General features: G+C 39.6%; 32 protein-coding genes. 15 read left to right on the top strand and 17 right to left on the bottom strand.

Annotated features, from left to right (window positions below; all coding sequences use genetic code 11):
• Window positions 1-524: 524 nt before the first annotated feature.
• The gene (locus MXE38_RS06055) at window positions 525-1,421 is read left to right on the top strand and encodes a MurR/RpiR family transcriptional regulator (protein WP_246913193.1); all 897 of its coding nucleotides are present in this window, start codon (window positions 525-527) and stop codon (window positions 1,419-1,421) included.
• Between the two features lie 648 nt (window positions 1,422-2,069).
• Window positions 2,070-4,061 carry a hypothetical protein gene (locus MXE38_RS06050; RefSeq protein WP_246913191.1) on the top strand — a complete coding sequence of 664 codons (1,992 nt, stop codon included), beginning with the start codon at window positions 2,070-2,072 and terminating at the stop codon, window positions 4,059-4,061.
• A gap of 77 nt (window positions 4,062-4,138) precedes the next feature.
• Here the strand turns inward: MXE38_RS06050 and MXE38_RS06045 are convergent, their stop codons facing one another.
• The gene (locus MXE38_RS06045) at window positions 4,139-5,209 is read right to left on the bottom strand and encodes an aldose epimerase family protein (protein ID WP_246913188.1); all 1,071 of its coding nucleotides are present in this window, start codon (window positions 5,207-5,209) and stop codon (window positions 4,139-4,141) included.
• A gap of 832 nt (window positions 5,210-6,041) precedes the next feature.
• Here MXE38_RS06045 and MXE38_RS06040 point away from each other — a divergent pair.
• Both MXE38_RS06040 and MXE38_RS06035 read left to right on the top strand, forming a co-directional pair.
• Window positions 6,042-8,405 (top strand): DEAD/DEAH box helicase, encoded by a 2,364-nt coding sequence (locus tag MXE38_RS06040; RefSeq protein ID WP_281503156.1) that lies wholly within the window; start codon window positions 6,042-6,044, stop codon window positions 8,403-8,405.
• Window positions 8,406-8,859: 454 nt separating this feature from the next.
• Window positions 8,860-9,639, top strand: a complete 780-nt coding sequence (locus tag MXE38_RS06035; protein WP_246913186.1) for a DUF4253 domain-containing protein — start codon at window positions 8,860-8,862, stop codon at window positions 9,637-9,639.
• A gap of 117 nt (window positions 9,640-9,756) precedes the next feature.
• Here the strand turns inward: MXE38_RS06035 and MXE38_RS06030 are convergent, their stop codons facing one another.
• Entirely contained in the window at window positions 9,757-10,929 is a 1,173-nt protein-coding gene (locus MXE38_RS06030; protein WP_246913183.1) for an MFS transporter, read from the bottom strand.
• 780 nt (window positions 10,930-11,709) lie between these two features.
• Between MXE38_RS06030 and MXE38_RS06025 the strand changes: the two genes are divergently transcribed.
• Complete coding sequence (locus tag MXE38_RS06025; protein WP_246913182.1) at window positions 11,710-12,594, top strand: aldo/keto reductase; 885 nt, start codon at window positions 11,710-11,712, stop codon at window positions 12,592-12,594.
• A gap of 49 nt (window positions 12,595-12,643) precedes the next feature.
• On the opposite strand, the gene MXE38_RS06020 is transcribed toward MXE38_RS06025, so the two are convergent.
• Window positions 12,644-14,230: a methyltransferase domain-containing protein gene (locus MXE38_RS06020; protein ID WP_246913181.1), complete on the bottom strand. Its 1,587-nt coding sequence runs from the start codon at window positions 14,228-14,230 to the stop codon at window positions 12,644-12,646.
• A 713-nt stretch (window positions 14,231-14,943) separates the two neighbouring features.
• Here MXE38_RS06020 and MXE38_RS06015 point away from each other — a divergent pair.
• Window positions 14,944-16,935 (top strand): DUF4277 domain-containing protein, encoded by a 1,992-nt coding sequence (locus MXE38_RS06015; protein WP_246913180.1) that lies wholly within the window; start codon window positions 14,944-14,946, stop codon window positions 16,933-16,935.
• A 194-nt stretch (window positions 16,936-17,129) separates the two neighbouring features.
• Window positions 17,130-17,855 carry a GntR family transcriptional regulator gene (locus MXE38_RS06010; RefSeq protein ID WP_348647361.1) on the top strand — a complete coding sequence of 242 codons (726 nt, stop codon included), beginning with the start codon at window positions 17,130-17,132 and terminating at the stop codon, window positions 17,853-17,855.
• 158 nt (window positions 17,856-18,013) lie between these two features.
• On the opposite strand, the gene yfbR is transcribed toward MXE38_RS06010, so the two are convergent.
• The 3 genes from yfbR to MXE38_RS05995 all read right to left on the bottom strand — a co-directional run bounded on the left by yfbR (window position 18,014) and on the right by MXE38_RS05995 (window position 21,590).
• Window positions 18,014-18,676, bottom strand: a complete 663-nt coding sequence (gene yfbR, locus MXE38_RS06005) for a 5'-deoxynucleotidase (RefSeq protein ID WP_246913177.1) — start codon at window positions 18,674-18,676, stop codon at window positions 18,014-18,016.
• Window positions 18,677-19,520: 844 nt separating this feature from the next.
• The gene (gene pheA, locus MXE38_RS06000; protein WP_246913175.1) at window positions 19,521-20,702 is read right to left on the bottom strand and encodes a prephenate dehydratase; all 1,182 of its coding nucleotides are present in this window, start codon (window positions 20,700-20,702) and stop codon (window positions 19,521-19,523) included.
• Window positions 20,703-20,846: 144 nt separating this feature from the next.
• Window positions 20,847-21,590: a Bax inhibitor-1/YccA family protein gene (locus MXE38_RS05995; protein WP_246913173.1), complete on the bottom strand. Its 744-nt coding sequence runs from the start codon at window positions 21,588-21,590 to the stop codon at window positions 20,847-20,849.
• A 525-nt stretch (window positions 21,591-22,115) separates the two neighbouring features.
• Between MXE38_RS05995 and MXE38_RS05990 the strand changes: the two genes are divergently transcribed.
• From MXE38_RS05990 to ung, 3 genes are all read left to right on the top strand, one after another.
• Window positions 22,116-23,072: a sugar kinase gene (locus MXE38_RS05990; RefSeq protein ID WP_246913171.1), complete on the top strand. Its 957-nt coding sequence runs from the start codon at window positions 22,116-22,118 to the stop codon at window positions 23,070-23,072.
• Window positions 23,073-23,279: 207 nt separating this feature from the next.
• Window positions 23,280-24,254, top strand: a complete 975-nt coding sequence (eda, locus tag MXE38_RS05985; protein ID WP_246913169.1) for a bifunctional 4-hydroxy-2-oxoglutarate aldolase/2-dehydro-3-deoxy-phosphogluconate aldolase — start codon at window positions 23,280-23,282, stop codon at window positions 24,252-24,254.
• Between the two features lie 855 nt (window positions 24,255-25,109).
• Window positions 25,110-25,805 (top strand): uracil-DNA glycosylase, encoded by a 696-nt coding sequence (ung, locus tag MXE38_RS05980; protein WP_246913167.1) that lies wholly within the window; start codon window positions 25,110-25,112, stop codon window positions 25,803-25,805.
• 162 nt (window positions 25,806-25,967) lie between these two features.
• On the opposite strand, the gene MXE38_RS05975 is transcribed toward ung, so the two are convergent.
• The 5 genes from MXE38_RS05975 to MXE38_RS05955 all read right to left on the bottom strand — a co-directional run bounded on the left by MXE38_RS05975 (window position 25,968) and on the right by MXE38_RS05955 (window position 32,187).
• On the bottom strand, window positions 25,968-27,122 hold the full coding sequence (locus MXE38_RS05975) for a hypothetical protein (RefSeq protein ID WP_246913166.1): 1,155 nt from the start codon (window positions 27,120-27,122) through the stop codon (window positions 25,968-25,970).
• A gap of 33 nt (window positions 27,123-27,155) precedes the next feature.
• Window positions 27,156-27,893: a pseudaminic acid cytidylyltransferase gene (pseF, locus tag MXE38_RS05970; RefSeq protein WP_246913162.1), complete on the bottom strand. Its 738-nt coding sequence runs from the start codon at window positions 27,891-27,893 to the stop codon at window positions 27,156-27,158.
• 70 nt (window positions 27,894-27,963) lie between these two features.
• A complete protein-coding gene (gene pseC / locus MXE38_RS05965) occupies window positions 27,964-29,124 on the bottom strand; it encodes a UDP-4-amino-4,6-dideoxy-N-acetyl-beta-L-altrosamine transaminase (RefSeq protein ID WP_246913160.1) in 1,161 nt (386 codons plus the stop codon).
• 186 nt (window positions 29,125-29,310) lie between these two features.
• Window positions 29,311-30,339: a UDP-N-acetylglucosamine 4,6-dehydratase (inverting) gene (gene pseB / locus MXE38_RS05960; RefSeq protein ID WP_246913158.1), complete on the bottom strand. Its 1,029-nt coding sequence runs from the start codon at window positions 30,337-30,339 to the stop codon at window positions 29,311-29,313.
• Window positions 30,340-30,630: 291 nt separating this feature from the next.
• On the bottom strand, window positions 30,631-32,187 hold the full coding sequence (locus MXE38_RS05955) for a sigma-54 dependent transcriptional regulator (protein WP_246913156.1): 1,557 nt from the start codon (window positions 32,185-32,187) through the stop codon (window positions 30,631-30,633).
• 1,057 nt (window positions 32,188-33,244) lie between these two features.
• On the opposite strand from MXE38_RS05955, the gene MXE38_RS05950 reads away from it, so the two are divergent.
• The 5 genes from MXE38_RS05950 to fliS all read left to right on the top strand — a co-directional run bounded on the left by MXE38_RS05950 (window position 33,245) and on the right by fliS (window position 40,135).
• Entirely contained in the window at window positions 33,245-34,327 is a 1,083-nt protein-coding gene (locus MXE38_RS05950; RefSeq protein WP_246913154.1) for a glucosaminidase domain-containing protein, read from the top strand.
• A 66-nt stretch (window positions 34,328-34,393) separates the two neighbouring features.
• The gene (flgK, locus tag MXE38_RS05945; protein WP_246913152.1) at window positions 34,394-36,493 is read left to right on the top strand and encodes a flagellar hook-associated protein FlgK; all 2,100 of its coding nucleotides are present in this window, start codon (window positions 34,394-34,396) and stop codon (window positions 36,491-36,493) included.
• Window positions 36,494-36,506: 13 nt separating this feature from the next.
• Entirely contained in the window at window positions 36,507-37,787 is a 1,281-nt protein-coding gene (gene flgL / locus MXE38_RS05940; protein WP_246913150.1) for a flagellar hook-associated protein FlgL, read from the top strand.
• Between the two features lie 883 nt (window positions 37,788-38,670).
• On the top strand, window positions 38,671-39,315 hold the full coding sequence (locus MXE38_RS05935; protein ID WP_246913147.1) for a flagellar protein FlaG: 645 nt from the start codon (window positions 38,671-38,673) through the stop codon (window positions 39,313-39,315).
• Window positions 39,316-39,658: 343 nt separating this feature from the next.
• Window positions 39,659-40,135 carry a flagellar export chaperone FliS gene (gene fliS / locus MXE38_RS05930; protein WP_246913145.1) on the top strand — a complete coding sequence of 159 codons (477 nt, stop codon included), beginning with the start codon at window positions 39,659-39,661 and terminating at the stop codon, window positions 40,133-40,135.
• A 124-nt stretch (window positions 40,136-40,259) separates the two neighbouring features.
• Here the strand turns inward: fliS and pykF are convergent, their stop codons facing one another.
• From pykF to asd, 6 genes are all read right to left on the bottom strand, one after another.
• A complete protein-coding gene (gene pykF / locus MXE38_RS05925) occupies window positions 40,260-41,678 on the bottom strand; it encodes a pyruvate kinase PykF (RefSeq protein ID WP_246913143.1) in 1,419 nt (472 codons plus the stop codon).
• A 681-nt stretch (window positions 41,679-42,359) separates the two neighbouring features.
• The gene (gene frdD / locus MXE38_RS05920) at window positions 42,360-42,737 is read right to left on the bottom strand and encodes a fumarate reductase subunit FrdD (protein WP_246913141.1); all 378 of its coding nucleotides are present in this window, start codon (window positions 42,735-42,737) and stop codon (window positions 42,360-42,362) included.
• A gap of 14 nt (window positions 42,738-42,751) precedes the next feature.
• Entirely contained in the window at window positions 42,752-43,204 is a 453-nt protein-coding gene (locus tag MXE38_RS05915; RefSeq protein WP_246913139.1) for a fumarate reductase subunit C, read from the bottom strand.
• Between the two features lie 4 nt (window positions 43,205-43,208).
• Window positions 43,209-43,958 carry a succinate dehydrogenase/fumarate reductase iron-sulfur subunit gene (locus MXE38_RS05910; RefSeq protein WP_246913137.1) on the bottom strand — a complete coding sequence of 250 codons (750 nt, stop codon included), beginning with the start codon at window positions 43,956-43,958 and terminating at the stop codon, window positions 43,209-43,211.
• Complete coding sequence (gene frdA, locus MXE38_RS05905) at window positions 43,958-45,766, bottom strand: fumarate reductase (quinol) flavoprotein subunit (protein ID WP_246913134.1); 1,809 nt, start codon at window positions 45,764-45,766, stop codon at window positions 43,958-43,960. The genes MXE38_RS05910 and frdA overlap by 1 nt, the downstream gene beginning before the upstream one ends.
• Window positions 45,767-46,462: 696 nt before the next feature.
• On the bottom strand, window positions 46,463-47,338 hold the full coding sequence (gene asd, locus MXE38_RS05900; RefSeq protein ID WP_246913130.1) for an archaetidylserine decarboxylase: 876 nt from the start codon (window positions 47,336-47,338) through the stop codon (window positions 46,463-46,465).
• Window positions 47,339-48,006 lie beyond the last annotated feature (668 nt).

Here is a 48,006-nt window from a genome sequence, read left to right as displayed (position 1 = left end):
TTGGAAAAGTACTTAAGCAATAAATTGGATTTAGAGAATTTATTCAAAAAAATAGAACTAAATTTCAAATTATGCCCTCTAATAGAGTAGGATATATAAAAGTAAAGGTCAGGCCTATATCTACTATGTAGTGCACTAAAAACAAACTACTCGTCATAATCTTAGTAAGAGCCGCTCCTGACATATTGCTGAAAGTAGGTGTGTGATCCTAAGTTAGAAGGTGTTAACTAAATCTTAGGTTGGTATGAGCAGACAATAGTACTGCCTTAATGTATTAACACCATTGAAACACTTATTAACAAGTTGAGAATACTTGTTGTATTAGTTTTGTTAGTTTTGTTAGCCCTTCAATTTAAGGACTAGAGCATAGAAAACAGTTTTGGTATGGGTCTTATTTAAACAAGCATAAGACCAATTAAGACAAGTTTAATTTTTAATAATGACAGTTTTGCGCTTATCTAAGATAAGTGTTTTCGTGTTTTCTTTGCTCTGTGATGACAAGGGATGATTTTAAGGATTTAACTATGGGTAAGTTAAATATCCCTAACAATGTTAGTGGAAAAATATTAAGCACACTTAGAGCAATTGAAAGTGATCTGCCTACAGCATTAAAGCGTCTCACCCATTATATTATTTCAAGTCCAGATGAAGTGATTGTTAAAAACGTCACTGATATTGCTAATGCCGCTGGAGTTGGTGAAGCTACTGTAATTCGTTTAGCCAAAACTTTGAAGTTTCCTGGCTTTAAAGAGTTTCAAATTGAATTAGTTAAAGAAACTGCAGGTAAGTCTCAACAATTAGAAGAGCAAATCTTAGACTCTAATATTGCAGATGGTGATACACATGATGTAATTGCCAAGAAGCTAAAAATTGCTATTTTGCACTCACTAAATGAGAATATCCATAATTTAGATGAGCGTGTTCTTTATCCTGTAGCTGATGCTATTTATAAGGCTCGCAAAGTATTTATTATTGGTGTGGGTAACTCATCTTTAAGTGCTTTATTCTTAAAAAATAAGTTGTGTCGTATTGGTATTGAGGCTTTTTCTGAGCCTATGAGCCACTTTATGTACACCTCTTTAGCTATGTTAGGCCCTAGCGATGTAGTAATTGCACTCTCTCAAAAGGGTGGCAGTTATGAGACTTTAAAAGCTTTTTCTATTGGTAAAGAGACAGGCGCTTTAGCTGTTGCTATTACTAATAATCCTGTGGGCAAACTTACTGAGCTTGCCGATTACGTAATTTTTAATGGCAATGAAGAGGGGGCACTCCAAGGTGATAGTGCTGCTACTTTAACAGCCCAAATTCATATTTGTGAGCTTTTGTATACTTTAGTTGTGTCCTTCAACCGTACCAAGGCAACTAAGACCAAGCAGCTTACCCTACAAGCTTTAAGTAAAGATTTTGAAATCTTCCACTAAAAATCTAGTCTTTCTTACTTAACCAATAATATAAGAGAGACTTCTTATATTATTGGTTGGCTTTGCTCTCCTTACCTAAATATTGCCTTTTCACAGCCTGGCTCAGCTCAGCTCTGCACAAGCCCGTCCACCCTTCACTATGCTGTGCTGCCCAGCCTGTCGCTGTTCAGTCAAGCCTGCGCTGTACTGTTCTTGCCTGTTTATTCCTGCCTTGTACTTCATGCTCCATTGAGCCATTAAGACTGTCTTTATTAGCAAAGCCCATGAGCTCTTATTCACGCATGCATGAATACCTTAATAAACGAAGATAGCGCCTGTTTGGTGCAAAGTAGCTATCTTTCTAGCTGGCTTGGCTGTGGTTGTAACTGCGTTTGAGGTGGAGCTAAGAGATTTAATGCTATTTTGATGAAAAATTAACTATTTTAAATCAGCGTAAGATTCATAATCGAGTAAGATATACAAAGGCATTACTTGTAGATTAGAAAGTTTTTTCTAGCCGAGAGCTCTATGGCTATGTATGTGGTTTTTACTAACTTTGTTATAAAGCGCAAAGCACTTTTGTTAAGCTTGGTAAATATGCTTGTTTTACTAAGGGGATTTTTGTGTCTTGGTAAAACCATTAAGAGTTTAGGTTGTTTGTGCCTAATAATGTTAGGTGGTGCTAAAAGTTATGCTTTAGGTCTGGGAATTGATGTCTGGGAGGCAGGGCGTTTAGATTATGCTTATGGCGGAGCAGAGGTGGCAGCCTTTGTTAACACTAAAGACCAGATCCAGCTACAAATAGTTTTATGCTCTAAAGATCAGCCTTATGCTTTTCGTATGAGTGTGTTATTGCCTCATAAGCATGAGGCCTCAGGTATTATTCCTGTTAGACTTAATGTCGATGGTCAGGTTACTAATGTTTATGCTGAGATTTCAGGCAACTCGTTAGAGTTTCAGGTAGGAACAGCCTTTTTAATTACTTTGCCTGATAGTCCTAACTTTGAAATGGAATTTTCCAAAGAGGATGCTTCTTATTTAAAAATACCATCAGTTTTGTCTTTTTCCATGAGCAATTCTGATATGGTGTTATCTGAGGTGGCTAAGTCTTGTGTGATTTTGCATGAGCAGCAAAACTTCAAAAGCAATGAGCAATTATTATCAGGCATTCTCTGGCCTCGTCAGGGGTTCAATAGCTTATCAAAAGAAAGTGTAGGTGCAGGCGCTAGCGCTGCTGGCGCAGGAGCGGGCGTTAGTTCGGGAGCTAGCGCTGCGGGCGCTGGGGCTGGCGCTATTGAGGGAGAGGCTAAATATCGCAATATTGAGAGCTTGTGTTTGCGTTCTAATGAGGATGGTAAGCCTTATAAAAAGGTGGTCACTGGTCTAGTTAGTTCCATTCATGACCAAGATAGCATGCCTTATTTTTATCCAAGTAAAGAGTGCAAAGCTGCTTTAGATGATATTTATGAAGCTCAAGGCAAATTGTCCTTATCGTTTTTGCCAGAGTTATTTAAAGATCCTACTGGTAATTACCAGCGCTATATGATGCTATGGAACAATGTGCTAAGTGATACTGCTCGTATGGACTTTAAGTATGTAGATAGTCCACTTAGCGATTTTGATTATTATCTGACGCTATTTTCCTTGTTTAGCGATAGCAAGATCTCTCAATATCCTCAAAGTTATTACGATATCCTTAAGCTTAAAGAAGATCCTTCGACTTTCTTATATACCATGGATAATCGTTATGAACTTGAGACAGTTAAATATGCCTCGGTTTTAGCACGGCGCTTAACAGGATTTTTATCGCCCCGTCAAAATGCCTCTGAGGCCATTAGTGCTTGGCATCAGTTTTACCAAGAGTTAAGTTTAGTTCTGCCTCCTATTAGCAAAGCTCAAGCTATCCGTCCAGTGCTCTATCGTCAAATGCTCATGAGAATTTGGCGTTTAGCAGGCTTCCCAGAGCCCCTTCACTTACGTCCTAAATATGCCTTTGTCCAAGGAACCAATGGTAAACCTACCACTAGTGAGCCTTTAGAGGCACGCTGTTCTATTTTTGAGGGTTCTAATGGAGATCAATTCTTTTTTGCTAGCAATGACTGTGTAAAAAGCATAGCCACTGATTTACGTAATTTAGGATTAATTAATAATGACTATTATCAAGTTTTAGACTGTTGGGATGCTTTTGCCAAGGCTTGGACTAAATCAAACTTCTATCATACTGATGGACAAGATGCAGTAGGAGAGCATTTGCGCTCAAGTTTAGCTTTAACTTTATTGTCTTTATATAAGAATTATGGCTTTGGTGATTACTTCTTATTAAACAAATGTATTTCTTCTCGTGATAGTGATATTTGCGCTTATGAGGCCAATAACTATTATGAAAGCTATTCGAGTGATTTAAGAAAGACAATAGCGGCAATTGCACAAGTTTCTAGTAAAGATGCTCGAGAGCTCAAAAAGCTAAATGATTTGTGGGCTAAGTATTACGATAGTCTCAAGCTTTATACTAAAAATCTTGCTACCAAAAATCGTATTCCTTTATGGAAAAGTGAGTTTGTCTTAGGCGTAGCCATAACTTGCCAGTCAGAGGCGATCTTAAACTCAAGATATAGTAGAGATGGCATTCAGTCCACATTAAGTGAAGATGCAGAGTTTTAATATAAAATGAAAAGGGCAACTCCTAAGATCCTAAGAGTTGCCCTTTTCGTGAGCTGTAAATTACCAGCTTTAATGCATTAAACAGCAGTGAACTTATAAGTAATGAAGCGCTTTAAAGGCTTTTGAGGGGTTACGATTGGGTTGTACTGAGCAAATTGAGTTAAGTGAGGAGCATCAGGGAAGAACTCAGGCTCAATAGCAAAGCCGTCATGAATGCCATAAACTTGGCCATCATCACGAGCAATGGCTACATCAGGAGTGCCTTGGTTAATGGCATTGCCTGAGTAGAATTGGAAAGCTGGATAGTCGGTAAAGACCTCCATCTTAACTTGTTTGCCCTCAACAACTTCACCTAACATGGTGACACAAGGGATCTTATCATTGCCAAAATCATTGATAATAAAGGCATGATCATAGCCGCCAGTGTATTTCATGTTTTCATCGTCAGCAAAGTCAGCTACGCTATTGGCAAGCTTCTTTTCACTAGTAAAGTTAAAGTTATCAACCTTATCAGTACGCTTAGTAACGTCGTAAACTTCGCCTGTTGGAATAGAGCGAGAGTCAATAACTAAAATTTGCTTAGAGTTAAACTTAGCAATATGGCCTAAAACTTTAGAGTGGTGGCCATTGAGGTTGAAGTATGAGTGATTGGTAATGCATGCTGGGCACTCTTGATCACAGGTAGCATAGTAATCAATATTTAAAGCGCCATCATCTTCAAGCTTATAGGTTACAGTTAAATCAAAATTACCTGGGAATCCTTCATCGCCATCTGGAGAGTGGTGCTTTAATACTAAGGAATTAGAGCTTGACTCAACAACCTCAAAACGGCACTTATCAAATCCTACATCACCGCCATGTAATACTACATCTTTGCCACCGCCTACTACGTAGGTCTTATTGTTGGCCTCAAAAGTGCCCTTATCAATACGGTTAGCATAACGGCCAATGGTAGCACCCATATAGCAATACTGCTTGTGATAATCAGTAGGCTCTTTTGGAGCTACGATAACTTCACGAAGTTTGCCTTCACCTACAGGAACTAAGATGGAGTGAATAGTTGCGCCCCAGTCCATAACTACTACTTGCATGCCCTGAGCATTAGTTAGGGTAAAAAGCTTTGGATTTTGTGGAAAAATATCGCTCATAGTCAACCTTTCTCAATAAAAAACTAACAACTCTAAATACTGTATAAAAAAAATTTCCAACATAAAAGAGACCTTAACTAAGAGCGTTCTCCCTTATGTAGATTACGTACTTGTCTCTTAACATTATAAGCGTAGAGCGCTTAGTAGAACTGTTTTGTTTGAAAAATACATGATTGGATAGTTATTAATTGAGCTCTCATGGCTTAAATATCGAATCTAATTAATTTTTGTTTTTGTATTAATCTATTTAGCCTGTATAATAGGCACGCGTTAAATTTTCACAGCTCGACTGCCTTTAAGAGCAAATGCTTTTTTCACAAGTAAAAGCCGTTTTTATCTTAAAAAAGATTAACCCTGTCTTGTTGTTTAAAACAAAATGCAATGGTTTGCATTGTCTAGATAGTGGTACTTTGGTGTGATTTGCTACCACTAATAGTAGCTAATTTTAGGGTAGTGCATATTCGGGCTATATTAATTGCGCATTTAGGATGTCTAAAAAAGTATTAAACATGCCCTACTAAAAATGTTGGTTGTTAATGATATTTGTGTCTGTGTCTATTGTAGGTTTTAACATAGAGCTAGCTCCTTGTACGTATAAGACACATGTTAGGGGATGTATGGGTAGGTAAGTTTATAGGTGAAACGCACCTAAATTTGCTCACAAAAATAATTACAAAGCTCAGAAAAAAGTGGGCTTACGGGCTCGTTAATTTGGTAATGAGGCACTGTAGGGGCATTTTATGAGCATTGGTCACGCTTGAGGCTTAAAAGCACGGGGCTTTTAGTTACAGAGCTATCAAGCTTATTAGTCTATTTTTACGGTTGAAAAATAATGTCTGAATTGAATCAAGAGCAAGATTTGTTGGCTAATGATGCCAAGCAAGTACAGGCCAATAATTGCTATGCTGCCTCAGTTGCTCAAAGTACAGGTGCCCAAGAAAGCCTCTTATTACAAGGTGATGATGACGAGTCTTTAGATCAAGATTTCCCATGTGAGCAAGCTAATAATGAAAGCTCCCCATGGAACTTAAATCAAGAAGCTAGCGCTGATTCCAATGATAGTGCTGAGAGCGACAGCGAGTCTGAGTGTGACAGCGAGTCTGAGTGCGAGTGTCAGAGCGAAGGCTCATGTGAGAGCGAGAGCGAGAGCGAGGGTGAGTGTGAGTCCGAGCTTTTAGTGGATGGCGATGACTTAGATGAGGAGCCTTTAGTTACCTTTGATAGCTTAGGCTTAAGTGATGCTGTATTAAAGGCCATTAAGCATGAGGGCTTTGAGCAGCCAACTCCTATTCAGTTGCGCTCTATTCCTACCTTCTTAGAAGGCCATGACATGATTGGTCAGGCTCAAACTGGAACTGGTAAGACTGCTGCCTTTGCTTTGCCTATCTTATCTAAACTACCAAAGCGCCAAAAGAATATTTTTGCTTTAGTGTTAGAGCCTACTCGTGAGCTTGCTATTCAAGTTGCAGAGTCATTCTCTCGTTTTGCTAAGTACATTGATAACTTTAGAGTAGCTCCTATTTATGGTGGTGCTTCTTATGAGAGCCAAATTCGTAGCTTACGTCATGGCGCTCAAGTTGTTGTTGCTACCCCTGGCCGTTTAATTGATTTAATTGAAAAAGGCCGTTTAGATTTTTCTGAGGTAGAGCATATTGTTATTGATGAGGCCGACGAAATGTTGCGTATGGGCTTTATTGATGATGTAGATTGGATCTTAGATCAAGTTCCATCTGGCCATCAGACTGCCTTATTCTCCGCTACTATGCCTCCTGTCATTAAGCGTATTGCCAAGGCTCACTTAGTAAATCCACAAGAGGTACGTATTGAGTCTCACACTACTACTGCTACCACAGTGCGCCAACGTTATTGGGTAGTATCTGGTGTGCATAAGATTGATGCTATGACTCGTATGCTTGAGGTAGAGTCTTATGAGGCCGTATTAGTGTTTGTGCGCACTAAGACCGATGCCGAAGACGTTGCTAACAAGTTAGCTGGTCGTGGTTTAGCCTGTGCTGCCTTACATGGTGATATTCCACAGCGTCAGCGTGAGAAAATTATTGAGCGCTTAAAGAATGGCTCCTTAGATATTATTATCGCAACTGACGTAGCTGCCCGTGGTTTAGACGTAGATCGTATTACTCACGTATTCAATTACGATATTCCATATGATGCTGAGTCTTACGTACACCGTATTGGTCGTACTGGCCGTGCTGGTCGCACTGGTGAGGCTATTTTATTTGTCTCCCCTCGTGAGCGCCGTGCTTTACGCCAAATTGAGCGTGTTACCCGTCAGCGTATTGAACCAATGCGCATGCCAACCGTAGCTGATGTTAATAAGCGCCGTTTAGAAAACTTCCGTAATCAAATTATGGAAACCATTGAAGCTGGTGGCTTAGATGACTATTTAGAGGTTATCTCAGATATTCTTTCTGACGATACTATTGAAGTTGAAGTATTAGCTGCTGCTTTAGCTAAGATGGCTCAAAAAGATGGTTCCTTACTGTTAGATGAGTCTGAGCCAGAGCCAAAAATGCGTACTTTTGACGACAAGGAGCGTTCCGAGCGTCGTCATGGCGGCCCATCTGCCGAGGCTGTGCCTTTAAGAGATTTCCCTGATATCTCTATGATTCGCTATCGCTTAGCCGTAGGCCGTCGTGACAGTGTAAAGCCTGGTCAGATTGTAGGCGCTATTGCTAATGAGGCTAATTTAGACAGCAAGTATATTGGTGAAATTTCTATTTATGATAGTTTCTCTACTGTGGACTTACCTGATGGTATGCCAGGTGAAACTATGGAAATTTTAGCCCGTGCTCGTGTCTGTGGCCGTTCTTTAGATTTACGTGTTTATACTCAAGACCCACCATCACGGCGTGAGCGTTCTGATAGATTTGACCGCTCTGATAAGGGTGAGCGCTCCTCATTCCGCTCTGAGCGTGGTGAGCGTGGCGAGCGTGGTGGCAATCGTGCCGAGCGCCGTCGTGAGCGTTTTTCACATCGTGAAGATTATAGCTTTGCTGATGAGGGCGAGTATCGCCATGAAAAGGGTGATATTAATGGTAATAGCGTTAATTACCGTGGCTCCTCTCGTGAGCGCTTTAATTCACGTCCAAGCTTTGATTCCCGCTCTCCTAAGCGCCGTGGTGCTTCATCCTCACGCCCACGTCCACGTTTAGGCAGCTCCCGTAGAGGCTTTTAAGCTATTTTAGCGATTGCGCCAGTATGCCATAAGACTTAGGTCAACTAAGTTTTAGCAGAGCCTAGACCTAGCTGGTCTTAAGAGTGGCAGGATAAGAAGCCACCACACTGCAGTGCTTTGGGGGCATAGCTGTGCTGTCAGTTCCCAGATGCGCAGAAGGCACAGCGCAATAGTGCAGTGGCACAGTGCAGTGGCGCAGCGCAGTGGCGCTGTGCTGGGACTGGCGGCAATTGAAGAAAAAATAGAGCTCTATCTAAGTGTGCTTAGATAGGGCTTTTTCTTTGGTAAAAATTTAATGCGAGATTGTTCGCAAAAAATAGGCAAAAGTATTGATTGTGATGCCATTTGTAGTCAATCTACTACTTTAGCCACATCTTTTTTATGCTCAAATTTAATATGATTAAATAGTGTAATTTTTTATTTTAGAGCCCAGTCTTAGATGAGGAGGGAAAACATGTCAGAACCAACCACAGCTATAGTAAGCTCAGTAGTAAACTTTCTGAATTGCCCATGTACCTATTTTGCTCCTATGATTGATGATCAGCCTTTAGTAGAGGCTTATCAAAAAGCATGGCAAGAGAGCAAGGATCTGGGTGGTTTTATTCCAGTTTTTGTTATCCCTTCTGAAACTTTGCTAGAGACTCTAGTCATGAACTCTGATGAGAGCAATGAAGGGGAGTTCTATGACTTTGATAGCGACTGTGTCGATGAATATCGCAAGGCTATGATTGAGATTGATAGCTCTCATGGTGCTACAGCTTTGGGCGATTTAATCAATATTACTCAAGAGGTCTTAGCTGATCCTGGAGTTTTTGAGGATATGATTAACGAGCAAGGTGGTACAGTTGAGCCTCATGATCGTCTCTTTACTTGGTGGGACTATGAAACCAATATGACCCATCACTTAATCTTGGCTAAGATTCCTGTTGAGCATGCCTATGAGATTTTTGCCTACTTACCAATGGGCGGCTGGAATGCTTGTCCAAGTAATGAAGCTCTGATTGCTATTTCTCGCTTATGGGAAGAGAAATATGGAGCTGTGCCTGCGGTAGTAAGTGGTGATTCTTTAGAGTATCAGCTTGAGAGTCCAGTAGATGAAAGTGAAGCTAAGGACTTAGCTATTAAACAATATGCATTTTGTCCATCTTTAATTGAAGAGAGTGATGGTATTACTATCTCATCTCACGCTCAGGCTCTAACCAAATCTACAGTATGGTATTTCTGGTGGGATTAGGGATCTAAGCTTTACTACAAGCAACTCTTACAAAGTACAAAGGGCTATTATCTTGTTGATAATAGCCCTTTGTATTGGCTCATTTTATGAGCCCTTGTTATAGCCCTTAGTATTTTGCTATTTAACGCGAGGTGGCTTTTTAACAAAGAATAAGAAAATCACGCCAATGGCGGAAATTACTAATCCTACTTGATAAATGATGACATAAGAGCCACTTTCTGCTAAGGAAATCAGACCACCACCAGCAATTTGTCCTGCTGTGGAGGAATTAATATAAAGTGAGGTTGCTTGTCCTGGAATGCTTGGTAGTAGCTCTTGGAAGAACACCATACCCATAGAGGCAACAAAGGCAATAAATAAAGCTGCAAAGAATGTGCTAGCGAGCATTTGACCAGCAGTAGAGGAATAAAGAAAAGCAATTAAGAACACAGGCATGCCAATAGCGCCAATAATAACTACTGGTTTTAGGCCAATAGCCTTAGACATACGAGCAGCTAAAAACATTAGAGGAATTTCAATAAAAGCAGCTAAACCTAAAATGTATCCTGGCAAGCTCTCACTCATATGAAGCTCTTGGGATACGTATAAAGGCATGGTAGTGATATAAGCGGAAAAGGCAGTAAATAAGAAGGCATTCGAAAAGCACAGCATCATTACTGAGCGATCTTTCCACCATTGGATATGGTTATCCTTATTGGTAATACTCTTATCTAAAACATTTGGCAAAAAGAAAAATGAGACAATGCACACTAGAGCAAACATAGCGGCAGTAACAATAAATAAGGTCTCAAAATTAACACCAATAGCAAGAGCATAAGCCATTGGAGGGCCTACTACCCAAGAGAGGGAGGCAAGAGATCTTAAGAAGGTGGCAAACATAATAGAGCCACCCATGTATTTAACTGAGTACTCTCGAGCTGAGGCAAAGATCTGTGGGAAAGATACAGGATAAGAGCCTAAGCAAATTAAGCCAATAGTACAAAGTACTATATAGCTTGGGTAAGAATAGAGAATAATAGAGCTTAAAATACCAAAGATAGCAGAAATACAAATAATAGAAGGTCGCTGCAAGCCCATATCAGAAAACTTAGCTACGGTTTGCACAATGACAATAGTGGCAATAGGTAGCAAGATAAAGAAAATGGAAATTTGCAGAGGACTGAAATTTAATTTGGTATTAAAAAAGAGAGATAAAACAGGGTTAAAAAGAGAACTTGCAGCCGACACTAAAAGACACATAGCAATATAGGTTGCAGTATTGCCTCTCTTATTGGCACCAAGAGTTTGCATAAAAACCTCGAGACATAAAAAGGTCTTGAGCTGTTAATAGCAGGCGCAGATCAAGGCGCTTGTATTCACTACAATCGCAAAACAGCTATCAAAGCAAAACAAAAATACAATCAGAGCTTAGGAATTAATTAGTATCCACTGGTAAATCTTGTGTAATTTGCCAGTCGATTAAACACAGCCAAGCTAGTTGCAATCGTTAGCAACTATACTGGCGCTCACATCAGTGCTCATTATCGCTAATTTTGGGTTAGTTGTGCTAAGGTCAGGTCAAAAAAATTTACCCCATGGTTAATCTAAGAAAGTATTTGTTTAATTAGTTTTAGTTGGTAATTATTAAGGGGCGGGCGCTGGTAATTTATTAAACATATCATTTGAGGTCTCTTTACAACATTTTTTGCAGAAAAAATCAGTCATAGCGCACAGCTTTGAAAAACTATATTGCGCAAACGTTGTGCTTGTCATATTCTTACAATTAACTTGTAGTTCTCAGTTCATAATTAAAGAGCTGGTGCTCTCTTGCCAAGAGTTGTATTGAAAGTACTAAGTTTAGTTTTGGTGCTTAATAAGCTTTTAGGCAAAATAGTACTAGTCATTGTGGCGTAAGATTTAAATAGCCTCTTTTCAGGCTATAGTGTGGTTTTTCAGCATAAAGCGCATTAATAGAGCGCTTAGATTTTAAAGATTTGCTCTTTGATCGTAGTGATCTCTATTGGGCCATCCTAGATATAATCTTGCAGAATAAGGTTTAGCTATTGCTAAGAATTTAAGGATTTTGTAAGGATGACTATTGAAATAAGAGCCGAGGCTAAAGCAAAAGCTTTAGAAATTTGTAAGGCTGGTTTTAAGCTTTCCTCTGGTCATAATATTCCTGCTATTGGTTTTGGTACCTGGGCATTAACTCCTGGTACTGATACTGTAGAGGCAGTTAAGTGTGCCCTACAAAGTGGTTATCGTTTAATCGATGGTGCAGCCTTTTATGGCAATGAGATCAGTGTAGGTCAGGCTTTAGCTCAATCAGGAGTTCCAAGAGAAGAGCTCTTTATTACTTCTAAGGTGTGGATTGATAGTTTGGGTTATCAAAAAACTATTGATGCCTTTATGAAGTCACTGCGTGAGTTAAATTTAGAGTACTTAGATCTTTATTTAATTCACTGGCCAGCTAGTCCTTATAAGCATCCTAATTGGGAGCGCTTGAATTTAGAAACTTGGCAAGCCATGATCAAGCTCTATCAAGACGGATATATTCGTACTATTGGTGTTTCTAATTTTAAAGAGTTGCATTTAGGTGCTCTGATGGAGACTCAAGTACAGCCAATGGTAAACCAAATTGAAATTCACCCTGGCTACTCACAGCGCAAGCTCATTAAGTTCTGCCAAGATAACAATATAGTAGTTGAAGGCTGGAGTCCTTTTGGTCGTGGTACTGTGCTAAGTAACAATGTAGTTAATGACTTGGCGAAAAAGTATCAGCGTACCCCTGCGCAAATTTGCTTACGCTTTGCTCGTCAATTAGGAGTTATTCCTATTCCTAAGTCTGCTTCTATGGATCGTATGAGCGCTAATTTAGATATCTTTGATTTTTCAATCAGTAACGAAGATATGCTCACTCTTTACTCTTTAGATACCACTAAGGTGGGATTCTCTGGAGAAGATCCTGATTTATAATCAGCATAAAAAAATACCCAAAGAATAATCTTTGGGTATTTTTTCCTATTTAAGCAATGCGCTTGAGGCGAGCCATATAGAAGCCATCAAAACCAGAAGATGGCATAATGGATTGCTCCTCTTCTAACTCAAAGCAATCACCATGCTTTTGTAAGAAGGCTTTAACCTGCTCTTGGTTTTCACTAGGTAAGATAGAACAAGTTGAGTAAACCACCTTACCGCCAACCTTAGCCATCTTGCTATAGCGCTCAAGGATATCAGCTTGAATTTGCTTTAACTCGACCAATCTTTGCTGCATATCAGACCACTTAGAGTCAGCAGTACGGCGTAGTACGCCTAAACCAGAGCAAGGAGCATCGATTAAGACACGGTCTGCCTCACCATAGAGACGCTTAACGACCTTGGTAGAATCAATGGCACGAGTGTCGATATTAAAAGCACCAGCTCTTTTAGCTCTCTTCTTAAGATCCTCAAGCTTCCATGCCTCAATATCCATAGCAATTAAGGTGCCTTTACCTTGCATTAAAGCAGCTAAGTGTAAGGTCTTACCACCAGAGCCAGCGCAAGCATCAACTACACGCATACCTGGTTCTACTTGTAAGAATGGGGCAATCAATTGTGAGCCAGCGTCCTGCTGCTCAAATAAACCATCCTTAAAAGCAACAGTACGAAATAAAGCGGCATTAGAGGTCACCTCTAAAGCAGTATTCACGCCCTTAACAGCCTTAGTAACAACACCCTCTTGAGACAAGGTGCTAGCCAAGTCATCACGGTTGGTCTTTAAGGTGTTAACACGAATAAATCGAGGTGCTGCCTCACCTAAAGCCTTACGCTCAGCAGGCCATTGCTCTTTGAGCTCACGAGAGCACAACTCTTCTAACCAGTAAGGGCAGCCTTCATTTAGTAGAGGATGCTCTTGGGCAGCAGCAATACGCTTTTTAAGACCAGTACGGTCAAAGCCCTCGGCATTGAGCTCAGGTAGAGGCCATTGCTCATTGGCATAATAAGAAAGAATCAAGCGATTAACATGACGCTCAAAGTCAGATGGACGCTTTAATCCTGCTACGTGAGCAAAATAGGATAAGCGGCGGAACATAGCGTTGATGTGGCGAATGATAAAGCCTTGCTCTACAGCAGGGATCTTAACCTTGCTAAACCAAAGAGCATAAGACTTATCCAAAGGCTTCTTGTCCACTAAGGTAGAGGTCAAGATGCTTTGTACTAGACGCAATTGGAAAGTGGTAAAGCCAGGTTGATTTCTTGGCTTTTCTGGCACAATTTCCTTACGCTTAGGCATGCCTGCACGCATATTACGAGCACCATTGCTCTCAGAGCTATGGCCCTCACGACGCTTAGAAAAGCGAGAGTTACGCTCTTGGTCACGAGAGCGATTCATATCACGAGAGTGATCGTTGCTATGTGATTGGTCATGATCAACAAAACCATGATGGCTTTCATTACCAACTTTCTGACCGTCACGAAATACCCCACGGCTGCGTGGCTCTGCTTTAGAGCCTTTAGCGCCTTTAAAAGGGCCTTTGGCTGGGCGTTCAGACTTGTTAAAGTTTGCGGCGCGTGACTTGTCGCTAAATGAAGAGCGCTTTACACGCTTAGAAGTACTGGCATCAAATGGCATAGTAAATCGTAAAATCCTGACTAAAACAAAAAGAAGAACGCACTAAGGGGCATTCTTATTAAAAACAAAAATTGTTAACCTAGCTCTAGTTAATAGCTATTGATGAACTAAAGAAAATGGGCTTTAGTGAACGCATGATGCAAATGACTAGGTTGTAAGCCTTGAGATTTGTTAGTTGAGCTGGGCTAAGACTGGGGGTTGCTTGGAAAACCAAAACAATAGGTAATTATATCATGAAAAACAGGGCTCAAACGCTAATTATGAGGTCGATCACACTTTGTTGTCTTGGACGCTTAAGAACGCACTTTTGGCTACAGTACTTCATTGTTTAACAAAAATGTGTTGATATGATTAATATATGGCGCATAAATGTGCAATCTTACTAAGCTTATTGCGAAAATTAGTTAATTGTCGATGAGAAAGCAAATTTTTAGCGATAATAAAGGCTACTAGAATATTTATCCCTTAAAACACTTTTCTTTATGATGAAAAGCTCACAAATTAATAGGGATACTCTTACCTAACTAAGTTTAGTAAGTTAGATTTAATATATTGTTGTTTTAACTTTTTAACAGTCATTGATAATCCATTTTTTGCTTATTATTTAAAAATTCGATTAATATTAGCTTACTGCAGTAATGTTGCATAGGATCCATTTTAAAGTATGATGCAACTCTTTACTTAAAAATTAACCTTAATCCGAGTTTAAATTTATGTCCCTTGATAACACTAATTCATGTGAGCAAAACAATCTGTCAAATGAGCTAGAAGCTATTATCAATTTAAATGCATCAAGATGCTCTAAAGAAGCAGAGCATATTGGCGGATTTCCTTTGTTTTCGGGATTTATTAAAAAATTTGAACTTGTTGAATTATTTGATAAACATATGGAAAAGGGCGGTAACCATCATAAGGTTGGTCATGGTCATTTGCTTGGTTATATGTCATCTTCCATCTTTTCTGGTAGTTATAAATCATTAATCAAGGTAGATGAATGCGTTGGTTCAGTACCCTTAGAGGCTATCTTTGACAATGTAGATCAGATTGATACTGATGGCATTAACAGGCAGAACTTTGCATTATCCTTAGAGGCTCTAGGCCAAAAAGGTCCAGAGGTATATAACGATCTTGCAATGTCTGTTATGAAAGATCTTGGTGTCCCTGTTTCAACTGTTCATCTCGATTCAACAGCTAGAGGTATGTACCATGAAGCATATCCATCAGATCATAGTAAACAGCAGTCTGAAGATGAGAGTAGTACCAAAAACATTAATTCACTTGATGTTAGCAATATTGATAATGCTGCAAGTGAATCCGAGATTGGTAATAAGCAAACTTCACCTTTAGATGAAGTTAAGGACGATGAGGAGCAAGTACGTGTAAAGATTGCTGTGCCTATGTACGGCAAATCTAAAGATGGCCGTCAGCTAGCTCAAGTTATGACTTATGGATTAACTGCTCAGGAATGTAACATTCCATTGAGATTTGAGCTTAAGGATGGAAACACAAGCGATTATGCTCATTTTCCTGAGTTTGCTCGTGAGGCACTTGCTAATCTCCAACAAAATCTTAATAATCAGCTTAGATATGTTGTGTCCGATAGTGCTGGTTATAGTCCGAAAATGGCTCATGTTGCAAAGAGCAATGACATGGATTTGATTACTAGAATACCAGATTCATACAATGCCGCTAAAACTGCTTTAACTCAAGCAGAGCCATTAACTCCAATCTACTCTGAGGAAGAGTGGAATAATGGTATTTCTGGTATTGGTACTGTTAAAAAGGAAATACCTTCTGGTCGTTTCTTGCACAATCTGCCACCATTGGAGTATCAAGAAGAAGATCAAACTTTTGTCTATCCACAGCTTGGATTACTTGTTTACAATCCATCTTTAAAGCATCAAAAAGAAAGGACTATTCTAAAGAAGGCAAGAAAGGAACAGAAGAAAGTTACCGATATGCTATCTCGTAACTTTAACTGTTTACCTGATGCAATTAAACACTTAGAAAAGGTGAAGAAGAGTTTAAAGTTCACCAAGCTTGAGATTAATGAAGGCTATACTGATGAGATAGTTAATGCTCCATATACTGTAAAGCCTAAGGGTAGACCATGCAAAGATCTTTCTAAGTATCAAGAGAAGATCGTTACTAAGGATATGTTCTTTTTTCCTCTACATGTAGAGATTGATAATGATATTGTATCAGCCACTATCGAGAGTGAATGTAAGTTTGTCATTACCACTACTGATGTCTCTCGCAACTGGACAATGGCTGAGCTTTTTGAAATGTATCGCCACAACAATTTGATTGAACAAACATGGAGACTTACTAAAAGTAAAACCCTGTTTGTTAATGCTATATATCTAAAGAAGCCTGAGCGAATTTGTGGTCTTTTATGGCTCATCAATATTTGCGTTCTTGCCTATGCCTATATCCAGTTTAAGTTAAGGCAAGAGGCAGCTATAGATCCTCAATTTAAAGTGCCTTCTCGTGCGAAAAATATTCCTGAAAACCCAATTACAACAGAGTCTGTTCTTTACTATATGGCAGAGGTTAAGCCTATTACTTTGATTTATTCAGATGATGGCATTGCCTCTTTGCATAACCTTACGCCATTTACTTATCAAGTCCTATTATGCCTTGGTATAGAATGGCTTACGATAGTTAAAGCCTCTAGGTATGATAGGACTGTAAATAATTGCTGATAAATGGATTACCAATGACTGTTTTAAGGGCTGTGCTGGGCCTTTATTAAAGTTTAGGCAAAAGATAGCTATAATGTTGCTTTTGCTAAAAAAATTGGTTGTGCCAATTACATATTATTTAATTGAGAGCTTGCTTGGCTGATGAGCCAAATATAAGGAGCGCAGGTTCTTAGTTGGTAGGTTATTTTCTTTGAATGTTGATTAACGGGGGGCTTATGTCAGAATCCTTGCGACAAGATGCAGTAACGAGTGAAATAGTTACTTACATGAGACGCATGATAAGTTCTGGCAAGTGGCCAGTAGGTAGTAAAATACCTTCTGAAAACCAGCTGCGTACTAGACTTAACGTTTCACGTACTTCTTTACGTAGTGCTATTATGCAGTTAGCAGCCTTGAATGTGCTTAAGGCTAAACAAGGTATTGGTACTTTTGTTATTTCTGCACTCCATGATGAGGCTATCTTTGAAGAGACTGGCAAGAATATGGCAGTCAAAAAAGAGATTGTGCAGATTTTAGAATTTTTAAAGATTGTGGCACCAACAGCTATTTTCTTAGAGATTAAAAAGTTTAATAAGTGTTTTAAAGGATTAGAGCGTCAGCTTAATCATGCTGTTGAGGCTCAAAGATCTTTAGCTTATACCGATCAAGCTGCTTTCTTACAATCTTGTTTTGAATTTCATATTGTGATTTTCAATTCTATTGTGAATGAGTTTGTAAGAAACTCAGTAGTAGAGGCTATTTCTAGACTACAAACCTCGGTTGCTGCCTTACAGCCAACTATTTCATCTCAGGTTATTTTAACCTTGCATACCAAGTTAATTAGCGCCATTGTAGATGAAGATGCTAAGCGTGCTTGTAGCGTTTTAAAGAAGTTATACACTTACTTAACAGCTCATGATTACTTGCGTAACCTTAGCTAACAGCTAAGAAAAAGCTCCTAAAATAGGAGCTTTTTTCTTGCCCATCACCAGATGATCGGGCCAACCAAAGTTAACTCTTAATCACTGCTTGCTTGCTCGCTTTGGTCACACTTCTGGCCCAGCTTTCCTTGCTGGCCTAGCGAGCCGCCCAGCTGGCTCTACTTACTATGCTGGCCCTGCTGAGACTGGTGGGCTTGATGGTTCTCACGGTCAATGCCTGCCAGCTTGTCTGCTGGTGTCCAGCATAAAGGTACAAATACCTCCATAAAGTACTTAACCTCTGGTAGCCGTTCACAATACTTATCTAACACGATATCTAGCCCTTCTTTGACATGAGTAAACTCCTGATTAGAAAAGCGTAACTCATCATTAGCTTTGATATAGGCAGAAATACAGTCAGCAGCTTTAACCAAATCTTTAAGCTCAGGATCGGTATTATCCTGTATTACTAAGTGCTCAAAATCAGCTTGCAGTTCTTTAGGTAAAGTGTTGAGGCATTCTACTTCAGCCTGATGCTCAATTAACTTATATTGGCGGGTAAACTCAGGATCAAGATACTTGGTCTTACTGTTAAGGTCTTGAAGTTTACTTTCTGAGACCTCATGGTACAAAGCCAAGACTGCTGCTTGGTTAGCATCAACATGGCCATTAAAGAGGCGATTCTTAATGATGCATAGCATATGAGCAATAACTGCTGTTTGATGGCTATGTTCAGAGACGTTTTCCTCACGAAAACTATACATTAAAGCCCAACGCTTAATTAAAGACATTCTTACAATCCAGGCTAAGAAAGTAGATTCTTTATTGTCTTGGTAATCCATATTGACCTCCCTGCCAGTAGACTTATGAGAAATAAGCTATAGCATTAAATAAACGTATAATAATTATTATATTTATCACCAAACACAACCAAACACAAGACATTTAATATAATTTTTATAGCTAACTCCAAAAAACTCTAAGCATAAACCTAACCCAAGGCCAGCCACTAAACAAGATAAATATCAGCTTTTAGTATTGAAAAGACTTTAACCGACAATTTCCCATTGGCTAAATTAGATTCGTCCCAGTCAATGTCAGCTCAAACTTTTAGTCAAAAAGTTATCCAGCCTTAAGCACAAAAAAAGCAGTACTCCCTGCAAGCATCCACACCGTGCACTAATCTTTATAAGCCCTTAAAGTGCCCCAATGGCTCAGCACCAGCTCAGTCTTAGCTCGAATGGACTGGCGCTAGCGCTATCGCTCTGGCTCTGGTGCTGGCTACTAGTGCTCAGGCTATTAGTCTCAGTTCAGCCTTAGCCTCCGCTACAGGCTCATGCAGGGATGGTATAGCTAAAACAAAGACACAGGTTAAAGTCAGATCTCACTTTGGTGGGTTGTTTGTAAACAAGAGAGGGCAGAGTAGGGCAAGGTATGGCAAGGTATGCCTTATTTTGGCTTAAAGAAGGGAGGCTTGGCCTTACTTAGTGGGGTTTAAGGCGCATTACTTTTAGCGCAAGTGATCGCTCTCGGGTAAGTGCGGCTAAACTAGATTACTAAGCTACTAAGCTACTAAGCTAGGGGAAAACTAGCTTAGTAGCTTGGTTGGTAGGGCCTCATGGCTATTGACTGTTAGGTAATTGCCATGAGGTTGGGTAGTGTATGGGTGGATGCTTGGTACTAGGGCTACAAGTTGTGCTCTTGGGAGAGATAGCAGCCTAAGATCTTAAGGTTGGTGGTGTGCTCTTTAATGCGCAGGAGAATATCTTGCATGAGAGGGTCATTGAGGTTGGCCTCGACATCAGCAAAGAAAATTTCTTCCCAGGCATCACGATTCTTGGCCTCTAAAGGACGTGAGTAGAGCTTGGTAACATTAATTTTGCTTTGACTAAATTCATTTAGTACAGCGATTAAAGAGCCTGGAGTATATTTCTTGGTGCTAAAGAGAATAGAGGTCTTAGCAGACATAGTCTTAGGAATATCAACAGGGATCTTGGATAAAACAATAAAACGAGTGAAGTTGTTTTTATTATTGGCAATATCACTGACTAAGGAGTGTAAGTCATAGTAACGAGCAGCATGCTTAGAGCCTAGGGCAATAGCACTATCGTCTTTTAACTTGGTTACTATATCCATAGCCTCAGATGAGGAGTTGGTATAGATAATCTGAGCATGGCCTAAGAACTCTTTAATAAACTTAGAGCACTGGGCTACTGGCTGAGGGTGAGAGTAAATGGTCTTAATCTTACTAAAATCAATAGACTCATTTTCAGCATTAGGAGCAGGCATGGTAGATAAGATAGAGTGATCAATAGGGTAGAAAATTTCACCAACTATTGAGGCATCCATGCTTTGCATGGTATCTACTGCTTCATTAATGGAGCCTGAATTAGAGTTTTCAATAGGCAAAACGCCATACTCACAGGTGCCGTCCTCAACACAAGCAACAATTTCGTCAAAAGAACTGCATGAAGTTTCACTTAGACGATCTTCATAGTGCTCAAAATAACGATGGGTGGCTAAGTGAGAGTAAGTTCCTTTGGTTCCCAAATAAGCAACTGATGTTGAGCGCTTAAATTCTTTGCCATTAATTTTATCGACAATATAGCTCTGCTCATAGGAAACAGTATGAGCCATGATCTTTTCATAGATCTCACGAACCATAGCAGGAGAAATGCCGTTGGCAATAGCCTTGTCCATGAGGGTTCTAATCTTTTGTGCCTCACGTCTTTTATCAACAATACCTTGATCATGATGTAACTTATAAATGGCTACATCACGGGCTACTTCTTGGCGAGCCTGTAATAATTGCATGATCTTGTTGTCAATATCATCAATTGCGTCTCGGCAGTCGAGCAAGTCGCGCATGATCTCTCCTTTTTTGATGGCCAAAAACAAAAAAAGCGATTTGGTTAATAAATACCAAATCGCTCTAATAATAAAAAACTTACATCAATAAAACAATCAAAGCACAAATTTGGCTAAATTTGAGGCAATATGCTCATTTTTGGCCTATTCACGCTTGGATAATAATCTTAAGATCTCAATGTATAACCAGCAAATGGTTACTAATAATGAGAAGGCGCAATAGAACTCAAAGTACTTTGGTAAGCCTTCATTTACTGATTGCTCAATCATGTCAAAATCAAGTACTAAGTTTAAAGCTGCAATAGTACATACGATTAAAGACACAGCAATGGAAAGAGCACCAGAGCTTGGTAATAAAGTAATACCAAATAAATGGAAGACAAAGTTTAAAAGGTAAAGGATAGCAACACCAGCAGTTGCGCCTACCACAATGCTACGGAAACGAGCAGTTGGAACAATTAACTTAAACTTCCATAAAGCTAACATGCTCATTACTACTACGAAAGTAGAGATAACAGCAGTAGCTACAATACCAGGGTACTTAAGCTCAAAAGTAGCACTGATACAGCCTAAAGCTACACCTTCGCAAACAGCATAAGCTGGAGCGGTAAAAGGTGAGGCTTGTGGTTTAAAAATGGTAATAACCGCAACGATTAAAGATACGATTACTGAACCATAGAGTAAAAATGTAGGTACCTTGCCAGTTGTGAAAATCTGGTTAAAGCAATACATCATGCTAAAGTAACCAACCACAAAAGTGATAGCTACTAATAAGATGGATTTGGTAGTAGCGCCAGATAAAGTAGCAACCTCACCTAAGCCACCAAAATTAAGCTCACCAGACGCAGCACGATCAAGTACACCCATTGCTGGATTTGACGATGCCATAAAAAACTCCTTAAAAAATTGGTAATTCTTGGGCAATTTTAGCAAAAAACAAGAAAAATATGGTGATTTGGGGATAATTATTGTCTCATTGCAAACATAGGAATGGATTAGCTAGTTTAAGTTATTAATATCATATTGTTAGTAAGTTTTTCTTAATAGGACAGGGGTGAGAGAAAAGATAGCTACACCTTGAGCAAATAATGTGCAATTTAGATAATTTTCTATTTTGTGAACTAAGTATAGTTTAGCTTACATACTAGTTTACAAGTTCCCAGACCTGCATTAATATGCTATTTATTTGAGCAAATTATAAGGTTAGTAGAGCTTAAATTATCGGCTATACTAAGCTTTTTAAGCTTATTTCCTGTAGTGCTATTCATTCATCAGGATCTCATAATAAGACTGGGCTATGCTCTAAAGAGTAAGAGCTCTTAAAGCTAACAAGTTAAAGTTTTGAGAGAAGAGCACCTCGATTGCTTTAGAAGGCTAGCAATTTAGATTAAAAGTAATTTTAGGAGTTATTAAATGGCAAAGGGCTTATTATTAGTTGGCGAGCCAATGGGTATGTTGATCGCTCAAAGCGAAGGCTCATTAGATAGTGTGTCTGGATATTCTTTAGCAGTTGCTGGTGCTGAGTTTAATGTTGCTACAGGCGCAGCTCGTTTAGGCCATTATGTTTCTTATGTTACTAAGTTAGGAAACGATCCTTTTGGTAAGTTGATTGCCCGTACTTTACGCAATAATAAGATTGATGATAACAACGTCTTATATAGCGATGAAAAAACTACTGGCTTTATGCTCAAGAGCAAAGTTAGCAAGGGCGATCCAGAAATTTTCTATTTTAGAAAGGGCTCTGCTGCTTCTACTTTAAATGCAGACGATATCGAAAAGATTGATTTCTCTAAGTTCAGCCATATCCACTTAACAGGTATTTTCCCAGCTTTAACCGACGATACTCGTAGCGCTGTATTAGCTTTAATTAAAAAAGCTAAGGATCAGGGTTTATTTATTTCCTTTGATCCTAACTTACGTCCTCAATTATGGCCATCTCAGGAAGTAATGGTTAAGACTCTTAATGAGTATGCTACTTATGCTGACTTAGTCTTACCTGGCTGTGGCGAGGGTAAGATTTTATGTAACACCGAAGACCCAAGCAAGATTAATGATTTTTACATGAATCTTGGCGCTAAGATGGTAGTTACTAAGTTAGGCCCTGATGGTGCTTTAGTACGTGATGGTGATAAGGAGTATACCGTTCCTGGCTTTATCATTGATAAGGTAGTTGACACTGTAGGTGCAGGTGACGGCTTTGCTTGTGGCGTAATTACTGGTCTTATGGAAGATCTTCCTTTACAAAGCGCTGTTGAGCGTGCTTGTGCTATTGGTGCTATTCAGTGTACTTTTGCTGGTGATAATGAGGGTTTACCAACTCCAGAGTTATTAAAGCAATTTATGGATAGCCATAAGCGTGTTGCTTTGTAAAAGTGTAAGAAAAACACAAATTTTCTTGATTTTGTGATAATGTTACCAGTATCACAAGCCTAAAATGCCTTTAGTGCTATATTTAGCATGTTGTATGAGTTAACATAGAATGTGCTAATGAGTGTGTTTAGCCCAATTTCATTTAAAGGCACAAATTTTAAAATTTGCCTGTGTGGTTAACAGGTTTAAGTTTTCAGAGGATTTCTTATGTCTGACATTTTTGAGCGTATTGGCGAGTACGGTATTGTTCCTCTTGTAACTCTAGATGATCCAAATGATGCTGTTCCATTAGCTCGTGCTTTAGTAGAGGGTGGTATTCCTATTGCTGAGGTTACCTTCCGTACCGCTGCTGGTGGTGAGTCCATCAAGCGCATGGCTAAAGAAGTACCTGAAATTATCGTAGGTTCTGGTACCGTACATACTGTAGACCAGGCCAAAGAGACTGTAGATAATGGCGGTAAGTTTGTTATTACCCCAGGCTTCAATGCTAAAGTTGTTGAGTGGTGCGTCAACAACAATGTTCCAGTTTGCCCAGGTACTGTAGTTCCTTCAGACATTGAAGAAGCAATGAACTACGGCTTAAAGGTCGTAAAGTTCTTCCCAGCTGAGGCTTATGGCGGTGTTAATACTATTAAGAATTTAGCCGCTCCATTTAGCGGCATTAAGTTTGTTCCAACTGGTGGTGTTGGCTTACATAATCTCCGTGACTACTTAGATCTTCCTAACGTAGCTGCTGTTGGCGGTAGCTTTGTTCCTCCTGCTAAGATGGTAAAGGAAAAGGATTGGGAAGGCATTGTTAAGACCTGTAAGGAAATTAACAACAAGGTATTTGATTTCACCGTAGGTCACGTAGGTATTAATGCTAATACTGCGGACAATGCTACTAAGGTAACTGATCGTATTGCTGAGCTCTTTGAGAGCGATAAGCGTGAGACTCCAATTGCTTTCTTTAGCGGCAATTTAGTTGAGGTAATGAAGGTTCCATTTGTTGGTACTCATGGCCACATCTGTGTTGATACTTGCGACCTCAAGCGTGCAATGGCTATGTTAGAGCGCAAGGGTGTAGAGTTCGACGAGGAGAACCGCTTCTTTGATGCTAAGGGCAATTTAATCACTGCCTACATGAAGGAAGAAATTGGCGGCTTTGCTTTCCATATCCGTCAGCGCCCAAAGGCTAAGTAATTTTCAAAATTCTTACTGTTTAGTTTAATTAGTTTTTAAGCCCTCATTATGAGGGCTTTTTTATTGCCGCTCTTACCAGCCCCGCTTCAAACTATGGACTATGGGCTTTGCCCATAGCCCATAGCCCATAGCTTGAAGCCAATATCCCTGGGCCATGAGCAATTGACTAAAGGCCAATGGCTAATGGCAACTTTAGTAACTAAAGAGGAGGAAAAAATTGGGGTATACCCAACTCCAACTCCAACGACAACAAGACTCTCTCTTATGATCAGCATGAGCTAATAAAACTAGCTTTGCAATAATATAATTTGCCCCCCACAAGTTAAAAAAATAAATAAGCCTTGAACCCTTGATGGATAAGGCTTTATCAAGATTTCAACTCCTAAACACAACTTCAAAGGCATATAGCTAATACTATGGCAATAATATGGGTGACCCCCCACAAGTTTAAAAAAATAATAAGCCTTAAAGCCTTGATGGATAAGGCTTTATTGCGATTTCAACTCCTAAACACTACTTCAAAGGCATATAGCTAATACTATGGTAATAATATGGGTGACCCCCCACAAGTTTAAAAAAATAATAAGCCTTAAACCCTTGATGGATAAGGCTTTATCGAGGTTCTAGCTCCTAAACACTACTTCAAAGGCATATAGCTAATACTATGGCCAAAGTCGCCTATCTATGTAAATCATCAAGAGTGAGAGTAAAGAGCCATTATTTTGCTATTTGATAGTTAAGCATAAGCCTTGAGTAGGAGGAGGCTGGTTCCTTTTTAGATGGAGGATAGGGTAGGGGTATGCTAGAATTTTTTAGTGTTAGTTAGTTCCTTTTTTGATGATTAGGGGTAGAGGCATGGATTCTTTAGTATGTAAAGATTGGCATGATTTGCTTGGGCCATTAAAAAGTGAGCCTTATTTTATTAATGCCATGGCTCGTTACGATCAAGATTTAGCTGCTGGTATTACTTGCTATCCACCACGTAATGAGATTTTTAATGCTTTTAGATTGACTGAGTTTAAAAATCTAAAAGTAGTAATTATTGGCCAGGATCCTTATCATCAGCCTGGTCAGGCTATGGGTTTGGCTTTTTCTGTAAAACCAGGTATTAAAACCCCGCCATCATTAGTAAACATGTATAAAGAGTTACAAAATGATATTCCTGGCTTTGTGATTCCTAATCATGGTTGTTTAACCCATTGGGCTGAGCAGGGTGTGCTAATGCTCAATAGTATTTTGACTGTACAAGATAGCAAGCCACTATCTCATAGTAAAAATGGCTGGGATGAATTTACTACTAAAGTCATAGAGCAAATTAATAACAATAGCTCACACTTGGTTTATATGTTGTGGGGCTCTAAAGCCAAAGCTAAATGTAAGATGGTGGATAGAGTTAACAACTTAGTATTAGAAGCGGCACATCCTAGTCCTTTATCAGCCTATAACGGCTTTTTTGGCTGCCGTCACTTCTCTAAAGCTAATGAATATTTAGTGGCCATGGGTAAAGCGCCAATTGATTGGAACTTGCCAAGTGTTGTTAGTTATCCATAAGGCTTAAGCCGTAAGCTGTAAGCCTTACGGCTTAAGGTGAAAGGCGAAAGGTCAAAGTCAAAAGCATTGGGTTTTGAGCCTTAGCCTTGAGCATTGGAACTTAGCCTTGAGGGGGGCAAGATAGGAAGTTTTGCGCTCTTAAAGAGGCAAAACTTCTTATGATTAAGCTAAGAGTGAGAGCATCTTAGCGACAATGCGGTTTAAGCCTTGGCCATCATAGATAGCTTGGCAGTTTTTAGTGTAGGTGTCTGCCTGCTCGGTGAGGGTAGTTAAAGCCTTAGTAACGCATTTACCATTATGAAGCTCATCTAAAGTTAAGCTTAGTCCTATTTGCAGGTGCTTTACTATTTCCTGAGCTCCTGCTTGATTATCAGCAATCTCTACTCCTATTGTAGGAATAGCAGCTGCAATACGCTCACGGAACATACCTCCATAAGCGCCTATAGCTAGGTCAAAACGATAGAGCAGGTCAGCAACATCATTGCAATGGCTAATTAGTTTAATACGCTTTTGGGTATCTGCTGGTAGGTCTGACAATAACTTATTGATAAGGTCAAAGTCTTTATTGGCTGCACCTAGTAAAAAGTAAAAGTCATAATGTTGGTATAGCTGCTCACTAACTACGGCTTTAAAGGTCAACAAGCAAGCACCAGCAGGGTCAGCACCACCAAAGTTAACTAAAACCTTAGGTAAGGTTAAGGATGTAGGATTGTGCGCTTGCTTGATATCTTTGTGCTGAGCCTTGGATGCGAGCGCTATGGCGCGGGCGCTAAAGGGCAGCTGATGGCATAAACATGAGCAAGTGCTTTGATGGTCAAAGTCAAAATATTGAGGGTAAAAACACTCTTTAGTTAAAGAGTATTGTGAGCCTAGTAATAACTCACAATCTTGAGGGCAAAGTTTTTGATATTCTTGCTCTTTAGTAAAGAGTGTTTGGTCTAAGAGCATGTGGCATTGATGTTCTCTATTAGCCAAATCATCAATAACAAAAATTTTGCTATAAGGATAAAGCTCGCTCTCAAAACTTTTATCAATAGCATAATCATCAATAATAAAGAGATCAGCTATAGACTGCCCTTGAGCAAGCTTATCTTTAAGATGGCTTAAAATATCTTCTTTAGTCTCAAAAGTTACAATATCATCATAATCAGAGCATAAAGGCTTTAAGACAGGGGCAAAGTTATAAACGTAAAGGGTCAGGTGTGCATGCTCTTTTAGTTTAGGTAAGAGTGATTTAATGCGCATTAAATGGCCTGTACCAATTTGCTCATTTGCTCTTAAAATAACGCCAATCTGTATAAGATTAGATTTATTCATAACTAAGTTCCAACCAAAGTAAGACTTACTAATTTAGTCTAGCTTAAGCTCATTGACTGCTTTAGCTAAAACTAAGGCATATTCCCAATCCTCTGGAGTATCAATATCGATAACTCGATGACGAGGCATTTCATATAAACGAGTAACAAACTTACTGTCATCAACTTGCTTGCGATCATCAGGGCTTAAGCCATCAAATTCAGTGTAGGCAATAGACTTAAAGTAGAATTGTCCTGCATCTTGGTAGGCTTTAGGTAAGTCCTGGGAGCGCATAGGGATGCACTCTGGCATTACAGGAGTAGGCTTATTTGCCTCATCTAAAAAGAAGCTACGCTGGAAAGGAAAAGGTAGTTCGCAACCTGAGAACAAGTAATCGACATGGTCTTTAACAAACATCTCGTAAGCTTTAACCAAATGCTCAGGGGTTAAAAGAGGGGCGGTAGCATAAATAGTACAAGTTCCATCGTACTCGTGACCTAGATCTTTCATTTTATGGTAGGCATCGCAAGCTACTGCTCCAGTACCTGTAAAGTCATTAGAGAGCACAGCATCACGCATAAAAGGAACTTGAGCTCCTAATTCCTGAGCCACCTTAGCAATTTCAGGGTCATCAGTAGATACGATAATGTCTTCAAAAATGCCTGCCTTTTGAGCACTCTCAATGGAGTAAGCAATTAGTGGTCTACCTAAAAAGTCTTTAATGTTCTTATGCAAAATACGCTTGGAGCCACCACGAGCTGGGATAACGGCTAGCAATTTAGGTTTGTTCATTTGAATACTCTTTACCAGAGATAAACCCCACAGCACTAAAGCCATGGGGTTAAAGTAATATTGTTTAAAACTATGCTTGCTGCTCAAGCTTATCTAAGGCTGCGGCAATCATGCTTCCTACCATACTTTGATCAATACGATTGATCTTAGTATGAAGCGGAATAGTTAAAGTATGGGCGTAGAAATACTCAGCACCATCAAGATGCTGTGGGTATTTGAGATTTTGATAGTATGGCTGGCGATAAATAGGAATATAGTGAATTTGTGCACCAACACCCTTTTGTCTTAAGGTGTTATATAAATAATCACGGTGCTCTACTTGAATTTGGTAGAGGTGCCAGGAGCTCTCAAAGCCTTCAACATCAGCTACAGGCAAAGTCATAAGAGACTTATCTAAGATGTCCTCATAGTCTTTAGCTAATTGACGGCGCTTTTGAATAAAGCGATCAAGCTTAGCCATTTGGGATACACCTAAAGCTGCTTGAAGGTCAGACATACGATAGTTATAGCCCAAAGCAATTTGCTCATAATAGTAGGCTGGCATATCTTTATTTTGCATCAGCGCAGTATCATGAGTAATGCCATGAGCGTGTAAGAGCCTAATTTTTGAGGCTAGCTGTTCATTATCAGTAAGACAAGCACCACCTTCTGCTGTGGTAATAATCTTAACAGGGTGGAAAGAAAAGACTACGACATCAGAATAAATGGTCTTACCAATTAAATTACCCTCATAAGTAGCGCCTAAGGCATGAGAGGCATCTTCTACTAGGTAAAAGCCATATTCTTTTTTGAGCTTATTAAGAGCAGCTAAATCACATGGGCGACCAGAAAGATGAACTGCTACTACAGCCTTTGGAAGCGGGAGGTTATTGTCTCTGGCTTCTTTTAGCATGGTAGCTAGCTTTGCTACATCTAAATTACCAGTATGTGCATCAACATCGATAAAACGTACAGTAGCACCACAATAACGGGCACAATTGGCTGAGGCTACAAAGCTAATAGCGCTAACCCATACCTCATCTTGAGGGCCAACTTCCATGGCCATCATACATAAATGTAATGCGGCAGTAGCGTTTGAAGTGGCAATAGCGTAGTTAGAGTCAGTATAGGCGCAAAGACATTCTTCAAATTCAGCAACTTTAGGCCCGCAAGTTAAAAAGTCAGAGCGTAAAACTTGCTCTACTGCCTTAATATCATCTTCTTCAATGCATTGAGTGCTATAAGGAATCATTAAGCTTATCCTTTTAGTAGGGCCCAAGTATTAGTAATTGGGTTTGACTAATACTAGGCTGATGACAATCTTCCCTATAATCAGGGCTATGAGTTTTAATAATAGGGATCTTATGTTTATCTGCATGAAAAAAGGGGGCTAACAATACTTTAATGATTGCTGCCCCCCGCAGAAATTTAATTTAAATTAAACGTGCTTATTAAGTTCAACAAGCTCTTCTACAGTTAGGTAGTGAGGATTGTTGAAAGAGTTGTATTCAAAGTTTGGCTCTACTAACTTACCTTTCTCGCCTAAAGCTGTAGTGGTAAAGTCAGCATCAATATTAGAGAACACAATAGAAGGCTTGAGAATAAAGAAGTTATCAAACTCAATAGTATGTTGGAAATCATCACGTGGGCACATTACCTCGTGAATCTTCTCGCCAGGACGAATACCAATAATGTTCTGCTTAGCATTTGGTGCCATAGCGGTAGCTAAGTCCACAATACGAATGGATGGAATCTTAGGAACAAATACTTCACCGCCATGCATACGTACTAAGTTGTTTAATACGAATTGTACGCCCTGCTCTAAGGTGATCCAGAAACGGGTCATATTCTCGTCGGTGATTGGTAATTCAGTAGCACCGTTGTTAATGAGGTTTCTAAAGAAAGGAACTACAGAACCACGAGAACCAGCTACGTTGCCATAACGTACTACAGAGAAACGTAAGTTACGATCGCCAACTAAGTTGTTACCAGCTACGAAAATCTTATCGGAGCATAACTTGGTAGCACCATAAAGGTTGATTGGGTTAGCGGCCTTATCAGTAGAAAGGGCAATTACACGCTGAACGTTGGTGTATAAAGAGGCCTCAATAATATTCTCAGCGCCATTAATATTGGTTTTAATACACTCCATTGGGTTGTATTCAGCAGCTGGAACTTGCTTAATAGCAGCAGCGTGAATAACAATATCTACGCCACGGAATGCTAAATAAAGACGCTCTTTGTCGCGTACATCGCCAATGAAGAAACGTAAGCGGCTCTCGTTTTTGAACATTTGCTGCATTTCAAATTGCTTGAGCTCATCACGAGAGTAAACAATGACTTTTTTAACAGGATAACGTTCTAATACAGTACGGATAAACTTCTTACCAAAAGAACCAGTACCGCCTGTTACTAAAATAGTCTTGTCTTTTAAAAACTCAGTAATTTTGGATTCAATATCTGACATCTTACGTCCTACCAAAAAAACGATGCACATTAGTGCAAGTAAATTAAACTTTCAGCACTTAACACTAATTATTAATATGAAGAGAGCTATAGATCTTTATCTAAAGTTTAATGCTCTCCTCTATATAACTATTTGGTATTTAATGCTTGGTGCCTGCTAATAAAAGAAGAGCTAGGCCAATTTAAAACATAAAGGACAATAGAGCTTTGTCCTTTATGTTTTAAACGTCTTAATTTTTAAAGCCTTTAGCTTTAGATAAAAATATTATGCCTCAACCTAGCAAGTGATTGGCTATTGCTGGGAGGATAGACCATACTTTTTCATCTTTTCGATGAGAGTAGTACGTCTTAGTCCTAAAGTTTCAGCAGCTTTAGCAACAACACTATTAGTTTGCTCTAAAGCTTGTTTGATCATGGAAATCTCAATATCAGTGATCATGCTCTTGAGATTAATGCCCTCAGGGCTTAAGCGTGGAACGAAAGCTTGAGACATTTCATCTTCATCACGGATAACTGGCAGATCTGGTAATTCCTTGCGCTTAGGCTTATTTGGAACACCAAAAGCTGATGGATCGCCTGAGGTTAAGGTCTCATCAAGATCCATATCAAAGTTATCGTCGACAGTATCAAAGTCCTCAGTGCAGGTAAAGGCCTCAAGTAATGCCTCACGCTCAGCAATTGGATCATTATCTACGGCATCACCACGATACTTAGCTGGTAAATCTGAGGTGTCAACTACCTCATTAGGATGCAAAATTAAGAGACGCTCTACTAGGTTAGAGAGTTCACGTACATTACCCTTCCATTCATTTTGCATTAAGGTAAGCATTGCTCTTTGGGTAAAGCGAATGGTGGTATGTTGCTCTTTGCCATGACGGTTAACCAATTCTTGAATTAAGATTGGAATATCATCAATACGCTCTCTAAGTGGTGGTGTCTCAATTGGGAATACATTTAAGCGATAGAACAAGTCCTCACGGAACTTATTCTCAGCTACCATGGTTTCAAGATTTTGGTGGGTAGCAGCAATTACACGTACATTGGCATTAATAATCTTATTAGAGCCAACACGGGTAAAAGTACGCTCTTGTAGCACACGGAGCAACTTTACTTGCATTTGAAATGGCATATCGCCAATTTCATCTAAAAAGAGAGTGCCGCCCTCGGCAAGCTCAAAACGACCTTCACGAGAGGCAAATGCTCCAGTAAATGCGCCTTTTTCATGACCAAAGAGCTCAGACTCAAGGAGCTCTCCTGGAATAGCACCACAGTTTACAGGTACAAAAGGTCTCTTGGAGCGATTAGATAAATCATGAATAGCACGAGCTACTACTTCTTTACCAGTACCTGACTCACCTAGAATCAATACATTGGCATCAGTAGGGGCAACTTGCTCAATTAAACGGCGTACCAAACAAATAGCATCACCACGGCCTACTAGGCGCTTGATTAAAGCTCCTCGCTTGCCATCAGTACGTCCAGAGAGACGACTCATGGTTTTAAATGACTGGCTATAGTGCAATAGCTGCACTAATTCATCATAACTAGGCTCTTTAGATAGACGGCCTATGTAGTTGGCATCTTCTTTACCTGATGGAATAAATTCATCATCACAGATAATAAAGGCAGTACGAGGATACTTTGGTAAAACTTTAGCAATAGTATCCTTATGATCGAGATCGCCTAAAATACATGCATCAATTTGATCAGAAGAGGAATCTAAATAAGAGAGACAATCTTCAACTTCGCCTGTTTGAGTAGCTGCTCCTAAGAAAGTAAAAATAGTTTCTAGAGCTTGGCGTTTATCTTGATCGTGCTCAATAATCAGAACATTTCCAGAAAACTGCATATTCCCGCCTTATTAATATGGTTCATAACAAGCTATGACCATTTAAGCTAAGCCTAAGGGACGAAACCTAGCCATTATGCGCATTTGATTAGTTAAATTAGACTTAGGGCCTAAAGTAACTAGATTAAAATACCAAGGTGAAATTAACTCATATATTGCTACTAACAACCATAATCCGAAACAGTTCTCTCCCATGATTGTTTAAATCTGGTTATTAATTGTTTGCTTGGACTTAATAAGCAATATAGGAAGGAAAATGAAATAAGAGACTTATTTTCCAACGTGCTAATGATACGCTTTTTTGGGGTAAATTTGGCAAGATTTTGACGGCCTGTCAAAAAATAAAATACCGAATATATGCTTGTTTTTATTGGTTTTTTAGTAAAAAACACACTTTCTTAAGTCCTTATAAATACATAAAACTGCGATAAATAAAGCAAATTTTAAACAAACAATCTGTCAGTTGCTTATATCTAGGCAAATGGCTTATAAGTGAGAAAAAAAATTTCTAAATTTTTCACAAAATTGTGCAAGATTCCTGATCTGGATCACATGGATGTTTAATTTTGTGTAAATCACAAAATTGTGCATATACCATCTTCAAAAAGCACAAAATTAAATAAACCTCCCATTATACATTTAATTACTAGTCATTTCTAACCAAAACAATCTACATAATCCTTACCACCAAAAAAGCTGACTTAATGCTATTGACGCATATGAAAGTGTTGCTGAACTTCTGTCAAATTTAATATCTATTAAAAGTTAAGCCTTAACTACTAAAAGAGGTATTGTCGATCTTTTGTAAGCTGATAAATAAAGGCTTTGAAGGGTGTTTTGGGGCGTGGCATATAGCTTGCAACACGTACAAAAAAGTCAAAAATTTTTGTCACTAATTTGGCAAAGCTATTTTGTTTGATTTAAAGGTGGCTGTTATCAATTAAAAACTGCATCAGGCAGCTTTTAATTCATAGCAACTACCTAAATGGTTTGATGGCTTCTCCTTTATATAGTCATCAAAATTTCGGTATTTTCGACTAGTTTTTTGGATGTAGGTATGGATTTTAGCTCACCTAGTATACAAAAAGCACAAGCCGATCTGGGCTTGCTTGCTGATACACGTGGTTTAGACAAACTACGTGCTATGGGTAATGGCACTAATAAGGAAAAAGCTCAGGCCTTGTACATGGCTGCCCAACAGTTTGAGTCTTTACTCATGCAGTATTGGGTAGACGGCATGCGTGCTACTAATGACGAGCTTAATCCTGACTCTCCATTAAAAAGCAAATACTCTGGCTTCTTTGACGACATGCTCTCCCAACAGCAAGTTGGAGCCATGGTAAATGGAAATGGTACAGGAACAGGCTCAATTAATAAGAGCTCCATTTCTTATTTAATTACCAAGCAATTTGCTCGCACTTTAGGTGATGAGGGTAAAGCTCTAATGGCCGAATTAGAAGGTCGACCATATGAGGCAAAAGACCCAAGCGCTGTAAGTGATGTGACTTCTTTAAATAAAGAGAGTAGCAAATTCTACGAGTTGTCCAAGAACGACAATATTGTTGCTGTGCTGCAAAGACAACGCCCTTCTAAGCTCTATGATGATGCTACTAAGAATGGCAATGCAACGATTTCTAATCTTAATGAGCTTTATGCCTCCTTACCTGATGCCAAGGAAATGCGTAACTTTACTTCTCCTGAGGACTTTGTGGAGAAGATGATGCCATACGCAGTTAAGGCTGTTGAGGGTGTTGGTATGAACCCACTAGTTTTAGTTGCTCAGGCAGCTTTGGAAACTGGTTGGGGCAAACATGTACCATCTGGAAATAACTACTATGGTATTAAAGCTGGCAAATCTTGGAATGGCATGACCCAGGACTTAGATTCTCCAGAATTTGAAAATGGCTCCATGGTTACCAGAAACTCTCGCTTTAGAGCTTATCCATCTGTATTAGAGAGCATGAAAGATTATGTTTCTTTAATAACTGGCAATGAGCGCTATTCCAAAGCGGCAGGCAAGAGCTTTGATCCAGATAGCTATTTTGATGAAATTCAGAATGCTGGATATGCTACTGACCCGCAGTACTCAGCCAAACTTAAAAATATTACACGCCAAATTGCATTTATGGCATACAAATAGCATTAAGAAAGATAACAGAATTTTTTAGCGGCATTGAACAGGCGCTAAGTTGAAGGAAGTAAGGATATGCTCGATTTGTTACAGACTGGTAAGTATGGTGTTCTTACCCAACAGAAACTTTTAAACACCACCTCCAACAATATTACCAATGTTAATACTGATGGTTATACCCGTCAGGAAACAATTGTCTATACCAGTGCTATTGACTGGGGTGTTGGCAGTACTGTAACTCGTCGTCTTTACGATAAGTATGTTCAGCGTGAAATGTTCCGCGATCAGGGTAACGTAGGCTTCTATGAGTCCTATGCCTCTGGTTTATCTACTGTAGATAAGCTCTTATCCAGCAAAGATACTTCTATTAGCGAAAAGCTAAACGCCCTGTTCTCCTCAATGGAAGAGGCTGTACAAAACAGCACTTCTATTGCTAATCGCCGTGAGCTCCTTGCACAATTCCAAACTATTACTGATCGTTATAACACTCTTAATTACAACATTAAGAATGAGTTAAATGACATCAACAACAAGATCAGTGATACTGCTTCAACTATTAACGATCTTGTTCAAGGCTTATACGAAGTAAACCGCCATGTACGTAATCTTGGTGCTAACATCACCAAGACTGATATTGGTTTACAGCTTTTAGATAAGCGTGATCAGTTAGTTAATGAGCTTTCCTCATATGTTGATATTAATGTAACCACCGAAGATGATGGTTCATGGAGCTTATACTTAGGTAATGGCCAATTATTAGTAAATGCCGATACCTATGGTACTTTAAAGGTTAACGAGAAGACTGGTGATCAGACCCGTCGTGAAATCAGCTTAGTTTTCAGCACTCCTAGCCAGACTGAGATTCAAATTGGTCACGAAGGCTGGGGTGGCAAGCTTGGTGGTTTATTAGCAGCCTCCGATGAAATGCGTCAATCCATGCGTGAGCTTGGTCAAAGCGCCATTGCTTTTGCTGACGCAATGAACGTACAAAACAAGGGTGGTATTACTCTTGGTAACGTAGCTGGTAAGGACTTAATCACCATTCCTGATGTAAAGGGTATTTGCACTAAGGGTAACTTTAATTTAACCCTTTCTTTCAACCCTGGTGAGGGCTCTGATGTTCGCAATACCGACTACTTCGTCCGTTTTGACAGCACTCAAAACCCTGCTGTTCCAGTTGTCTACACCGTAGATGCCAACGGCAAGGAAGTTCAACTTCCAGACGCTGAGGTTGTTTACGATAAGGCTAACCCAGGCGATCCTTTAAAGCTTAAGCTAAAGGGCCATGGCGTAACTTTAACCTTTGGTCCAGGTGAGACCTTAGACAAGTTAGCTGCTGCTGATGCTCAGTTCCACATTCAGCCAACCATTAATGCTGCTTTTGATATCAAGTGCAACATTTCTAAGCCAGAAGATTTCGCTTTTGCCTCTGCAATCCGTGTAAGTGGCAACAAGCATGGCGGTAATGCAACTCCTTCTTTAGTAGGTGTTACCCAGACTGGTACTGCTGCAACTGATAAAGACTTTGGTATTTATATTGATAAGACTACTGGCAAGCCTGCATTTACTAATAATGCTCCTAACTATGTTGAGTATCAGATTACTAATGCAGCTACTGGTGAGGGCCATTATGTTGTTTACAACAAGACCATTGTTAATGGTAAACCTCAGTTTACTAAGTTAGGTACTGCTCCTAAAGAGTGTAATGGTCAGAACATTTTTGCCAACACAACTTGGGATACTGATAACCAAGCTAAGAAAGACTCTGGCTATCCAAACTATGATGTCAACTTCACTGGCACAGTAGATAACAAGTCTAGCTTTGATATTGTACTTAATGAGGATGGCTACAACGATAACTCCAATGGTAACTTATTGGCAGGCCTCAAGCAGGAGAACTTAGTTCACGCTGCTGATGACATCAAGGTTTCTTTAACTGAAGACTATGCTGATTTAACTGCTGCTGTTGGTTCTGCTGTAATGTCAGCCAGCACTGATTTACGTGCAGCTGAGGCTAAGTGTGAGCAAAGCCAAAACTTATTCAACTCAACTGCTGGTGTAAACCTCGATGAAGAGGCTGCAAACTTAATTCGTTACCAGCAAGCTTATAGCGCCTGCGCTCGCATTATTAATGCATCTCAGACTATTTTCGACGCTCTTATGGGTGCAATCTAATTAGGAGAAAACTATGCGTATTTCAACCTCAATGCAGTATCGCAATCATTTGAGCTATTTACAGACTGCAAACTCTCGTGTTGACCAAGCTTCTATGCAATATAACACTGGCAAGCTTTTCCAAACTGCTGGTGAAAATCCTGGCGGCATGTCAGCTAGCATGAAGTATGAGTCTGATATTGCTTCTTATAAGCAATATGGTCTAAATGCAAAGATTGTTGCTGACGCTTTATCTCAAGAGGAAACTGCTTTAGGTCAAATCTATGAGACCATGTCCAGCATTCAAACTCGCTTAATTCAAGCAGTTAATGGTACTTTGGATGATGGTTCTCGTGCTGCATTAGCTGAGGATATCAAGCAAGCCCAAGCTCAGTTATTCAACACCATGAATACTAAGAATGCTGAGGGTGAGTATATTTTCTCTGGCGCTCAAAGCTCTATTCCTACTTATAAGCTAACCTCAGATGGTAAGTATATTTGTCAGGCTGACGGTTCTTCAAAGAATGTAAATGTATCACCAAACTTAACTGTTCAAACTACTGACAGTGGCTTAAACATCTTTGAGAACGTACATTTAGCTGCCGATTTTAATGCTACTGCTAAGAATCAAGCAGGTAATGCTACAAACTATCAAAGCTCTATTAGTGACTATGATCAGTTTAATGCATTTTATGCTAAGCACTACAATAGTGGTGTAAATGGTAAGGATCCAGATCCAGCATTAAATACCTTCAAAATTAAAGTAGGTGCAGACGGAAAGTTCCAGTTAACTGATAATGCAAATCCAGCAAACGTCCTTCAAGAGGGCGAAGTTAAGGATGGTAAGATTATCGTAGAGGGAATGGAATTTGAGGTTCCTGGCGGCACTCCACAAGATGGTGATGAGATTTCCATCGTTCTTGATAAGCCTCGCTCTGACAATATCTTAAACCAGTTAACTGACATTATTAATGCTCTAAATGAGCCAATTGATAATGCTGATCCTGGTAAGGTTACTGAGTTACGTGCTCAGTTGACTCGTGACATTGTTAAGATGCAGGAAAATCTTAACATTTCAAAGAAGCAGGTTGACACTTATCGTGGTTTAGTTGGTGCTCGTGGTGCCAACATTGACGACATTATTAAGTCTAATGAGTCTCTTCATGACATTAAGAAAGAGGCTAATGCTAATGTATCTGAGATTGATGCTTTTGAGGCCGTATCTAATTTATTAGTTACTCAGAATGCTCTTCAAGTGGCACAGCAATCTTACAACATTGTGCATTCAACCAGTTTATTTGACTTTATGAGATAAGATTTTATCTTTAGTCAAAACAAATAGAAGGCGAGCCATAATGGTTCGCCTTCGTTGTTTTTAAAGAGAGTTGGTTAAATTACCATTACCATTTGCCTGCTACTTATGTTGGAACTATTGTACAAATCTTTAAATTTGTGTAGTTAAGATAAATAGATATTAATTTAGTAATGCTTTTTATCTTTTTGGTGCAATAAATTGCAGTGATAATTACATTTGTTTTGTAACAAATTTCCAACTAAAACAGTTGTTTATAAGGGTTCTTGGCGGGACTTAATTTTTTTACCCCATTTAAATTTGTGATCAAAGTACGATCTTATAGATATATCACAAAGTTAATTTCAAAAAAACCGTAAATAGGCCGTTAAATATGAATAGATAAGGGGAAAAATAGCTGAAAATGCTATACATGTCACTGACAAAAGTCTTTTTATTACTTAATTTAAACTTTTGTAAGATCGTTTCTCCTTATAGTAAGCTCAGCTTCTATTTCCTAAGTTCGTAGAAGCATGGCTGATCATAAAATTGATAACTCCATCAACCTTGTGCATCAATAGGCTGTTTTATAGTGTTTTAATGGCTGTGAACTGAAGTTGGCATTTTTAATTGCTATCTGCAGTTTATTCCATAAGGCTTAACATTTTGTTAGGTTAGGTTCCCCATTAGTCAGGGTAGGATGTGCTCAAAAACGCTAGTTTTTTGTTATTGAAATTAGCTGATTACCATTGAGTGCTGTAAATACCTAACGAACTAACTGTAATATCTGTTGGTTCTTATAGGCGTATTAAGCTAGGTAATTGGGGTATAGGCTTGCGTTTTAAGTATTTCACTAAAAGTAGCGATTAAAGTGCATATTTCCCTGATTGGGTAAGAGGACTCGAACATGGATTTTTCAAGTGTAGTAAAGGCAGACAGAGATCTGGTTGTTAGTAAGGCTACCAATAAAGCTGAACTTAATAAAGGCTTACGCAACTATTCTGGTTCATCAGCTTCATCTACTGCAGTTGATGCCGAAAATGCCAAGTTGAATGCAGCTAATCCAGATAAGCATACCGTTGCTCAAAACAAGCTCGTTAATAAAAATATTTGGGAGCCAGAGACTTTTGTTTCTCAGGCATCCATTAAAAATTCGTTTATTGAGCAGGAAGAGAACGAGTATTTAGAGAGCTTACGCAAAGAGCGTGAGCAAATTAGAGAGGACGAAAAAGAGCGTCGTCTTGAGGAAGCTCATAATAAGGCTAAAGAAGTCATTAGTAGCTTAAACCAAAAGCAGTTAGCTTTACGTTTTGATACTTCTGATGACTATAATGATGCCAGAATTATTAATGTAGTGGATGCTAAGTCTAACGAAGTCATTAGACAGATCCCATCAGAAGAATTCTTACGAATCTCTGAGTCAATTAGAAATTACGAGCAACGTTTAGCCCATGACGATATGGTAGGTGATCCTGCTCTTAAAGCAAAAGGAGTAGATCCTACTGGCGTAAATGAGAGTTTACGTGGTGCTGTACTAGACGCTATGGCGTAAGCTATTCATGCTGTTATCTTTTGATAAGGCCTTATTAAGACAAAATCTTAATAAGGCTTTATTTTTATTGTCAGTATCAAATTTTCATAACTCAATGCCGTTAATTTTGGCATAAGAAGTGAAGCAAGATATTTGAAATACAGCCTCAAAATAGCTGATAATCCTTATAAGTTAGATGCTTTGTGTGCTATATTGTTTAGATTGTTACTGAGTTTTTTACAGCAACTAAAAGATTTTAATAATCTGTTAAGCTGCCTCATATTTAGTGAAAAAATATTGGCTATAAACGTGTGCTTACAATTCTCTATGTTTATAGCTTGCGGACATTTTGAAGGAGAAACACATGGCGTACGGACGTAATCTTAAAGCTTACAATCGTACCAAGCTGGAAGCGGAGATTCTCGTAGCTAGCCCTTATCGTATTACTCAAATGTTATTTGAGGGCTTAATTGAGCGCTTAAACCAAGCTAAGGGCTATATTGAGTTAAACGATTTTGCCAAAAAAGCTGATTATATTAGTAAAGCTATGGGTATCTTAAATGGCCTTCAAGGTGCCGTTGATCCTAGCTATGATGAGGAATTAGGTGCTCGTATTATTGGTCTTTATGAGTATATGAAAGATCGCTTAAACGATGCTAATGCCTCCAATACCATTGAGCCTATTGATGAGGTAATTCGTTTAATTACTCCAATTAAAGAGGCTTGGGATCAAATTCCTGAGGATATCAGAGAAGAGCAAAATATTGCTATTACCAAGAAGTATGAAGAAATTGATGCTGCTCAGCGTGAGCGCAATCGTAAAGGCTATGCTTATAGCTAATTCTTTTCTCTTACTTCAAGCAAAAAAGGCAACCATATGGTTGCCTTTTTTATTGTGGAGTACATAAAAAAAGCCGAACAAAAGTTCGGCCTTTTAAAATACAGTTATTCTGTTTACTTACATATTAGATGCAGTGAACAGAGAAAGTATTAGTGGTTCCAGAAGGTACTAATGCACCAGATACCATACAAATCTTGTCGCCTGCCTTAGCAAGGCCAGTCTCAAGAGCAATCTTCTTACCAAGCTCAAAGAACTCATCGGTAGAGTTAATACGATCTACGATGGTTGGGATAACACCACGAACTAAGCAGAGCTGACGAGCAGTCTTGCTGTTAGGGGTTAAAGCTAAGATGTGAGAAGTTGGGAAGTACTTACGTAAGGCTCTTGGAGCGTTGCCGTTCTCAGTAGCAACTACGATTAACTGAGTACCTAAAGTCTCAGCAGCCTCTACAGCGGCTAAGCTAACAGCCTCGGTTACGGTTGGGTTGCTGCTCTTTAAGCTTGCATCGTTGGTTAAAGCCTTAACCTCACGATCAGCACGACGGCAGATGGTAGCCATAGTAGAAACAGCCTCTAAAGGATATTTACCCTTAGCAGACTCGCCAGAAAGCATAACAGCATCAGTGCCATCTAAGATAGCATTTGCTACGTCACCAGCCTCAGCACGAGTTGGACGTGGATTCTTAATCATAGAATCTAACATTTGAGTAGCAGTAATTACTGGCTTACCAACTTCGTTGCAGCGGTTGATAATGTTCTTCTGGTGGAAGATAACTTCTTGAGCAGGGATTTCTACACCTAAGTCACCACGAGCAACCATGATACCGTCAGCTAACTCTAAGATGTCCTCAAAGTTATCGATACCCTCTTGGTTCTCGATCTTAGCGATAATCTTAATGGACTCGCCACCATTAGCATTTAAGAAATCACGGATGTCTTGAACGTCTTGGCGGTTACGAGTAAATGAAGCAGCAATGAAGTCAACATCACGCTTGATACCAAAAAGAATATCGTTCTTATCGTGCTCAGATAAGAATGGCATAGAGATGTGAGTGTTAGGAAGGTTAACGCCCTTCTTCTCACCTAAAGTGCCATTGTTTAATACTTCGCAAGATACTTCAGTATCGGTGGTGCTTAAGACCTTTAAAGCAAGCAAGCCATCGTCTAAAAGAACGATGTCGCCTTCATTAAGGTCACGGGCTAAATCAGGATAGGTAACGCTGATAATAGAGCGGTTGCCTACTACAGAGCTATCAGTAGTAATGGTGATCTTTTGACCAGTTACTAATTGGATATCCTGACCATTCTCTAAAGAGCAAGTACGAATTTCTGGGCCACGAGTATCAAGAAGAACAGCAAAGATTTTGCCAGTCTCTTTCATGATAGCTTCTAAATTGGTAATACGGCCACCATGTTCCTCGAAATCACCATGTGAAAAGTTTAAACGCATAACATTCATGCCAGCGTTTAATAAGGTTTCCATGACTTCACGCTTCTCAGACTTTGGACCAATGGTACATACCATTTTAGTTTTCTTAAGCACTTAAACTACCTCGTGACGGTTATTACTTGTTACTATTTTTAGCCCGCAAATTATATCAAAAGGAAATGGAAAATGAGTTTAAATCAAGCGCTAAATGATAAAAAAATCCTGAAATTTATCAAAAATGCCGCCGTCTTAGCAAAAGCGTGAAATCGCCCGCAAATTTTAGTTAAAAGCACATTAAAAAACATACTAAAAGTGCACATATTGCGATATCGATAACTATCAATTAGCAATAAATATATGGCTAAGCATCAAGGCTGGAATGCAGTATTTTTAATAATTAATTAAATTAAATAAGTACTTAAGTATAAAAAACTTAAATTTTAGCTAAATTAAGGCAGGTAGCAGCTTAATAAAATTCATTATATATTTGCTAAAAGCTTATATATAAGCCATTTGTTATTACTTAATGCTAAAGCACAAAGCACAATCAAGGCACAGTTGCCAAACAAAATGGCTATTTATCCTTGGCAGTGATGACACTTATTAAAAGTGTATAAGGATAAGGGTGACTTTTGCTCTTATTACTTCTATATATGTTAGGAGGCTTGAGGTGAGAGTGTTGACTACTATATTAGTAGGAGTGGAGATAGGGGATAGGGGAGAGGTACAAAAAGAAAAAGCTGGCTAAAAAGCCAGCTTTTCCTTTTGCAATTAGTGCTTATTTAAGATTTGGAATTACCAAGCCTTGAAGTAAGCGGCTAATTGTAAAGCTAAAGCACCGAAAGTGCAGGCACAAGCAGCACCGTAGAATACGTAGTGGTGTAACTTAGTGGTGTGAATACCAACATCGTGTAAGGCGTGGTATAAACGGTGGAATGAGTGGAAGAACACGCCACCTAAAATGGTGAATAATACTAAGTTAGCGAACCAGTTGCCGAAAATTGCCTTGGCTTGCTCAAAGTTTAATAAACCAGAGGTTAAGTCAGGGCCACTTACGCCAGCTGCTAATAAGATAATAAGAATGGCAGGTAAAGCCATAGCTACGGCCATACCGCCAGCGCCGAATAATAACCAGAAGATTGGCTCATCGGAACGAACAGGCTTGTTTTGCATGTTTTTTCTCCTAATTACATGCTGGCAAAGGCAGCAATTAAGATCACTACAGTTGCACCAGCAGCAGCTGCATAGAGACTGCCCATTACGAACATCTCAGGTACGAGGTCGGTAGTGGTCTTATTCATGAATACACGAACAGCCTTTGGCATTAAAGCAAACCAAGTTACTGCGTGGAAAACAACACCGCCTAAAGAGGCTAAGTTGATGAGTAATACTAATGGGTTGCCTAAGAAGTCCTGTACCCACCAGAGGTAAGGTGCAGCACTCTTAGCAGTGGCAACATCACCACTAAAGTCACTCAATACAAACATGAAAACGCCAAGTAAGAGCTCTAAAGCTACGAATAGAGCGCAAGCGGCGGTACCCTCACGAAGCATGTAGCGGAAATAGAATGGGTTCTTTGTCCACCAGGTTGCCTCAAAGCGAGGATTGTAAGGCTTACGGAAGTTCTTTACATCACTCATTGTTTTACTCCGGCTTAAACATTCTGATGACGTAGTCGGTGGCACTCATCTTCTTACCAAGCTGAATTGCAGAGCTTGGGTCTACGTGCTTAGGACAAACCTCAGAGCAGTAGCCTACGAAAGTACAACCCCAAACGCCTTCCTCAGCATTGAGATAAGGTAAGCGATATGCCTTACCACCATCACGGTTATCAATATTGTAACGATACAACAAGGTTAATGCGGCAGGGCCGATGAACTCTGGGTTGATCTTATATTGAGGGCAAGCAGCGTAGCAGCAACCACAGTTGATACACTGTGAGAACTGACGATATGCTTCCATCTGCTGTGGAGTCTGCTTATAAGCCTCAGTTAATGGCTTATTCTTATCCTTCTCAGCAGGAATGATGTATGGCTTGATACGCTCAATCTTCTCAATGAGATCGGAGATATCAACAACTAAGTCACGCTCGATAGGGAAGTTATCGAGTGGGGCGATCTTCATGTCCTTGCCTTCGTAATCACGTAAGAAGGTCTTACATGCAAGGTGAGGAACGCCATTAACCATCATACCGCAAGAACCACAAACGGCCATACGGCAGGACCAACGGAAGGAGAGGCTTGGCTCGAAGTGATCCTTAATATAGAAGAGAGCCTCTAAAACTGAAGTCTCATGAATATAAGGAACGTCGAAGGTTTGCTCCCATGGCTTCTCGTCCTGCTCTGGACGGTAGCGGACGACAGTAATCTTCATTGTTTTTTGCTGTTGTGCCATTATTTCTTAGCCTCCTCTTTCTTGGCGGCTTCTGCAGCCTCAGCTTCAGCGCCGTATACACGCTTAGCAGGCTGGAAGGTAGTAATCTTAACGTCGCTATAGGAAATGTCTGGTAAACCAGTCTCGGCATTGTAAATAGCGAGAGTGTGCTTCAAGAAGTTCTTGTCATCACGCTCCTTGTATGCACCATCTGGACCGTCAAGACGTTGGTGAGAACCACGAGATTCCTTACGGTTGATAGCAGAGTGAACCATGGTCTCGGCACAGTCTAAGGTGTAGCCTAACTCAATTAAGTTCATCCACTCGGTGTTGAATACACGACCACGATCAGTTAATGGAACGTTCTTGATACGTTGACGGAGATCCTTCAAGACATTGATAGTCTCTTGCATGGTCTCTTCTTCACGATAAATACCAACACCCTTTTCCATGCTCTCGCCCATCTCAGTACGGATCTTGTACTGTGACTCATTGCCAGTAACATCGAATAAGGAGAGGGCACGTGCCATTGCAGCCTCAGCTTGACGATCTAATTCCTTAGAATCGTAGTCCTTGAGCTCGTGAGCACGGTTTGCAGCCTCATCACCAGAGAGCTTACCGAATACAACGGTCTCAACTAAGGAGTTAGAACCTAAGCGGTTAGCACCGTGGATACCTACGGAGGCACACTCACCAGCGGCATATAAGCCTGGCATACGGGTAGCGGTCTTGCCATCGGTCTCAATACCACCCATGGTGTAGTGAACTACTGGGCGTACTGGAACTGGCTGCTTAACTGGATCAACACCAGAGTAGGTCTGAGCTAATTCACAGATTAATGGTAAACGCTCGTGTAAGTACTTCTCACCTAAGTGGGTAAGGTCTAAGTGAACAGCCTCACCTAGTGGGTACTTAATGGTACGACCCTTACGTGACTCTTGCCAGAAAGCTTGAGATACACGATCACGTGGGCCTAATTCCATGTACTTGTTCTTTGGATGACCAACTGGAGTCTCAGGGCCTAGACCGTAGTCTTGTAAGTAACGGTAGCCATCCTTGTTGTACAGAACACCGCCTTCACCACGGCAGCCTTCGGTCATTAAGATACCGCAGCCTAAGAGGCCAGTTGGGTGGTACTGTACGAATTCCATATCACGGATAGGTACGCCATGACGGTAGGCAAGAGAAATACCGTCACCAGTTACGATACCACCGTCGGTGTTAAAGATGTAGGCACGGCCTGCACCACCAGTAGCAATGATAACGGACTTAGCATTGATCTGACGGAATACGCCATTTTGTAAGTCAAAAGTTACAACGCCGCGGCAAACACCATCCTCAACTAAGAGGTCTAATACAAAGTGCTCATCAAAACGTTGAATTGATGGGAACTGTACTGAGGTCTGGAATAAGGTGTGGAGCATGTGGAAACCAGACTTATCAGCAGCGAACCAGGTACGTGGTACTTTCATACCACCGAAACGACGTACGTTTACGTCGCCATCAGGCTTACGGCTCCATGGGCAGCCCCAGTGCTCTAATTGGAAGAGCTCTTCGGAAGTGTGACGAACGAAGTACTCAACTACGTCCTGCTCGCAAAGCCAATCACCGCCAGCAACAGTATCTTCGAAGTGCTTTTGGTAAGAGTCATCATCACGAACAACACCAGCAGCACCGCCTTCAGCAGCCACAGTGTGGCTACGCATTGGGTAAACCTTAGAAATTAGCGCAACGCGAAGCTTTGGATCAGCCTGTGCAACAGCAATAGCTGCACGTAAGCCTGTACCACCAGCACCGACGATTGCAACGTCAGCTTGAATTTTTTCCACGTGTATCTCCTAAACCTTGAGTGAATTAAAACCCACTCATGGCAAACAGCAAAAAATCGTGTCTAATATACCATATTAAGGCGAACTACTCACGCTCAATGCGTAAGCGGTGGAGGCTGGAAACCTCTACCTATTCCTGTTTGTGCCTAGAATTGTTGTATAAGACACGAAATTGTCTATCCACAATAGGGCATTTCACAGGCGTTACATTCCCACGCTCCATGGGTAGGGCATTTAAGCCAAAATCTGTTTAGAAATTCGCTTATAAGAAAAACTTATTATCTACAAAGTTCACTCTAATATTTTGATGACCAACTACCTAAAGTTATAACTATAAAGAGCATAAGACATAAGGTATATTTTAGCTTGAATTTAGCTTTAAGTAGCTTGAAAATCATCAAAAATGCGAACTCACACAGCAAAAAACTTAGCTAAATTAGCTAAGGTGGTTAATTAAATAATCACTATTTTGCCATATATAATTAAAAGCACACACTTTATCACAACACAAAATTGGACACAGTGCTATTGATCACTTTATTAACAAGTTTTTGTAAAAAAGTATATCTAGTTTTTCAAATCAGCTTTTGATAAAGATTTAATGAACTTGTCCAACAATTACTAGGACATAAAAATGCCTGCTTTGATAGCAGGCATTTTTGTAAATGGGCTCTTTTAGAATCTTACAAGGGCCTATTAATCTTTGAAATTAGCATCAGCAAGCTTGGCATTACCAATCATGCTTTGGCCCATTTGAACTTTAGCGCCGTTCTTCATATAAAGCTCTAAGTCGCCTAAAGACTTAGGCCAAAGAGTAATTACAGTAGAGCCAAATTTAAAGTGGCCAATTTCAGCACCACGCTCGAACATTAAATTCTCTTGAGAATAGTCTTTGACTTCAATGCCAGAGCGTCTTACTACAGTACCATCCCATACAGTACCAATAGAACCTACTAAAGCAGCGCCTACCATGATGACAGCCATTGGGCCACGTTCAGTCTGGAAAATGCAAACTAAGCGTTCATTTTTAGTAAATAAGTCATCCATATGAGAAACATTGCGCTTTCCTACAGGGAAGTGACGGCCTGGGATATGAATGGTACGAAGTAATTTACCATTCATTGGCATATGAATACGGTGATAGTTAGCTGGAGACAAATAAATGCAAGCAAAGCGACCATTATCAAAAAGATCAGCGTCTTCTTTGCGGCCACCAACTAAAGCATTAAGGCTATAGTCAATACCTTTAGCTTGGATTAAACGTCCTGCTTTAATATCTTCAGCTTGACCTACAGTGCCGTCTACTGGAGATACAGCAATACAAGTAGAGCTGTCAGCAATAGGGCGTGCCTCTGGTTTTAACTTACGAATAAAGAAGTCATTAAAAGTTTTATAGCTCTTAAGATCAGTGTTTTCACACTCTTCGACATTGATCTTATAAGTAGAAATAAATCTACGAATTAACCACTGAGTAAAGCCACCCATAGGGGCATCAGTTAGTTTGGATGATAAATAGGTTAAAGTTGAAAGAGGGGTAAGGTATTCAAAAGTTTTTAAAATGAGCCCGAACATTAGCGTAATCTCCTATTATTGCGCTTAATTGTCTTAGATTCCTTATGCCATTGCAATGTTAGTTTGTAGTTTCTCATACAAAAGATAGGTATAAGTTAGTACCAAACTAAAGAGGGAATACCAACCTTGTTAATAATTGCAGCCATATAAAGCTTAGCTAAGCTTGGCTAAGCCTAGCTTTAGTATAGTCGTACTTCTTGTCTGTGTTGATGGTGTTGATTGAAGCGGCTACTAATTCAATTCAATAGAGCAAAAGTTTTTTGCTTTAAGGGCATAAATGTGAACAAGTCTTTACTAATTCTAAGCACTGAGCTTATTACTTAATGTTGGTTAATAGTAGAAGTCGTAGGTTGCTTTAAAGGTGCTTTACTAAAATGAAGCATGGTAGTTGATACTTTAATTTTGCGTTTAGTTCAATTTTAGTGCTCATCATGTGAGGGCAGTAAAAAAAATTTCATATTTTTTTGCATGCCCATGTACTTAAGGATTCCCTTATTTATAGGGTTTATTAGATTATGGGCTAAAAATATAGGCAAAACTAAGGATTTTGCCCTTATTTCAGCCTTATTTTTACATATGTTTAACCAGAGTTTTCCCTGATTTGGGGAAAAATTAACATTTTAATGTTTTATATGCTAAAAATCTGATATTTAAGCTATTTAAAAAAG

Source organism: Anaerobiospirillum sp. NML120448, from assembly GCF_023050945.1.
GTDB lineage: Bacteria > Pseudomonadota > Gammaproteobacteria > Enterobacterales > Succinivibrionaceae > Anaerobiospirillum.
The sequence above is the reverse complement of the archived record's forward strand: the minus strand, read 5'-3'. Positions and strand labels throughout refer to the sequence as shown.

Coding starts and splice junctions, on each gene's coding strand:
- MXE38_RS06055 (WP_246913193.1), top strand. CDS start 525: ATGGGTAAGTTAAATATCCCTAACAATGTTAGTGGAAAAATATTAAGC.
- MXE38_RS06050 (WP_246913191.1), top strand. CDS start 2,070: ATGTTAGGTGGTGCTAAAAGTTATGCTTTAGGTCTGGGAATTGATGTC.
- MXE38_RS06045 (WP_246913188.1), bottom strand. CDS start 5,209: ATGAGCGATATTTTTCCACAAAATCCAAAGCTTTTTACCCTAACTAAT.
- MXE38_RS06040 (WP_281503156.1), top strand. CDS start 6,042: ATGTCTGAATTGAATCAAGAGCAAGATTTGTTGGCTAATGATGCCAAG.
- MXE38_RS06035 (WP_246913186.1), top strand. CDS start 8,860: ATGTCAGAACCAACCACAGCTATAGTAAGCTCAGTAGTAAACTTTCTG.
- MXE38_RS06030 (WP_246913183.1), bottom strand. CDS start 10,929: ATGCAAACTCTTGGTGCCAATAAGAGAGGCAATACTGCAACCTATATT.
- MXE38_RS06025 (WP_246913182.1), top strand. CDS start 11,710: ATGACTATTGAAATAAGAGCCGAGGCTAAAGCAAAAGCTTTAGAAATT.
- MXE38_RS06020 (WP_246913181.1), bottom strand. CDS start 14,230: ATGCCATTTGATGCCAGTACTTCTAAGCGTGTAAAGCGCTCTTCATTT.
- MXE38_RS06015 (WP_246913180.1), top strand. CDS start 14,944: ATGTCCCTTGATAACACTAATTCATGTGAGCAAAACAATCTGTCAAAT.
- MXE38_RS06010 (WP_348647361.1), top strand. CDS start 17,130: ATGTTGATTAACGGGGGGCTTATGTCAGAATCCTTGCGACAAGATGCA.
- yfbR (WP_246913177.1), bottom strand. CDS start 18,676: ATGGATTACCAAGACAATAAAGAATCTACTTTCTTAGCCTGGATTGTA.
- pheA (WP_246913175.1), bottom strand. CDS start 20,702: ATGCGCGACTTGCTCGACTGCCGAGACGCAATTGATGATATTGACAAC.
- MXE38_RS05995 (WP_246913173.1), bottom strand. CDS start 21,590: ATGGCATCGTCAAATCCAGCAATGGGTGTACTTGATCGTGCTGCGTCT.
- MXE38_RS05990 (WP_246913171.1), top strand. CDS start 22,116: ATGGCAAAGGGCTTATTATTAGTTGGCGAGCCAATGGGTATGTTGATC.
- eda (WP_246913169.1), top strand. CDS start 23,280: ATGTCTGACATTTTTGAGCGTATTGGCGAGTACGGTATTGTTCCTCTT.
- ung (WP_246913167.1), top strand. CDS start 25,110: ATGGATTCTTTAGTATGTAAAGATTGGCATGATTTGCTTGGGCCATTA.
- MXE38_RS05975 (WP_246913166.1), bottom strand. CDS start 27,122: ATGAATAAATCTAATCTTATACAGATTGGCGTTATTTTAAGAGCAAAT.
- pseF (WP_246913162.1), bottom strand. CDS start 27,893: ATGAACAAACCTAAATTGCTAGCCGTTATCCCAGCTCGTGGTGGCTCC.
- pseC (WP_246913160.1), bottom strand. CDS start 29,124: ATGATTCCTTATAGCACTCAATGCATTGAAGAAGATGATATTAAGGCA.
- pseB (WP_246913158.1), bottom strand. CDS start 30,339: ATGTCAGATATTGAATCCAAAATTACTGAGTTTTTAAAAGACAAGACT.
- MXE38_RS05955 (WP_246913156.1), bottom strand. CDS start 32,187: ATGCAGTTTTCTGGAAATGTTCTGATTATTGAGCACGATCAAGATAAA.
- MXE38_RS05950 (WP_246913154.1), top strand. CDS start 33,245: ATGGATTTTAGCTCACCTAGTATACAAAAAGCACAAGCCGATCTGGGC.
- flgK (WP_246913152.1), top strand. CDS start 34,394: ATGCTCGATTTGTTACAGACTGGTAAGTATGGTGTTCTTACCCAACAG.
- flgL (WP_246913150.1), top strand. CDS start 36,507: ATGCGTATTTCAACCTCAATGCAGTATCGCAATCATTTGAGCTATTTA.
- MXE38_RS05935 (WP_246913147.1), top strand. CDS start 38,671: ATGGATTTTTCAAGTGTAGTAAAGGCAGACAGAGATCTGGTTGTTAGT.
- fliS (WP_246913145.1), top strand. CDS start 39,659: ATGGCGTACGGACGTAATCTTAAAGCTTACAATCGTACCAAGCTGGAA.
- frdD (WP_246913141.1), bottom strand. CDS start 42,737: ATGCAAAACAAGCCTGTTCGTTCCGATGAGCCAATCTTCTGGTTATTA.
- MXE38_RS05915 (WP_246913139.1), bottom strand. CDS start 43,204: ATGAGTGATGTAAAGAACTTCCGTAAGCCTTACAATCCTCGCTTTGAG.
- MXE38_RS05910 (WP_246913137.1), bottom strand. CDS start 43,958: ATGGCACAACAGCAAAAAACAATGAAGATTACTGTCGTCCGCTACCGT.
- asd (WP_246913130.1), bottom strand. CDS start 47,338: ATGTTCGGGCTCATTTTAAAAACTTTTGAATACCTTACCCCTCTTTCA.